Origin of the sequence: Pseudomonas sp. PLB05, assembly GCF_021106615.1 — a bacterium.
In the GTDB taxonomy this organism is placed as follows: Bacteria; Pseudomonadota; Gammaproteobacteria; order Pseudomonadales; family Pseudomonadaceae; genus Chryseomonas; species Chryseomonas benzopyrenica.
Genome location: NZ_JAJOHO010000005.1, coordinates 1 through 57,015, shown reverse-complemented (window position 1 = coordinate 57,015; position 57,015 = coordinate 1). Strand labels below are relative to the sequence as shown.

The window sequence follows — 57,015 nt, the reverse complement described above, 5'->3', positions numbered from 1 at the left end:
GTGACCGCCCTCGCCGGCATGGGGATTGAGGCCACAGACCAGGATCCGCGGCCGGGCGACGCCGAAATAGCGCTGCAGATCGCCGTGCAGGATGCGGGTCACGTCCAGCAGCGTCTGGCGATCGATGGCATCTGCCACCTCGCGCAGCGGCAGGTGGGTGGTGACCAGGGCCACCCTCAGGCCGGCGGTCGCCAGCAGCATCACCACCTGGGGGGTGTCGGTCAGCTCGGCGAGGAATTCGGTATGGCCGGAAAAGGCCACGCCGCCGTCATTGATCACGCCCTTGTGCACCGGCGCGGTGATCATCCCGGCGAAGGTGCCGTCGAGGCAGCCCTGGCCGGCGCGGGTCAGGGTCTCCAGGACGTAGGCGGCATTGGCGGTATCCAGCTGCCCGGTCACCACCGGCGCGCCCAGCGGGGTGTCCCAGACATAGAGCGCACCGGCCGGCGCCGGGCGTTCGGGCCAGGCCGTGGGGTCTACCGCGATGAGATCGATGGCGAGCCCCAGCTCCACCGCGCGGGCGGCCAGGAGATCGCGGCTGGCGATGGCGATCAGGGCGTGGGGCTGGGCGGCGCGCGCCAGCAGCAGGCAGAGGTCGGGACCGATGCCGGCGGGTTCACCGGGGGTGAGGGCGAAGCGCAGGGCCATGGCGGGCTCCGGAAACAAGAAGGCCGCAGGGGATGCCTGCGGCCTTGGGGTTACTGCTTGATCTCGACGTAGGCTTCGTCGCGGATCTGGCGCAACCAGGTCTGCAGCTCCTGGTCATATTTGCGATTGCGCAGGAGATTCAAGGCCTGCTGCTCGCGCGCCTGCTGGGTGTTGTCGGTGGCCCGACGCCCCAGGACTTCCAGGATGTGCCAGCCGAACGGCGTATGGAACGGCTGCGACAGCTGGTTGACCGGCGAGCTGTTCATCACTTCGCGGAATTCCGGCACCAGGGATTCCGGATTGATCCAGCCCAGGTCGCCGCCATTGAGCGCCGAGCCCGGATCTTCCGAGAAGCTCTTGGCCAGGGTGGCGAAGTTCTCGCCGTTCTGGATGCGCTCGCGCAGCCGCGCGGCCAGTCGCTGGGTCTCGGCGTCGCTGCGTACGGCATTGGGCTTGAGCAGGATGTGCCGGACATGCACCTCGTCGACGATGCTGGCCTCGCCACCACGCTTCTCTTCCACCTTGAGGATCACGAAGCCGCCGGGCACGCGCACGGGCTGGGTGATGCCGCCGACGCCGACGCTGCCGATCAGGCGGTCGAAGGGCGGGGGCAGCTGGGCGGCCTTGCGCCAGCCGATCTCGCCACCGTCAAGGGCGTTGTCGCCGGCCGAGCGGGCGATGGCCAACTGGTTGAAGTCGGCGCCCTGGCGTAGCTGGTTGTAGGTGTCCTGGGCCTGGCGTGCGGCGGCATCGAGACCGGCAGTGCCGGCGTTGTCGGCTGCCGGGATCAGAATATTGGCCAGCCGATACTCTTCGGACAGCTGCAGCTTGCCCAGGTCCGAGGCGAGGAAGTTCTGCACCTCCTGCTGGGTGACCTGCACGCGCTGACCGACCTGACGCTGGCGCACCCGGCTGATCATCATTTCGCGCCGGACCTGCTCGCGAGCGGCATCGTAGGAGAGGCCGTCGCGGGCCAGGGCCTGGCGGAATTCGGCCACGCTCAGGCCATTGCGCTGGGCGATGGTGGCGACGGCCTGGTTGAGTTCCTCGTCGGAGATCTTCACGCCCATGCGGCCGGCCAGCTGCATCTGGATGTCTTCCAGGATCAGCCGTTCGAGTACCTGCTGACGCAGTTCGCTTTCCGGCGGCGCCGCGGCGCCACGGCGGGTGATGTTCTGCTTGACCTCGTTGAGGCGTTGATCGAGCTGGCTCTGCATGACCACGTCGTTGTCGACGATGGCCACGACCTTGTCCAGCGGAACCACGGCAGCCTGAGCCAGAGGGGAGAGAGCGAGCGCCGCGCCCAGGGCGAGCGGGCGCAGGGCGTTACATAGCTTGGTCTTCACGTTCACGATAGCCTTGAATGCCTCTGTCCAGGAAGCCTTCGGTCTTGCCGCCGAAGACGTTGCCGAGTCCCTTGAGCACGATCTGCAGGAAGATCCCGCGATCGGCTTCGGAGCTCTGGGCGGTGTAGAAGACGTCGTCTTCGCTCTTGAGCCAGTAGCGGCTGATCAGGCGCAGCTTCCAGCAGCAGTTGTCGTACTCGAAGCCACCGAAGGCCTCCAGGGTACGGCTCTTGTTGTAGTCGAACTGCCAGCGGGCGATGGCGGACCACTGGGGCACGATCGGCCAGATGAAGGAGATGTCGTGCTGGTCGACCTTGTAGTCGTCGCTGTTGTAGGTGAAGCGGCCGAAGTTCGGATCGAACACCCGGACGTTGTCACGATAGCGGTAGCCGACGTTGAGGATCTTGCCCGGCTCGGCTTCCGGCTGATAGTGGAACATGACGCTGCCGGAATCGGTCTGGTGCAGGGTCGGATCCCAGTTGAATTCGCCGTTCACGCGCCAGTCGCGGTTAAAGCGATACATGCCGGCCAGGGCATAGGGCGAGCGCGAGGTGGTGGCCTGGGGATTGTCGATGTTCTGCCCCAGGCTGCGGGCGTAGGCCAGGTCGTCCTTGGTCAGGCCGGGCAGCTGCACCTCGCGGTCGCGGAAGTAGAACAGCTGACCGAAGCTCACGTTGGCGCGCTCGAAGCCGTTGGGCTCGATGAAGCGGCTGGTGGCACCCAGGGCCAGCTGGTTGGCATCGCCGATGCGGTCGCGACCGGTGAAGCGGTTGTCGCGCCACAGCGAGCTGTAGCTGAAGGTGTATTCGCCGGTATCGAACACCGGCAGATCGTCTTGGTCGCGGTTGGGTACGTAGAGGTACTTGGCGCGGGGTTCGAAGGTCTGCTTGCCACCTTCGCCGAACAGATTCGAGGTGCGGTCGAAGTAGAGGCCGCTGTCGAGGCTGAAAATCGGCACCGAGCGGGTCGGGCTGTCGTTGAAGCTGGTCACGCTGGAACCTGCCGAGGCGCGACGACTACCGCCGACCAGCGGCGAGTTCAGGTCGTTCTGGCCGGTGCTGTCCAGGTCCAGGTCGTAGCGGGTGTAGGCATAGCGCAGCGACGGCGTCAGGAAGCCCCAGGACGCGGTCATCGGGCGGGCGATGCCCGGCTCGATGTGGTAGCGATTGCCTTCGGCGCGGGTCAGGCCGAAGAGGTTGACGTCGGGACGGTTGCGCACGTTGGTGCGATTGCCGTTGTCGTCCAGGTCGAAGTAGGTGTTGTCGTCGAAGCTGCGGGTGAAGCGCACCGCCTCGGTGTCGTAGGTGAAGTCCAGACCGCCCGGGTTGTAGGGCAGGGCACCGCTCAGGGTCAGCTGCGGCAGGCGGTTGTAGGGCGTCACGTCGGAGACGGTAGCCAGCTGGTAGGCCTGGGCGTTGAGGCCGGCGACGAAGGTGTCGCCACGGTAGGTCAGGCGACCCTGCTGGTTGACGTAGGTCGGCTTGTTGATGCCGAGGTCGGTGTCCAGGTCCTGGAAGTAATAGGGATCGCTGATGCGGGTGTAGTCCACCTCGGCCATCAGGCGCGAATCCAGGCCGCTGCGGTTCTTCCAGCCGTACAACCAGCGACTGTCGGTGGCTTCCGGTTCGCCTTCGTGCTCCGGATCGGTGTCCTTAAGGTAGGAGCCGTAGACCTCGCCTTCGCTGCTGCGGGTCAGGTAGCGGAAGTCGCCCTCGGTCTGCAGGCCGTGCTTGGCCATGTAGCGCGGATAGAGGGTGGCGTCGTAGTTGGGCGCCAGGTTGAAGTAGTAGGGCGTGGTGATCGCGAAGCCGGTGTCGCTGGAGGTGCTGATCGAAGGCGCCAGGAAACCGGACTGGCGACGGTCGTCGATCGGGAAGTAGATGAAGGGCGTATAGAGGACCGGAATGTCCTTGACCCGCAGCGTGGCGTTGGTCGCGTAACCCAGGCCGGTGGCCGGGTTCAGGGTCACGGTATTGCCCTTGACCTGCCAGGCGTTGCTGCCCGGTTCGCAGGTGGTGTAGGTGCCATCCTTGAGGCGGATGATGGCGTCGTCGCCGCGTTTGGCATAGAGCGCGCTGCCGCGGGCACGGCTCTGGTGCATGACGAATTCGGCGTTGTCGACCTGGACCTGGCCGTTGTCCAGCTGCAGATCGGCTTTGTCGCCGACCATCAACAGGCCGTTGTCGCGGAATTTGACGTTGCCCTTGAGCTCGCCGCGATTTTCCAGCTGGTGCAGGTTGGCTTCCTGGGATTCCACCTGCATGCCGCCCTGGCGCAGCACCACGTCACCGGCCAGGGTGGCGACCTGCTGCTCCTGCTCGTAGCGCGAGGCCTTGGCGGAAACGTAGGTCGGGGCCTTGGACGTCGGGGTGTCGTCGTACATGCCCGGGCGCTGCGGCTCGACATAGGCGCCGCTGCAGTAAGGGCCGGTCTCGGCCAACTGGGCCGGGGTCAGCTGATCGCGCGGGACCCAGTCCAGGTGACTGTAGTCGGCACTGCGGGACTTGAGGGCGCGACCCTTGCTTTCGGTGACCAGCACGGCGGCGTCGCCCTGGCGCGCGGCCGGCTCGGCGGCGATGCCCTGGGTTTCGCCCTTGCTGGGCCGGGGCGGGATGGCGACGGCGGGTGCCTGGGTGTTGCACGACCAGCCACCGCCGGCTCCGGCGCTACAGCTGAACTGCTCGGCGGGGGCGGCGATAAGGGCGGTGACGGGCTGCATGGCGAGCAGGCTGCCGGTTACCAAGAGGGGAAATTTTCTGCGAAACGCGGGGGTTTTCACGGCCATCCTTAAAGTCGTCCTGCACGCCGGCCATTAAGGGGCCGCGGCCTCTCGATGGGCTCAAAAAGATAGCGGATAATAAAACATGACCTGCGCATCGGCTAGGGCCGAGGGATCCGCTGCAAATGACTGAAGATGTTCGCTTAAACCAGATAGAAGACTGGCTGACCACCGTTCTACCGGAAATTTTCCGGGAGCAGGCCTGGGGCGAGGTGCCCACGGGCAGCCTGACCGCGGCCAGCAGCGATGCCAGCTTTCGCCGTTATTTCCGCTGGGCGGGCGAGGGCCGCAGCCTGATCGTGATGGATGCGCCGCCGCCGCAGGAGGACTGCCGTCCGTTCGTCCGGGTGGCCGGGCTGCTGGCGGAAGCCGGGGTCCATGTGCCACGCATCCTGGCCCAAGATCTGGAGCGGGGATTCCTGTTGCTGAGCGACCTCGGCACCCTGACCTACCTGGAGGTGATCAACGCGGCCAATGCCGACGATTATTTCCAGGCGGCTATCGATGCCCTGCTGGCTTTCCAGGGCAAGCAGCCGACGAACGGCAGCCTACCGCTCTACGATGAGGCTCTGCTCGCCCGCGAACTGGGGCTGTTTCCGGAGTGGTATGTCGGGCGTGAACTGGACACGGCCTTCAGTGCCAGCCAGCTCGAACGCTGGCAGGCCGTCTGCCGGCTGCTGATCGACAGTGCCCTGGCGCAGCCCCAGGTGCTGGTCCACCGGGACTTCATGCCACGCAACCTGATGCTCAGCACGCCCAACCCTGGCGTGCTGGACTTCCAGGACGCGGTCATCGGGCCGGTCACCTATGACATCACCAGTCTGTTCAAGGATGCCTTCCTCAGCTGGCCGGAGCCGCTGGTACAGCGCTGGCTGCTGGGCTACTGGGAACAGGCGCGCGCCGCCGGCATACCGGTGCAGGCCGATTTCGCCGACTTCCAGCGGGCCTCGGACCTGATGGGCGTGCAGCGTCATCTCAAGGTGCTGGGCATCTTCGCCCGCATCTGGCACCGCGATGGCAAGCCGCGCTACGTCGCCGATAGCCCGCGCTTTCTCGCCTACATCCGGACCGTGGTCGCACGGCGACCCGAGTTGGCGGACCTGGGCGCCTTGCTGGACGAGTTGCACGCCGAGCGAGCCCATCCATGAAGGCCATGATCCTGGCGGCGGGCAAGGGCGAACGGATGCGTCCGCTGACGCTGACGCGCCCCAAGCCGCTGATCGAAGTGAACGGTCGCCCGCTCATCGAGCACCATATCCAGGCGCTGGCAGCCGCCGGTATCACCGACTTGGTGATCAACCACGCCTGGCTGGGCGACCAGTTGGAAGCCGTCCTGGGCGACGGCAGTCGCTTGGGCGTCTCCATCCGCTTTTCCGCCGAAGGTGAGCCGCTGGAAACCGGGGGCGGTATCTTTCGGGCGCTGCCATTGCTGGGTAGTGAACCCTTCATGCTGATCAATGGCGACATCCGCACCGATGTCGATTTCGCGGCCCTGGCACTGCCCGCCGGCTGCCTGGCGCACCTGGTGCTGGTCGACAATCCCGTTCATCACCCCAGCGGCGATTTCGGCCTGGTGGATGGGCAGATCACCCTGGAGGCCTCGGAAAAGCTCACCTACAGCGGCATCGCCGTGCTGCACCCGCAGCTCTTCTCCGAATGCACGGTAGGAGCCTTCAAGCTGGTCGATGTGCTGCGACCGGCCATTGTCGCCGGGCAGGTCTCGGGCCAGCGGTTGGCGGGACGCTGGGTGGACGTAGGCACCCTGGAACGCTTGGCCGAGGCGGAGCAACTGTTCGGGATGGCTTCTTGAAGCTCTGGTTCTGGCCGCTGACGCTGCTGGGTTTCCTGGCCGGTTGGGCGGTGGCCAGTATTCCCGGCGCCCTGCTGGTGGCGTTGCTCGCCCATGCCGGCGAGCGGCAGCTGGGGCTGACCTCCCTGGCGGGCTGGAAGGCACGCTGGCAGGGGCGGCCCGGGCGCTTCGAGCACCAGGCGCAATTCCAGATGCTTGGCCGGCTGGCCAAGCGCGGCGGTCGGGTGCTGACTGCCCATATCCGCCAGGCCGAAGGCGAGATCGAGCGCCTGGGCCTGGGCGCCGACGACCGCAAGAAAGCCATCGCCGCCTTCGAGCAGGGCAAGGGCGGCACCCTGCCGTCAGCGGCAGACCTGCACCGACTCAGCGAGCGCAGTGAGCTGATTCTGCGGGCCTGCTGGCGCATGGTCTGGATCAGCGGCAGCGTACGCCCCGGTGATCGCGATGAAATCCTGGGCTGGGGGCAGGCAATGGGGCTGGCCGAAGCCCAGGTGCTGGCCCTGCAGCCGCCCGTGCAGGCGGCGCCGCGGCAGCCCAGCAACGAAGAGAAATACCGCAAGGCCCTGCAATTGCTCGGCGTCACCGACGATGCCGACGCGGCCACGGTCAAGCAGGCCTATCGCCGATTGCTCTCGCGTCACCATCCCGACAAGAAGGCCGGTGCCGGAGCGGGCCAGTCGGCGGTCTATGCCGCTGCCCAGCGTACCGCCGAGTTGCACGCTGCCTACCAGGTGATCAAGAAGCGGCGGGGCTTTCGCTAGCGGTTGGCGGTAGCCGATCCAGCCAGGCGCGCAGGCGGCGGACGGTCTGTTCCTGCTCCGCGGCCCGGTCGCCGGGAATCACCGGCAGGTCGATCTGCCGATAGCCTTTGTTAGCCTTTTGCGCTGCGCGCGTCTTGCGCCGCTGGGCGGCCGGTCCGGGTGCGTGCACCAAATCGGCGATCTGCAGATCAGTCTTGCCCATGGTGGCGTCCAGCCGCGGCGGCAGCCCCTCGGCCTCGCGACCATCGATGAGCACCAGTTGCTTGATCTCGGCTGGCTCCTTTTCGGCGAGATAGCGCGCCGCCCAGTAGGCGCCGGTGCCGTGGCCGACCAGCACGATGGGATTGGCGCCCTGTTGCAACGCCAGGTCGATGCCGGCGGCGATGCGCGCCAGCACCCGGGTGGCCTGGGCATTGGCCGCGGCTTCGGGATCGACCGGCGCGACCGCCGCCTGGGCCGGTTCGCCGCTGCCGGCTTCGGCCTGGGTCGGGGCGGCGGGCGCCGTGCCGCTGCCACCGGTGACCGGCGGTGCCGTCTGCTCGCTGTTAGCCTGGGCGTCGGTGTCCGCCGGGGCGGTATCCCGTTCGATCGCCACCACGGGGTCATAGGGATCGGGCAGGCTCAGGCTTATGGTCTGCCAGCCGTAGGTGGGTAGTTCCTGGCGCACGGGGGCTATCACGTTGGGCCAGTCGGCCGATTCGCCAGCGCCCGGCACCAGCACCACCGTGCCGGCGGCCTTGGCGTGGGTAGCGGGCAACAGCAGGGCGAGAAAGGACTCGTCGCCGGCCTGCAGGGTCTTCTGCTGCTCGGCGGGCAGCTGCCGCATGAGCGCCTGCTGCTGCTCCTGGCTGCGCTCCAGCGCCGGAGCCACGGCTGCGGGAGCTGCAGGCGTTTCTGGCGCCGGGCTGGGAGCCTCTTCGGCAAGCACCGGGGCGGCAAGGCCGAGCAGGAGGAGGCAAAGCGGCAGCAGGGCAGGTGACGACATCGACGGGAATCCTCGACAAGGGGATGGTTGACCCTGGCGAGCCTACCGCCGTTCGCCTCGTCGGGGCAGCGGGAACGCCCGAGCCGCAGACGGATCTCCGTTACAATGCCGCCCCTCAACCTTCGCCGAGGCTATCCCATGCAACCCTTCGCCATCGCCCCCTCGATCCTGTCCGCTGATTTCGCCCGCCTGGGCGAGGAAGTCGACAAGGTCCTCGCCGCCGGTGCCGACATGGTCCATTTCGATGTGATGGACAACCACTATGTGCCCAACCTCACCATCGGTCCCATGGTCTGCAAGGCGCTGCGCAACTACGGGGTGACCGCGCCCATCGACGTGCACCTGATGGTCAAGCCGGTGGATCGCATCATCGGCGACTTCATCGAAGCCGGCGCCACCGACATCACCTTCCATCCCGAGGCCTCCGAGCACATCGATCGCTCGCTGCAGCTGATCAAGGATGGCGGTTGCCGCGCCGGCCTGGTGTTCAATCCGGCCACCTCGCTGGACGTGCTCAAGTACGTGATGGACAAGATCGACATGGTGCTGCTGATGAGCGTCAACCCCGGCTTTGGCGGCCAGAAATTCATTCCCGGCACCCTCGACAAGTTGCGCGAGGCGCGCGCCCTGATCGATGCCTCCGGCCGGCCGATCCGCCTGGAGATCGATGGTGGGGTCAACGTCAAGAACATCGGCGAGATCGCTCGCGCCGGGGCCGACACCTTCGTCGCCGGCTCGGCCATCTTCGGCCAGCCCGACTATGCCGCGGTGATCCAGGCGATGCGCGCCGAGCTGGCCAAGGCCCGCTCGGTATGAGCGCCCTGGTGCGGCTCGGTGGCGGGCATCCGCCCGCCCTGGTGATGTTCGACCTCGACGGCACCCTGCTGGACTCGGCGCCGGACCTGGCCGCCGCGGTGGACGCCATGCTCGAACGCCTGGGCCGCGCGCCGGCGGGGCTGGACAAGGTGCGGCTGTGGATCGGCAACGGCGCCCGGGTGCTGGTGCGTCGCGCCCTGGCCGATGACATGCAGCACGACGCCGTGGACGAAGCCGCTGCCGATAGCGCGCTGGCCCTCTTCATGGCGCTCTATGGCGGCAGCCACGCCCTGACCCGCGTCTATCCCGGCGTGCTGGACAGCCTGGCGCTGCTGCGCACCCTGGGCGTGCGCCTGGCGGTGATCACCAACAAGCCGGAGCGCTTCGTCGCGCCGCTGCTGGCCGACATGGGCCTGGGCGACTTCGACTGGATCGTCGGCGGCGATACCCTGCCGCAGCAGAAGCCCGATCCGGCCGGCTTGCTGTGGGTCATGCGGCAGGCAGGCGTGGTGGCCGGTCAGGCCCTGTTCATCGGTGATTCGCGCAATGACATCCGCGCCGCCCGCGCCGCCGGGGTGCGTTGCGTGGCCCTGAGCTATGGCTACAACCATGGCGAGCCCATCGCCAGCGAGCAGCCGGATCTGGTGGTCGACGATCTGCGCGAGCTGTTCATCTAGCACGCCGAGGTGGCCGGCCGGTTGCCATGCCGCGCCGGCTAGGCTAACGTGGCCCTTCAACCCCCGCCTCAAGAGCAAGAGATCGCATCGTGGTGGTCACCCGCACAGGCTCCTCGCGAGCATGGATGAAAGTCATCAAGGCCCTGGCCCGTTGGCGCTGGCGCGCCTGATTTCGTCCTGGCCGGTATCAGACCGGCGCGCTGTGCACCCGACCTTTCGTTTTCCTCGCCACGAGGCTGATCATGACCCGCGACGACTTTCTGCGCCTGGCCGCTCAAGGCTATAACCGCATTCCCCTGGCATTCGAAACCCTGGCCGACTTCGATACCCCCCTGTCCATCTACCTGAAGCTGGCCGACGGCCCCAATTCCTATCTGCTGGAATCGGTGCAGGGCGGCGAGAAGTGGGGGCGTTACTCCATCATCGGCCTGCCCTGCAGTCGCGTCCTGCGCGTCCATGGCCACCGCGTGGTGGTCAGCGATGCCGGTCGTGAGGTCGAGGTGATCGAGCACTGCGATGATCCCCTGGCCTTCGTCGAAGCCTTCAAGGCGCGCTATCGCGTGCCGACGCTGGATGGCTTGCCACGCTTCAACGGTGGCCTGGTGGGCTACTTCGGCTACGACAGCGTGCGCTACGTGGAACGCCGTCTGGCGGCCTGCCCCAATCCCGATCCGCTGAGTACGCCCGACATCCTGCTGATGGTGTCCGATGCCGTGGTGGTGTTCGACAACCTGGCCGGCAAGATCCATGCGATCGTGCTGGCCGATCCAGACGAAGCCGAGGCCTTCGACGCCGCCCAGGCACGCCTGGCCGACATCCTCGACCGCCTGCGTCAGCCCATCGTGCCGCGCCGCGGCCTGGATCTTTCCGCCCCGGCCGGTCCGGAGCCGAGCTTCCGTTCCAGCTTCAGTCGCGAGGATTTCGAAGGCGCGGTGCAGCGCATCAAGGACTACATCCTGGCCGGCGACTGCATGCAGGTGGTGCCCTCGCAGCGCATGTCCATCGCCTTCCAGGCGGCGCCCATCGACCTCTATCGGGCGCTGCGCTGCTTCAACCCCACGCCCTACATGTATTTCTTCAACTTCGGCGACTTCCATGTGGTGGGCAGTTCGCCCGAGGTGCTGGTGCGGGTGGAGGACGGCGAGATCACCGTGCGCCCCATCGCCGGGACCCGTCCGCGCGGCGCCACCGAGGAAGCCGATCTGGCCTTGGAGCGTGATCTGCTGGCCGACGCCAAGGAGCTGGCCGAGCACCTGATGCTGATCGACCTGGGGCGCAATGACGTGGGCCGGGTCTCCACCACCGGCAGCGTGACCCTGACCGAGAAGATGGTCATCGAGCGCTATTCTAACGTGATGCACATCGTCAGCAACGTCACCGGCCGGCTCAAGCCCGAACTGAGCGCCATGGACGCCCTGCGCGCCATCCTGCCGGCCGGCACCCTGTCCGGGGCGCCGAAGATCCGCGCCATGGAGATCATCGACGAACTGGAGCCGGTCAAGCGCGGCATCTACGGCGGCGCCGTGGGCTACCTGGCCTGGAACGGCAACATGGACACCGCCATCGCCATCCGCACCGCGGTGATCAAGGACGGCGAACTGCATGTGCAGGCCGGGGCGGGAATCGTCGCCGACTCGGTGCCGGCGCTGGAGTGGGAAGAGACCCTCAACAAGCGTCGCGCCATGTTCCGCGCCGTCACCCTTGCCGAACAGTCCGTCTGAGGAGCCTGCCATGTTGCTGATGCTGGATAACTACGATTCCTTCACCTACAACCTGGTGCAGTACCTGGGCGAACTGGGGGCCGAGGTCAAGGTGGTGCGCAACGACGAGCTCCCGGTCGAGGCGCTCGAAGACCTGGCGCCGGAGCGCATCGTCGTCTCCCCCGGTCCCTGCACGCCCAACGAGGCGGGCATCTCCCTGGCCACCCTGGAGCGCTTCGCCGGCAAGCTGCCGGTGCTGGGCGTCTGCCTGGGTCACCAGAGCCTGGGCCAGGCCTTTGGCGGCGAGGTGGTGCGGGCGCGCGAGCCGATGCACGGCAAGACCAGCCCGGTCTACCACAACGGCGAAGGCGTCTTCGCCGGCCTGCCCAATCCCTTCACCGTGACCCGCTACCACTCGCTGGTGGTCAAGCGCGAGACCCTGCCCGACTGTCTGGAGATCACCGCCTGGACCCAGCATCCGGACGGCAGCCTGGACGAGATCATGGGGCTGCGGCACCGCGAATTCATGATCGAAGGGGTGCAATTCCATCCCGAGTCCATCCTCACCGAACATGGCCATGACCTCTTGGCCAACTTTCTCCAGCAGCAGGGAGGACGCCGCTAGATGGACATCAAGCAGGCCTTGAATCGCATCAGTGGCCAACTCGACCTCAATGTGGCCGAGATGCAGGCGGTGATGCGCCAGATCATGACCGGTGGCGCCGACGAGGCGCAGATCGGTGCCTTCCTCATGGGCATGCGCATCAAGAGCGAGACCATCGACGAGATCTGCGGCGCGGTCAGCGTGATGCGCGAACTGGCGACCCCGGTGGTGCTGCCGAGCCTCGACCATGTGGTCGACGTGGTGGGCACCGGCGGCGACGGCGCCAACATCTTCAATGTCTCCTCGGCCTCGGTGTTCGTAGTGGCGGCGGCGGGCGGCAAGGTCGCCAAGCACGGCAATCGCGCGGTGTCCGGCAAGAGCGGCAGCGCCGATCTGCTGGAGGCCGCCGGCATCTACCTGGAGCTGAGTCCGGCGCAGATCGCCCGCTGCGTCGAACAGGTGGGCGTCGGCTTCATGTTCGCCCAGTCGCACCACAGCGCCATGCGCCATGCCGCCGGGCCGCGCCGTTCCCTGGGGCTGCGTACCCTGTTCAACATGCTCGGGCCGCTGACCAATCCGGCCGGTGTCCGTCACCAGGTGGTCGGGGTGTTCAGCGCCGCCCTCTGCCGACCCCTGGCCGAGGTGCTGCAGCGCCTGGGCAGTCACCATGTGCTGGTGGTGCATTCCCGCGACGGCCTGGACGAATTCAGCCTGGCCGCGGCGACCCAGGTGGCCGAACTCAAGGACGGCAGCATCAGCGAATACCAGGTGCTGCCGGAGGATCTGGGGATCAAGAGCCAGACCCTGGTCGGCCTCACCGTGGACGGCCCCGAGGCCTCCCTGACGCTGATCCGCGACGCCCTCGGCCGGCGCAAGACCGAAGCCGGGCAAAAGGCCGCCGACATGATCGTGCTCAACGCCGGCGCGGCGCTCTACGCCGCGGATCTCGCCCACAGCCTGCACGAAGGGGTACTCTTGGCCCACGATGCGCTCTACAGCGGCCTGGCCCGGGAAAAGCTGGACGAGCTCGCCCATTTCACATCCGTCTATCGCGAGGAGGGTCGCCCGTGAGTGTGCCAACCGTGTTGCAGAAGATCCTGGCCCGCAAGGCCGAGGAGATCGCCCAGCTCAAGGCGCGGACCAGCCTGGCCGAGCTCGAGGCCCAGGCCCGCGCCGCCGACGCCCCGCGCGGCTTCGCCCGCGCCCTGCAGGCCCAGGTGGCACGCAAGGAAGCGGCGATCATCGCCGAGGTGAAGAAGGCCTCGCCGAGCAAGGGCGTGATCCGCGAACACTTCGTGCCGGCGGAGATCGCCCACAGCTATGCCCTGGGCGGGGCCACCTGCCTGAGCGTGCTCACCGACGTGGACTTCTTCCAGGGCGGCAACGCCTATCTGCAGCAAGCGCGTGCCGCCTGCCAGCTGCCGGTGATCCGCAAGGACTTCCTCATCGATCCCATCCAGGTGGTGGAAGCCCGGGCCATCGGCGCCGATTGCATCCTCCTGATCGTCGCCGCGCTGGACGACGCCCTGATGGGCGAACTGGCCGCCACGGCCAAGGATGTCGGCCTGGACGTGCTGGTCGAGGTCCATGACGGCGCCGAGCTGGAGCGGGCGCTCAGGGTGCTGGACACCCCGCTGGTAGGCGTCAACAATCGCAACCTGCATACCTTCGAGGTCAGCCTCGAGACGACCCTGGACCTGTTGCCGCGCATCCCACAAGATCGCCTGGTGATCACCGAGAGCGGCATTCTCAATCGCGCCGACGTGGAGTTGATGGAGATCAACGAGGTGCGTGCCTTCCTGGTAGGCGAAGCCTTCATGCGTGCCGACGAGCCGGGCCAGGAGCTGCAGCGGCTGTTCTTTCCTGACCGGCGCTTCCCGCTCATGGATGCCTGACCGTTCAGGCGCCTGAACAAGGCCTCGGTGGCGACCACCGAGGCCTTTTTTTATCTGCAAGGTGACCCAGGTCGACTCACGCCCGCCCCAATCGGCGGGAACGACCTCCGTGTACCCGCTGCCGACGCGGGGCTTTGTTTCCTGACCCCTAAACCCGGTTAATGACCTCCGACCCGCTGAACCGTGGCGGGTCGAGGAGTCGATCGGCCATCGCGAGGTGCGCCGGGGCTCCGCCGCACCAGGCCATCCATAACCAGGGCAAGCAAGAACCATGGCAACGGAAGAAAAAAGCGAAACACTTGATATCAGCGTCACCGATCCCTCCCGGACCGAGGAGTCGCGGCGCGATCGCCGACTCGCCGGTACCACCGACTGGGTGGTCTTCGGCGTCACCAGCATCGCCGCGCTGGCCTTCGTGATCTGGGGCTTCGTCAACCAGGCCGGTCTGGCCAGCAGCGCCTCGACCGCCCAGGGCTGGGTGATCACCCATTTCGGCTGGTTGTTCGTACTCACCTCCACCGGCTTCGTGGTCTTCGTCATCTGGCTGGCGGCCAGTCGCTATGGGCGGATCCCCCTGGGACGCGACGACGAACAACCGGAATTTCGCACCCTTTCCTGGGTGGCGATGATGTTCAGTGCCGGCATGGGCATCGGCCTGATGTTCTTTGGCGTCGCCGAACCGCTGTCGCACTATCTCAACCCGCCGCCCGGCGGCGCCGCCGGGCAGAGCAGCGCCGCCCTGCAGGTGGCCATGGCCACCACGCTGTTTCACTGGACGCTGCATCCCTGGGCCATCTACGCCGTGGTCGGCCTGGCCATCGCCTATGGCACCTATCGCCGCGGGCGCTGCCAGCTGATCTCGGTGGCCTTCCGCCCGCTGATCGGCGAGCACGCCAACGGCCCCCTCGGTCGCGTCATCGACATGATGGCGATCTTCGCCACCCTGTTCGGCTCGGCCGCCTCCCTCGGCCTGGGCGCCCTGCAGATCGCTGGTGGACTCGAACACAACGGCTGGATCGAGCAACCCGGAAAAATGCTGTATATCGGCATCATCACCGTGCTGACGGTAGCCTTCGTCATCTCTGCCGTGTCCGGCGTGGAAAAGGGCATCCAGTGGCTGTCCAACACCAACATGGTGCTGGCGGTGGCCCTGGCCCTGTTCGTCTTCGTCGTCGGCCCGACCCTGCTGATGCTCAATCTGCTGCCCACCGCCATCGGTGACTACATCGACCTCCTGCCGGAGATGATGGCGCGCACCAGCGCCAGCGGCGGCGAGGCCATGGGCAACTGGCTGTCGAGCTGGACGGTGTTCTACTGGGCCTGGTGGATTTCCTGGACACCCTTCGTCGGCATGTTCATCGCCCGCATCAGTCGCGGCCGTACCATCCGCCAGTTCGTCACCGGGGTATTGCTGGTGCCGAGTCTGGTCAGCGTGGTCTGGTTCGTCATCTTCGGTGGCGCGGCGATCGACGCCATGCGCCTGGGCGCCTTCACCCTGGTCGACGGCGCGGTGAACAGCAACTTCGCCCTCTACGATCTGCTGGCCAGCTATCCCTGGGTCTCGGTGACCTCGGTACTGGTCATGGTGCTGGTGGCGATCTTCTTCGTGTCCGGCGCCGACGCCGCGTCCCTGGTGATGGGTACCCTGTCCGAGCGCGGTACCACCGAGCCCTCGCGACGCACGGTGATCTTCTGGGGCGCCCTCACCGGCGCGGTGGCGGCAATCATGCTGGCCATCGGCGACCCGGGCAATCCAGGCGCCGCCCTCAATGGTCTGCAGAATCTGACCATCGTGGTCTCGCTGCCTTTCGTGGTGGTCATGGCGCTGCTGTGCCTGGCGCTCTATCGTGACCTGCGCTGCGATCCGCTGATGCTGCGGCATCTGCGCGGCACCGAGTTGATCGAGAAGGCGGTGCTCTATGGCGCGGTCAAGCACGGCGAAGAATTCCACTTCGTCGTGGGTGAGCCCAAGGCCAAGGGGAACGGCGAGAAGACCGTCGAGGAGAAAGCCACGGTGCGGGTGGAGAAGGTACAGCGGAAGGTCGAGATCTGACGCGCTGGAAGGGCGGGGGCAGCGGCCCCCGCCTGCTGGCGGGGGCGCACCGGGCGGGGCTCAGCGGGTGCCGAACACCACCATGGTCTTGCCCTTGACGTGGACCAGTCCCTGTTCTTCCAGGGACTTGAGCACGCGGCCGACCATCTCGCGGGAGCAACCGACGATGCGGCCGATCTCCTGGCGGGTGATCTTGATCTGCATGCCATCCGGGTGGGTCATGGCGTCCGGCTGCTTGCACAGGTCGAGCAGGGTACGCGCCACGCGACCGGTGACGTCGAGGAAGGCCAGGTCGCCGACCTTGCGGGTGGTCTGGCGCAGGCGCTCGGCCATCTGGCGGCCGAGGGAGAACAGCATGTCCGGATCATGCTGGCTCAGTTCGCGGAACTGGCCGTAACTGATCTCGGCGACTTCGCACTCGGTACGGGCACGGACCCAGGCGCTGCGCTCGGGCTCGCTGCCTTCCTTGGAGAACAGGCCCATCTCGCCGAAGAAGTCCCCGGCATTGAGATAGGCGATGATCATTTCGCGGCCCTCATCGTCTTCGATAAGGATGGTCACCGAACCCTTGAGGATGAAGAACAGGCTTTCGCTGTTGTCGCCAGCGTAGATGATGGTGGTTTTTGCCGTGTAGCGGCGACGCGAGCAGTGCGCTAGCAGCTTGTCGATGTGCTGTAACTTCGCGGGTGGGATGATAGCGGCCATGCTGATTCCTGAGGTTGAAAGCTAACCTGAGTCGGGGGCACCGATGTCCGAACCGGTGCATGCATAGGCTGCGCCGGTTCCAATTCAAAGACCGGATAAGAACATGCGCAGCTTAAATGCGAGCTGAATAGCCCTTCACTGGTCATCAGTTTACGCCATCCAGCATGTTAAGCTGATCACCATTTGCATATATAAGTAGGACGAAAGCGATGAAAGCGCGCATCCAGTGGGCAGGCGAGGCCATGTTCCTCGGTGAGTCCGGCAGCGGTCACGTGGTGGTCATGGACGGCCCGCCGGAAAGCGGTGGGCGCAACCTCGGCGTACGGCCGATGGAAACCGTGCTGATCGGTCTGGGCGGCTGCGCCAGCTACGACGTGGTCAGCATCCTGCGCAAGGCGCGGCAGCCGGTGGAGAGCTGCGAGGCTTTCCTCGAAGCGGATCGTGCCGAGACTGAGCCCAAGGTGTTCACCCGCATCCACCTGAAGTTCGTGGTCAAGGGCCGCGGTCTCAAGGAAGCCCAGGTCAAGCGCGCCATTGAGCTGTCGGCGGAGAAGTACTGCTCGGCCTCCATCATGCTCGGTCGGGCCGGCGTCGAGATCACCCACAGCTACGAACTCGTCGAACTCGGCTGATGCTCTTGCAGGCGACGCCTGTGCAGGCGTCGCCCTCCGCGTCATCCCTTCCCGTCGACATCAATTCATCACCTGAGCCCGGCAGACTCTGGCCCCAGCCGCTGCCGATCTGCATAATGCGCCGCTCTTAAGGGGCAAGCCCCCGACAAGTACAGCCAATCGCCATCGCGAAGAGGTGTTCGCCGCCCTACGCAGCTTGCGCAATCCGCAACTGACGGGCACTCAGGACCGCGGTCAGAGACCGCACGACGGGAGCTTTACCACCGTGAAAAGCAAACTCAGGCTTCATGGTTTCAACAACCTGACCAAGACCTTGAGCTTCAACATCTACGACATCTGCTACGCCGAGACGTCGGAAGATCAACAGGCCTATGTCCAGTACATCGATGAAGAGTACGACGCCGAGCGTCTGACCCAGATTCTGACCGACGTGGTCGATATCATCGGGGCCAACATCCTCAACATCGCCCGCCAGGATTACGATCCCCAGGGTGCCAGCGTGACCATCCTGATCTCCGAGCAACCGGTCGAGCCGACCGAGAGCCAGATCGAGGAATCGCCCGGTCCGCTGCGCGAGACCATTCTCGGCCACCTGGACAAGAGCCACATCACGGTGCACACCTATCCGGAGATCCATCCGGACGACGGTATCGCCACCTTCCGCGTCGACATCGACGTCTCCACCTGTGGCGTGATCTCCCCGCTCAAGGCCCTGAATTACCTGATCCACCAGTTCGACTCGGATATCGTCACTGTGGACTACCGGGTGCGCGGCTTCACCCGCGACATCGAAGGGCGCAAGCACTTCATCGACCACGAGATCAACTCGATCCAGAACTACCTGTCCGAGGACACTCGCGCGGCCTACCAGATGACCGACGTGAACGTGTACCAGGACAACCTGTTCCACACCAAGATGCTGCTCAAGGAATTCGAACTGGACAACTACCTGTTCGGTGATGCTTCCCGCAGCCTCTCGACGGAACAGCGCCAGCAGATCACTCAGCGTCTCAAGCACGAGATGCGCGAGATCTTCTCCGGTCGCAACCTGCCGCGCTGATCGCTCGGCTGTTGCTCAAGGAACCCCGCCACGGCGGGGTTCTTCGTTTCCCGGTTCAGTGATGCTCTTCGCGCACGACCGGTGCGCCACCGGTGACGCTCTTGACCACCCGGCCGATGGTCAGGCCCTGGCCGAGGATGGAGACCAGCACCACGATGTAGGTCAGGGCCAGGATCAGATCCCGCTCCGGCCCGGCTGGCAGACTCAATGCCAGGGCCACGGAGACGCCGCCACGCAAGGCACCCCAGGTGAGGATACGCGCCGTGCAGCGGGTCATGTTGCGCCAGTGCGGGCTGAGCAGCACCACCGGTGCCACGCTGATCCAGCGGGCGAAGAGGATCGCTAGGGTCACCAGCAGCGCCGCGCCCAGGTGGGCCCAGCTGAAGGGCAGCACCAGCAGCTCCATGCCGATCAGGGCGAACAGCAGGGCGTTGAGGATCTCATCGATCAACTCCCAGAAGCCATCCAGGTAGCGCCGGGTGAAGTCGTTCATCGCCTTGGTACGGCCCAGGTTGCCGATGATCAGACCCGCGACCACCATGGCGATGGGGCCCGAGACGTGCAGGTGGCTGGCCAGGGTCGAGCCGCCGATCACCAGCGCCAGGGACAGCATCACCTCGATCTGGTGCTGTTCGATGCTCAGCATCAGCCAGTAGCAGATAAAGCCGATCAACAGGCCGAAGAGGATGCCGCCGCCGGCCTCTTCGAGAAACAGCCAGAGCGCGGCGTTGACCGTGGGCGTCTCGCCCAGCTGGATCACCCCCAGCAGCACCGAATAGACCACCACGGCCACGCCATCGTTGAACAGCGCCTCGCCGACGATGGTGGTCTCCAGGGACTTGGGCGCGCCGGCCGAGCGCAGGATGCCAAGCACGGCGATGGGATCGGTCGGGGAGATCAGGGCGCCGAAGATAAGGCAGTAGAGCAGGTCGACGTGCCAGCCCAGCCAGCCGAAGATCAGGTGGCTGAGATAGCCGATCAACACCGTGGAGATGATCACCCCGAGGGTGGCCAGGCCGCCGATGGCCCATTTGTAGTCGCGCAGGTCCTTGAGATTGACGTGCAGGGCGCCGGCGAACAGCAGGAAGCCGAGCATCCAGTTCATCAGTAGGTCGTTGAAGTCGATCTGCCCGAGCAGTTCGCCGATGCGGTGCTCGAGGCCGGGAAAGCCGAGCCAGGACAGGCTCTGCAGACCGACCGAAAAGATCAGCGCGATGACCATGACGCCGATGGTGGGCGGCAGGCCGACGAAGCGGTAGTTGAGGTAGGTGAGCAGCGAGGTGAAGCAGATGAAGGCAGCAGCGAGTTCGAGCATGGGCGTTCCAGATCCATCAGACAGCGAGTCCCAGCAGAGGCAGGGGCTAGGGGTAGGATGGGGTGGAGGCCGCAAAAGTTACATTTTCGATAGCTGCCTAGCCAAGTGTCTGGCGCGACAAGATCAGCAGTCGCCCTGGCCCGCACCTCCAGTGCCGGTGCCAGGGCGACCTCTGAGACGAACGGTCAGGCGCGCTGACGGCTAGAGCGGCGCGGCCATTGCCGGGGTCGTTTCACGCAGCGGCAACGGATGGGGCGCAGCGATACGCGCCTCCAGCGTTGCCACGTAGCTGCGGGCGTCGGCTTCATTGAGAAAGGTGATGGCCTGTTTGTCGATACAGACCTGCCAGGCACTGGTGGTGGACTTGCGCAGGGGGCGAACCACGATCTTCATACTGGTACCCTCGGGGACAGACGAAAAGTGGAAACCCGATTCTAGAGCGCTTTTGATTGCAGAATGGTGACATTCGTCGGTAAGCGCGCTAGGCGCGCGCCCGCTGCTGTTCGGCATACCAGCCTTCGAACTCTTCCGGCGGCAACGGTGGGCTGAACAGGAAGCCCTGGCATTGCTGGCAACCTAGCTTGCGCAGGATATCCCATTGCTCGGTGGTCTCTACGCCTTCGGCCAGCACGTCGAGATCCAGGCCCTGGCCCAGGGCGACGATGGCCGCGGCGATGGCCTGGCTGCTGTGGGTGCCGCTGTCGCTGCGCAACTCGTGCATGAAGCTCTGGTCGATCTTGAGCTTGTCGAGGGGGAAGCGGCGCAGATAGGCCAGGGAGGAATAGCCGGTGCCGAAGTCGTCCACGGCGATGCGTACGCCCAGTGTCTTGAGGGTAGCCAGGGACAGCAGCGCCTCCTCGACATTGTTCATCAGGGTGCCTTCGGTGATCTCTAGCTCCAGGTGCTCGGCCGGCAGGCGACTGCGCGCCAGGGCGCGGGAAATGGTGCTGGCCAGATCACGCTTGGCGAATTGCCGGGGCGAGATGTTGATCGCCAGGGTCTCCAGTTCGAGTCCCTGGGCGAGCCAGCTGTGCATCTGCTGGCAGGCGGTCTCGATGATCCAGTCGCCCAGGGGCACGATGAGCCCGGTTTCTTCGGCCAGCGGAATGAACTCGGTGGGCGGGATGAGGCCCAGCTCCGGGTCCTGCCAACGCACCAGGGCTTCAACGCCAATGGTCTGGGCGGTGCTGACGCTCATCAGCGGTTGGTAGTGCAGGACGAAGTCACCGCGCTTGAGCGCGGTGCGCAGCCGCGATTCCAGATTCAACCGCCGCCGCGACTGCTCGGTGAGGGCCTGGGTATAGAAGCGGAAGGTGTCGCGGCCCTGGTCCTTGGCCTGGTGCATGGCTGTGTCGGCATTGCGGATGAGGTCATCGGCGGTCCCGCCATCGTCGGGAAAGAGGCTGATGCCGATGCTGGCATTGAGATAGATGTCGTGCTCGCCGAGGTGGAAGGGCTGCTCCAGCTTGCCGAGCATGGCCTGGGCGATCTGGGCGGCGAATTCGGGCCGGTCTATCCGCTCGATGATGACCAGATACTCATCGCCACCGATGCGCGCCAGGGTGATGTCCTCGCTGAGCAGGGCGCGCAGGCGGGCGGCGAATTCCACCAGCAGTTCGTCACCCAGGGCATGGCCATGGCTTTCGTTGACGGTGCGGAAATGATCGAAGTCGAGAATCAGTACGGCGACCAGGTATTCCTGGGGTTCGGCCAGGGCCAGGGCATGTTCCAGATGGGTGCGCGCCAGCAGGCGATTGGGCAGGTCGGTCAGGGGATCGTGGTGCGCCAGGTGACTCAGGCGCGCCTCGCTCTCTCGCAGGCGGGTGGTATCGCTGACGGTAACCGTGTACTGCCGGGTCTCCCGGGGGTAGAGGGTGTCGATGGCGGTCCAGGCCGGAAAGGTACTGCCGTCGAGTCGTGGCCAGAGCAGCTCGCCTTCCCAGCGGCCCTCGCGGCGTACGGTACGCCAGAGTTCGCGATAGAAGCGCTGGTCCTGGCGCCCACCGCCGGGAAGTCCCAGGCGCTGGCCGAGCAGGGTGCCTTCCTGGGCGCCCAGCAGCCGGGCGAAGGCCGGGTTCACCGCCAGGATCCAGCGGCGCTCGTCGAGCAGCAACAGGCCGTCGCGACTGTTCTGGAACATCGCCGCGGCCTGGCGCAGGCTCTCTTCCTGCTGTTTGCGCAGGGTGATGTCCTGGGCGGTGCTGATGAAGTATTGCGGCACGCCCTGATCGTCGCGGATCAGGCGCGTGGTGACGTTGGTCCATACCGGCTGGCCATTGCGATGCAGATAGCGTTTTTCCAGGGTGTAGCGGTCCTGGCCAGTGTCCACCAGCTGCTTGCGCAGCGCGGCACCCAGCGCGCGCTCGTCCGGATGGGTCACCGACGCGGTGTCCTTCTGCAGCAACTCCGGTTGTGAGTAGCCGAGCATCTGGCAGAAGTGGTGATTGACGCTCAGCCAGCGACCTTCCAGGTCACTGAGCATGATGCCGGTGTAGGCCTGCTCGAAGATGCCGCGATAGCGTGCCTCGCTGGCACGCTGTGCCTGGACGACGCGCTGCTGCCGGATGGCCAGCACCGCCAGACGGGTGAATTCGGTGATCAACGCCTGGGTTTCCGCTTCGGGCAGCCGCGCCTCACCGTAGTAGATGCCCAGGGCGCCCACGGCACGTTGCTGCTCGTCCTGCAGCGGCAGGGCCCAGGCGCCGCGAATGCCCGCCGCCTGGGCCGCCGGCAACAGCGGCTGCCAGGCCGGGTCCAGTGCGACATCGATGGTGAACACCGGCGCATTGCCCGTGACGGCGCTGCAGCAGCCCTGGTCGTGACGGCTGCGAGGCATGCTTTCCAGCGCCGCCTGGAAGGCCGGTGGCAGGCTGGGCGCCGCGGCGACCCGCAGATGCTCGCCCTGGTCGTCCAGCAACAGGGCGACGCGCATTTCCGGATAGATCTGCTCCAGCCGCAGGGCGATGCCCTGTTGGATCTCCGCCAGCGGCAGGCCGGTGAGCAGGTCGTCGAGAACGTCGCTACGGGCCTGTTGCAGCAGTTGCGCCTGGTAGTCGTGATGGATGTCGGTCAGGGTGCCCTGGATTTCGCCATCGAGGCCGGCGCGCAGCTCCATCTGCATCCAGCGATGACTCTCCACCGACAGCCGCAACCGCACCACGCCATTCCAATGCAGGCGCTGGCCCGCCGCGAAATCCGCCACCAGCTGGCGCAGGCGGGCGCCGTCCTGGGGATGGAAGGCCTGATCCAGGGGGTGGTTGAGTTGCTGGGCGGCGGGCTGGCCGGTGAGGGCTTCCCAGGCTGGGTTGAGAAATTGCCAGCGACCGCGGTGATCGCTGGCGAAGATCACCAGCGGCAGGTGCTGGACCAGTTCGCGATAGCGCCGCTGGCTGTCCTGCAGGGCCTGTTCGGCCAGCTTGTGGCTGGTGATGTCGACCAGGGCACCGCGGGTGATGCCGGCTTCGTCGAAATCGCTCTGCCAATTGAGCCAGCGCCAACTGCCTTCGCCATCGTCGAAATGCGCCGAGAAATTTAGTGGGCCCTGCATGTGCTGCAGGCGTTCCAGCATGCTGTGCACATGGTCGCGGTCATCGGCGTGGGCGCAGGCGGCAATGGTGGCGAAGTCCAGCGGATCGCTGCCCTTGGGCTGGTGCAGCATCACCAGGGTGCGTTCGGAACACAGCAGGCGGCCATCGTCCAGCAACTGCCAGTCACCGGTATTGGTCAGCCGCTGGACGAAATCCTGGGTGGCGCGCTGGCTCTGCAGCTCTTCGATGAAGCCTTCGCGATAGCTGGCTTCGCGCCGCAGCAAGCCATAGAGCACCAGCGACAGCAGGCTCATGAAGGCCAGGCCCTTCAGGGTGTACCACAGATGGACACTGTCCTGATCGCTGAGCAGCAGATACAACAGCCCATCGGTGCCGATCACCCAAAGGGCGCTCAGCAACAGATAAATCAGGGCAATGCGCGCAGGGGAGAGAGGCCGCATCCCGGATCCTCGAGGCCCGATCGTAGGTGTCGGGTTCAATTCAGCATTGACCGGATAAAGGTGCGGCAGTTCTGGTTTGGCCACCTCGACGTCCGCCTTTCGATGTCTACCCTTGTCCCAGAGCGCACGGGAGGCTCCTGCCCCAGACACCGGTGCCAGGGTCGTCTGACCTCGTGCAATTTACCAGACCTTTTTGCGCATTACTTGCATTTTGCCCGCCTGTTATTTTTGGTGAATTGATCTAAATCATTGATTTTTAACGTCTTTAATCAGATTTGGAATTCGGCGCAGCCGTTGCGCTCTACATAAGAGTCGCTGCTGCCAGGACCTGGGCGCAGTACAACCAAGGAAAACAGGAGTCATCTCATGAAAAAGACTTTCGGTACTTTTGCCCTCGCTGCCGTTACCGCTTCCGTACTGAGCCTGCCGCTGGCCGGCGGTGCCTTTGCAGCCACCAGCCAGAACATGACCCTGGCCGCCAACAACACCGTGGACAAGACTGAAGAAGCGGCGTCCGACACCTGGATCACCAGCAAGGTCAAAGCCTCTTTCCTGGCCGACGAACACATCAAGGGCACCTCGATCAAGGTCGAGACCAACAAGGGCGTCGTGTCCCTGTCCGGCACCGTGGCGACCGAAGCCCAGCGCGACCTGGCGATCAAGGAAGCCAAGGCCATCAAGGGCGTCAAGGCCGTATCGGCTGATGCGCTGAAAGCCGCTCAGTAAGAACGCCTGGTAACACCCGGCACGATGGCAGCGCCGCTGCCATCGCCCCTTGCCCTTCACCCCGGAGAACTGCCATGACCAGTACGACCGAAACCCTCAACGATCTGATCGAGATCGCCCGTGACGGCAAGAATTTCTACGAGCATGCCCTCACCGAAGTGAAGAACCCCGAATTGAAGGCCCTGTTCACCGAGATCGCCCAGAGCAAGGCCGAGATCATCAGCGCCCTGAGCAGCCAGGTATCGGCCGCTGGTGAAAAGCCCGCCGAGCAAGGCACCTTTGCCGGCAGCTTCCGCAAGTACTACACCGACGTCAAAACCTCCTTTGCCAGCAAGGAAAAGGAAGAAGTCACCTACGTCAGCGAACTGGAAGAGCAGGAAGACCGCCTGCTGCACGCACTAGAGCGCGCCGTCAACGAACACGCCACGCCGGATGCCCAGGCCAACCTGCGCAGCCAGCTGGAAAAGGCCCGTGCGACCCACGATCGCATGCGTGACCTGAAGCACCGCATGCAAGCCGCCCACTAAGGTTGCCTGCAGAAAAAAGCCCCGCCTAGGCGGGGCTTTTCTTTGGGCTACAGCTAGCCCTGCAGGGCGCGATTGAGGCGGGCGTCGATCAGGCTGTCGACCACCGACGGATCGGCCAGGGTCGAGGTATCGCCCAGGCTGTCCAGCTCGTCGCAGGCGATCTTGCGCAGGATGCGTCTCATGATCTTGCCGGAGCGGGTCTTGGGCAGGGCGGGTGCCCATTGCAGGAATTCTGGCTTGGCGAAGCTGCCGATCTCCTCGGCCACCTGCTGGCGCAGGCGGGCCTTGAGTTCGTCGCTTGGGGTCACCCCACCCTTGGTGGTGACGAAGGCATAGACCGCCTGGCCCTTGACCTCGTGCGGGCAACCCACCACGGCGGCTTCGGCCACGTCCGCATGTTCGGTGAGCACGCTTTCTACTTCGGCGGTACCGATGCGGTGGCCGGAGACGTTGAGCACGTCATCCACCCGCCCGGTGATCCAGTAGTAGCCGTCTTCGTCCCGGCGGGCGCCGTCGCCGGTGAAGTAGTAACCCGGATAGGCACTGAAGTAGGTGTCGATCAGTCGCTGGTGGTCGCCATAGACGGTACGGATCTGGCTCGGCCAGCTGGCCTTGATGGCCAGCACGCCGCTGCCGGGGCCGTCGATTTCCTTGCCCTGCTCGTCCAGCAGCACCGGCTGGACGCCAAAGAAGGGCAGGGTGGCCGAGCCCGGCTTCAATGCCAGGGCGCCGGGGGGCGGGGCGATGAGGATGCTGCCGGTCTCGGTCTGCCACCAGGTATCGACGATGGGGCAGCGACCCTCGCCAACTACCCGGTGATACCACTCCCAGGCCTCGGGATTGATCGGCTCGCCTACGCTGCCGAGCAATTGCAGGCTCTGCCGCGAGGTGCGCTGTACCGGCTCGTCGCCTTCACGCATCAGGGCGCGCAGGGCAGTGGGAGCGGTATAGAAGATATTGACCTGATGCTTGTCCACCACCTGCCACAGGCGACTGGCGTCGGGATAGCTGGGCACGCCTTCGAACATCAGGGTGGTGGCGCCATTGGCCAGGGGGCCATAGACGATGTAGCTGTGGCCGGTGACCCAGCCGACATCCGCGGTGCACCAGAAGACCTGTCCCTCGTGGTAGTCGAACAGGTACTTGAAGCTCAGGGTGGCGCCCAGCAGATAGCCGCCGGTGGTGTGCAGCACGCCCTTGGGCTTGCCGGTGGAACCCGAGGTGTAGAGGATGAACAGCGGATCCTCGGCATCCATGGGCTCTGCCGGGCAGTCGGCCGCGGCCGCGGCCACGGCCTGGGCATAAGGCAGATCACGGCCCTCCTGGCGCGCCACGGCGGCGCCGGTCCGCTCGACCAAGACCACGGTGTGGACGTCAGGGCATTTGGCCAGGGCCTTGTCGACATTGGCCTTGAGCGGCACGCGCTTGCCGCCACGTACGCCCTCGTCGGCGGTGATCACCACCCGGCAGTCGGAATCGAGGATGCGGTCGCGCAACGCCTCGGGCGAAAACCCGCCGAACACCACCGAATGCACCGCGCCGATGCGGGCGCAGGCCAGCATCGCATAGGCGGCCTCGGGAATCATCGGCAGATAGAGGCAGACGCGGTCGCCCTTCTTGACCCCGCGCTCCTTGAGCACATTGGCCAGGCGACAGACGTGCTCGTGCAACTGGCGATAGCTGATGGCCTGGCTGTCGGCGGGATCGTCGCCTTCCCAGAGGATGGCGGTCTGCTCGGCCCGGCCACCGAGGTGGCGATCGATGCAGTTGTAGGCGACGTTGAGCTGGCCGCCGCTGAACCAGCGGGTCTGGCCCTGGCGCATGTCGCCGCTATGGACTTCGTCCCAGGTGCGCGACCAGTCGAGTAAAGCGCTGGCCTGTTCGCTCCAGAAGCGTTCCGGCTGCTCCACCGAGCGCTGGTAGAGCTCGCGATAACGGGCTTCGTCGAGGTGGGTGCGGGCACTCAGACTCTCGGGCACGGGATAGCGGTGGCTCATGGCCGGCTCCTTCTTGGTGTTGTTGTGCTCCTAGTTTAGGCCGCGGATGGCCTGTCGGGGTTCAGCGAGGCGATAAAACGAAAAAGCGCCGCAGAGCGGCGCCTTTCGGAACGGACCGAGATCGATCAGCCGCGGTGACGACCGCGGAAGTAATCGATCAGGCCCTGAGTCGAACCATCGTCGGCTTTGCCTTCGCTGCGGCCGATGATGTGCTGATAGACGTCCTTGCCCAGCTCCTTGCCCAGTTCGACGCCCCACTGGTCGAAGCAGTTGATGCCCCAGATGACGCTCTGCACGAACACCTTGTGCTCGTACAGGGCCACCAGCGCACCCAGGCGTCGGGGCGAGATGCGTTCCAGCACCAGGGTGTTGCTCGGACGGTTGCCCGGGATCACCTTGTGCGGCGCCAGCTTGGCGATCTCGGCCTCGCCCAGGCCTTTCTCACGCAGCTCGGCCTCGGCTTCCTCGCGGGTCTTGCCCAGCATCAGCGCCTGGCTCTGCGACAGGCAGTTGGCATAGAGCCATTGCTGGTGATCGGCCACCGGATTGTGGCTCACCACCGGCACGATGAAGTCACCGGGGATCAGCTGGGTGCCCTGGTGCAGGAGCTGGTGGTAGGCATGCTGACCGTTGCAGCCGACGCCGCCCCAGATCACCGGACCGGTTTCCATGCTCACCGGCGAGCCGTCCTGACGCACGCTCTTGCCGTTGGACTCCATGTCCAGCTGCTGCAGGTGCTTCACGAAGTTACGCAGGTGGTGGTCGTAGGGCAGGATGGCGTGACTGGTCGCGCCCCAGAAGTTGCCGTACCAGACCCCGAGCAGGCCCAGCAGCACCGGCATGTTCTCTTCGAAGGGGGCGCTGGTGAAATGCTGGTCCATGGCATAGGCACCGGCCAGCAGGTCCTTGAAGTTGGACATGCCGATGGCCAGGGCGATGGGCAGGCCGATGGCCGACCACAGCGAGTAGCGTCCGCCGACCCAATCCCACATGGGGAAGATGTTCTCTTCAGCGATGCCGAATTCCACCGCCATCTTGACGTTGCTGGAGACGGCGATGAAGTGCTTGTGCAGCTCCGGCTCCGGGCAGCCCTGGGCCAGGCACCAGGCGCGGGCGGCCTGGGCGTTCTTCAGGGTCTCCAAGGTGCCGAAGGACTTGGAGGAGACGATGAACAGGGTGGTGTCGGCGGCGAGCTTGGAGGTCACCTCGCGGAATTCGCTGCCGTCGATGTTGGCCAGGTAGTGGCAACGCACGCCGCGCTGGGTGAAGGGCACCAGCGCCTCGGACACCAGCTGCGGACCGAGGAAGGAACCACCAATGCCGATGTTGACCACATCGGTGATCGGCTTCTCGGTGTAGCCGCGCCAGAGGCCGTTGTGGATGCGGGTGACCAGCGCGGTCATCTGGTTCAGGACCCGGTGCACCTCGGGCATGATGTCCTGGCCATCGATCTGCACACTGTCGCCCACCGGGCGGCGCAGCGCGGTATGCAGGGCGGGACGGTGCTCGGACGAGTTGACGTAGGCACCGTCGAACAGGGTGCGGATGGCGCCTTCCAGACCCGCTTCGCGAGCCAGGTTCACTAGCAGCTCACGGGTCTGCTCGGTGATGAGGTTCTTGGAGTAGTCGAGGAACAGACCACTGCTGCTCAGGGAGAACTGCGAGAAGCGCTGCGGATCGGCGGCGAAGGCGTCGCGCATGCGGAAATTCTGCATGGCCTTGCGGTGTTCCTGCAGGGCTTTCCAGGAGGCGAGCTGGGTCACGTCGAGGGGGTGTTGATAGTACTCCATGGCTAGGCTTTTCCTTGGTGGCTCTTGTTTGCTGTTGTGCCCCACAAGCCGCTGGCTTGCAAGGGAAAGTCGGCGACCGCGCGACGCCTGACGTGGCGTCGCGCTTCGAGCATGAAAAAGCCCGGTATGTTCCGGGCTTCCAGGATTCAGGCGGGTTTGGGTGAGCTAACCTTCGGTTGCATCACACTCCGGGCCTGCGGCGAAAGCTCAGGTTGTCGATCAGGCGGGTCTGGCCCAGATAGGCCGCCACCAGCAGCACCAGCGCGGTGGTGGCCGGCCCGGCCGGTTGCAGGCTCAACTGCTCGCGTAGCTCCAGGTAGTCGACTCTAAGCCCCTGGGCTTGCAATTCGGCGACACCGGACGCCAGGGTCGGCTCGACCGCTGCGCCGGCGGCTAGCTGATCGGCGAGCCGCCTGAGCAGGCTGTACAGGCAGGGCGCGCTGGCACGCTGGCCGTCATCGAGATAGCCATTGCGCGAGGACAGCGCCAGGCCGTCGGTGGCCCGCACCGTGGGTTGGGCGACGATCTCGATGGGCATGTCCAGGTCCTGGACCAGCTTGCGGATCACCGCCAGCTGCTGATAGTCCTTTTCGCCAAACACCGCCACGTCCGGTTGCGCCATCTGGAACAGCTTGGTGACCACCGTGGCCACGCCTTCGAAATGACCGGGTCGACGGGCACCGCAGAGACCTTCGGACACCTCGGGGACGTTCACCCGTGTCAGGCCGTCCATGCCCTTGGGATACATCTCGGCCACCGCCGGTGCGAACAGCAGATCGCAGTGGGCCTCGTTCAGCTGGCGGCTGTCTTCCGCCAGGGTGCGCGGATAGGTCGCCAGATCCTCGCTGGGGCCGAATTGCAGCGGATTGACGAAGATGCTCGTCACCACGAAGTCGGCGTGGCGGCGCGCGGTCTCCACCAGGGCGATATGACCGGCGTGCAGATTGCCCATGGTGGGCACCAGGCCGATGCGCAGGCCCTGGCGACGCGCGGCGGCAACGGCGGCGCGTAGTTCGCGGACGCTATGGACCGTCTTCATGCGGAAAATCCGTGTTCGGGAGCGGGAAAGCTGCCGTCCTTGACGGCGGCGACGTAGGCCGCCAGGGCAGCCTGGATGCTGTCCTGGCCGGCCATGAAATTGCGCACGAATTTCGGCGTGCGCCCGCGCAGGGCCAGGCCGAGCATGTCGTGCAGCACCAGCACCTGGCCATCGGTGGCGGCACCGGCGCCGATGCCGATCACCGGCACCCGGGCGGCGCGGGTGATTTCCTCGGCCAGCGCCGAGGGCACGCATTCCAGCAGCAGCATGGCCGCGCCGGCTTCCTCCAACTCGCGCGCCGCGTCACGCAGCTGCTGCGCCCGGACTGGATCGCGGCCCTGCACCTTGAAGCCGCCGAAGACATTGACCGACTGCGGCGTCAGGCCCAGGTGGGCGCAGACCGGTACGCCATTGGCGGCCAGCCGACGAATCGGCTCGGCCAGCCAGGCGTCGCCCTCGAGCTTGACCATCTGTGCGCCCGCCTGCATCAGGCGACCGGCGCTGGTCAGGGTCTGCTCCAGGGTGGCATAGGTCATGAACGACAGGTCGGCGACGATGAAGGCACCGGCCTGGCCGCGTTTGACGCAGGCGGTGTGGTAGACCATGTCGTCGAGGGTCACCGGCAGGGTGCTGTCGTGACCCTGCAGCACCATGCCGAGGGAATCGCCGATGAGCAGCATCTCGACGCCGGCCTGACTGGCGGCCTGGGCGAAGGTGGCATCGTAGGCGGTCAGCATGGCGATCTTTTCGCCACGCTGCTTGAGCCCCTGAAGGGTCGTGAGGCTGATATCAGGCATGCAAGAGGTCCTCGTGGGACGGCGCTATGGTTATTGTCTGGGCGCCGCGGGCGCGGGTTGGCCGCGCGCAAACGGCTGCTATAGTCCCGGCGCATCCGACACAAGTCAATGTTCGGTGTTACGGCAGTGTTACCGCGCAGGTGACGACGGTACCAGTCGTTCCAGACCCTCGAAAGGACAGGCGGACAGCAGGTCCGGCAGCCGGCGGCCATCGGGCAGGTGCAGCTCGGGGGCCAGGTCGGCCAGGGGATAGAGCACGAAGGCGCGCGCCTGCAGGTGATAGTGCGGTACCTGCAGGCGCGGCTCGTCGATCAGCCGCTCACCGAACAGCAGGATATCGATGTCCAGGGTGCGCGGACCCCAGCGCTCGTCCTTGCGCACGCGCCCCTGCTGCTGCTCGATGGCCTGGGTGGCATCGAGCAGCGCCAGGGGGGCGAGGGCGGTGTCCAGCGCGGCGACGGCATTGACGTAGCGGGGCTGGTCGGGCGGCCCCAGGGGATCGCTGGCATAGAAGGCGGAGACCGCCACCAGCTGGCTGTCAGGCAGCTGGGCCAGGGCCTCCAGGGCGGCGTCCAGCTGCCGCCGCGGCTCAGCCAGGTTGCTGCCCAGGCCAAGATAGACCCTTTCCATCATTCGTCGCCGGACGTGGGCGCATCCGAGGTGCGCCGCTTGCGATTGCTGCCGCCACGGCGCCGCCGCTTGGCCGGCGCGCCGTCTTCCCGGCTGAGGTTCTTGATCATCTCGCGCCGCTGGCTGTCACCGACCTCCTGGTAGCGCGTCCACCACTCGCCCAGGCCACCGGTTTCCTCGCCGGCGCTCTCGCGCAGCAGCAGGAAGTCGTAGCCGGCGCGGAAGCGCGGATTTTCCAGCAGTTGATCGGCGCGCTTGCCCTGACGGCGCGGCAGGCGCTCCTGCATGTCCCAGATCTCGCGCATGGGCATGGTGAAACGCTTGGGGACGGCGGTGCGCTGGCACTGCTGCTGGGTCAGGTCGTGGGCGGCTTCCTGCATGGCCGGAATGGGCGGCAGGCCGCGATCCTGGTGATAGCGGACGCGCTCGGGCAAGGCCGGCCAGAGCAGGGCGGCGAACAGGAAGGCCGGGGTGACCGGCTTGCCTTCGCGGATACGGGTGTCGGTGTTGGCCAGAGCCTGGCGGATCAGGCTGCCGGCGTACTCCGGGTCGCGCTCCAGGGCCTCGCCACTGGCCGGGAACAAGGGGGCGAACAGGCCGTACTGGCAGAGCAACTCGAAGGTGCGCTCCGCCTTGCCGCCCAGGAGCAGCTTGATGATCTCGTCGTACAGCCGCGGCGCGGGTATGTCGCGCAGCAACGGCGCCAGGCGGCTGATGGGTTCGGCGGTGGCGGTCTCGATCTCGAAATCCAGCTTGGCGGCGAACCGCACGGCGCGCAGCATCCGCACCGGATCTTCCAGGTAGCGCTGCTCCGGATCGCCGATCAGGCGAATCTGCCGCAGGCGGATGTCCTGGGTGCCATTGGCGTAGTCGAGAATGCGTTCGCCGCTGGCATCGTAGTAGAGCGCGTTGATGGTGAAGTCGCGCCGCTGGGCATCCTGTTCCTGGTTGCCATAGATGTTGTCGCGCAGGATCCGGCCGCTTTCATGGCGCGAGCCCTGGGCTTCGTCTTCGGCATCCCCGGTGGGGTGATTGGCGCGGAAGGTCGCCACCTCGATGATCTCACGGCCGAAATGCACATGGACCAGCTTGAAGCGCCGGCCGATGACCCGCGCATTGCGGAATTCGGCCCGCACCTGCTCGGGCGTGGCACTGGTGGCGACATCGAAGTCCTTGGGCTCGAAACCCAGCAACAGGTCCCGGACGCAACCGCCCACCAGGTAGGCCTGATAACCCGCCTTTTCCAGCCGGTCGACCACGCTCAAGGCGTAACGACTGATCCGCTCTCGTTCCAGAGCATGCTGACTGCGGGGCAGTTCGATGGGCAAGGCAGGCGCGGGCGGAGTACGCCGCAGGGGCGAGCGCAGAGTCTGGATCAGCTTCTTCAGCATGCGAGTTTCTGTTCGGAGAGACGGCTATACGCAATCTGGCCCATAGCAGGAACCGTTGCGCAATAGATAAGGAGGGGATCTTGAACGAGGGAGGGGAGGCTGTCAAAGGCACTGGGGGAGCCGAAGCTCCCCCCCAAAGTGGTACGTGCTTTGTTTTTATTGTCTATCCAGACCTCTTGTTTTTCTTGTGTGGTCTGTCCCGTGCGGATACCGGCCGCCGGAAAGGCTCTGAAGTCTAGAGCCAAGAGCAAACGGATTACTTTGGAAGCTGATGCCGTCAGGATCATTCCTGCTCTGCCTGGTACGGGTGCTGCCTCGGGGCAGTTTTGTTGTTCTCTGGCCTGACATCGCGCGGACCATCCCGCTAGACGACTCTTCTCCAAAATGATCAGTTAGCTACGCCTCCGCCTGCTTGTTCTTGTTGTGCTGGAGTCGCTACGTCTTGTTTTTATTATGGAGGGGGTACGTTGTTATTGTTCTTGTACGAGAAAATAAAGCAGATGCCGTGCCAGTTTTGAAAAATGCATTTAAATCAGTGGCTTGCGAAAAATGTAGCCTTTTTGCTTGGAGGCTACAGGCAAATTTTCGTTACCTCTAAACCCGCCGCCTGTTACGGCGGTAACACATTGCAAAGGATGAGGAGGCGGAGGGAGAGGGTGTTACCGCGGGACGTATCGGCTGTCACGTCCCGGCGCGGATCAGCTGGCGTCGCTGCTGGCACTGGCCTTGCGGCGCGGGATGCCCAGGCGCTGACGACGTTCCCACAGGCACTTGCGGCTGACGCCCAGCTTGCGGGCCAGCTCGGTCTCGGTCATGTGGTCCTGGTGTTCGAGCACGAAGTGCTGGAAGTAGTCTTCCAGCGACAGGTCCTCGGTGGGCTCGTGGGCGCCATTGCCGTTACCCAGGCCCGTGCTGGGCAGCGGATCCAGATAGCTGTCGGCCAGCTCCAGCTCGCCGAGCTCGACGTCGATGCCCAGTTGATCGGCATTGATCTCCTGGCCTTCGCTGAGGATCACCGAGCGCTCGATGGCGTTCTCCAGCTCACGCACGTTGCCCGGCCAGCTGTAATGGCGGATGGCCGCCTCGGCTTCGGCGCCGAACTTGAGCCCCGGGCGACTCATGCGCGCCGATTGCCGCGCGAGGAACACCCGGGCGATCTCCATGACGTCGCCCCCGCGCTCGCGCAGGGCGGGCAGGCGCAGGGAGATGACGTTGAGGCGATAGAAGAGGTCTTCGCGGAACTGGCCGATCTTGGCCAGGCCCTTGAGATCCCGGTGGGTCGCGGCGATCAGGCGCACATCGACCTTTTGCGACTGCACCGAACCGACCCGGCGGATCTCACCTTCCTGCAGCACGCGCAAGAGGCGTGCCTGGGCTTCCAGCGGCAATTCGCCGATCTCGTCGAGAAACAGGGTGCCGCCGTCGGCTGCCTCCACCAGGCCGGTGCGGCTGGCGCTGGCGCCGGTAAAGGCGCCCTTCTCGTGGCCGAAGAGTTCGGATTCGATCAGGGTTTCGGGAATGGCCGCGCAGTTGACCGAGATCAGCGGCGCCTTGGCCCGGCGCGACAGGTTGTGCAGCGCGCGCGCCACCAGTTCCTTGCCGGTGCCCGATTCGCCCTGGATGAGCACGGTGGAGTCGGTGGGGGCAACCTTGCGGATCTTGCCGAAGAGGTCCTGCATCGGCGCGCAGTTGCCGATGATGCCGATCTCGCCGGTGGCTGGCGGCGGTGTGACGCTTTCCTCGGCGGCTACCGGCGGGCGCTGCTCGCGCTCCACCAGGATGCGCGCCACGGCCTGCAGCATCTCGTCGTGATCGAAGGGCTTGGCGATGTAGTCCACCGCGCCCTGCTTCATGGAATCGACCGCCGATCTCAGGCTGGCGTAGCTGGTCATGATCAGCACCGGCTTGCCCTTGGCGAGATCGATCATCTCGGTACCGGGGGCGCCGGGCAGGCGCAGATCGCTGATGACGAGATCGAAGCTGGGGACGTCGTAGAGATCCTGGGCTTCCTGGACGGAGCCGGCTTCGCTGACGCGGAACTGGTTGCGCTCGAGCAGGCGGCGCAACGCCGAACGGATGATCTTCTCGTCTTCGACAATCAGGATATGGGCCATCAAGTGCGCTCTCTTACGGGAAGGCAAGACGACCCACGCCAGGCAGCGTGTCTTGTCGCGGTCGTCTGGACTTCCGAATGCTTTAGCAGATCCATCCAGCAGGCGGATGGGTCCGTCACGGCGCCTCCGGCAACCCGAGATAGCGCGGCAGCAGTACCCGAATGCGGGTGCCCTGGCCGGTCACGGGGTCGGTAGGACTATCGATCATTATCTGACCATAATGCTCTTCTACGATGGAATAGACCAGCGCCAAGCCAAGCCCCGTCCCCTTGCCCGGATCCTTGGTGGTGAAGAAGGGTTCGAACAGGCGACTGACGATGGCCTTGGGGATGCCGCTGCCCTCGTCCTCGACGCTCAGGGTCACCGTCTGGCCGTGGGCCTCGCTGCGCACCCGGATCGGCGCGCCGGCCGGAGAGGCATCCCGGGCGTTGGATAGCAGGTTGATCATGACCTGCACCAGGCGCTGGGGATCGCCTTGCACATAGTGCTCGGGGTCGCAGAGGTTGAAGAAGTCGACGTCCACGCTCTGGCGGTTGAGCGAGAGCAGGGCGATGGCTTCCTGGGCCGCCTCGGCCACGCACACCGGTTCATGGGCCTGCTGGCGGCCACCGGCATGGGCGAAGCTCATCAGCGACTGGACGATGCGGGTGATACGGCGGGTCTGCTCGATGATCTGGCTGCTGATCTCGTCGATCTCTTCGTCCGCTTCGCGTTCCTCGCGCAGATTCTGCGCCAGGCAGGCGATGCCGGTGACCGGGTTGCCGATCTCGTGGGCCACGCCGGCGGCCAGGCGGCCGATGGAGGCCAGGCGCTCGGAGTGGATCAGGCGGTCTTCCAGCAGCTGGGTCTCGCTGATGTCTTCCACCACCAGCACGGTGCCGTTGCTGCCCACCGCCAGGGGTTCGTCGATGGTCGCCTTGTGCAGGTTGAGCCAGCGCTGCTCGTGTTCCTGGGGCAGTCGCTGCTTGTAGAGGTGCTGCTGCGCCGGCTCGGCGAGAAAGCGTTCGAACAGGTTCTGCCAGGGGTCGGGCAGGGCGCTCAGGCGCGAACCCACCACCCGGGCGCCGTCGATACCGGTGAGGTCTTCCATGGCGCGGTTCCACATGAGAATTTCGCGGTCCCGGGCCAGGGAGCAGACGCCCATGGGCAGTTCCTGCAGGGTCTGGCGGTGATAGCGGCGCAGGGCGTCCAGCTCGGCGGCGAGACCGGTCAGGCGCGACTGGTAGTCTTCCAGGCGGTTCTCGATGAAGTGGATGTCTTCGGTGGCATAGGCCTCGCTTTCCGCCTTGAACGGCAGAAAGGTCTCGACGATGTCCTGGGCGACCCGCGGGCCCATCAGGCCGGACAGGTTGGCCTCGATGCGATCGCGCAGGCGGCGCAGGGCATAGGGGCGGCGCTCGTCGTAGGGCAGCAGCAGATCGGCCAGGGCGCGCTCGACCTCCTTCTGCGCGGTCTTGGCACCGAGCGGCTTGGCCAGCTGGGCGGCGAAGTCCTGGGGCGAGCTGGCCGCCAGTTCGCGGCGCTGCGGGCGGCGGACGTTGTCCACCGCGCAGGCCTCGGCGGCGCTCTTCTCTTCTTCGCTGGCTTCGGTGAACAGCGAGACCAGGGCGAACACCAGCACGTTGACGGTCAGCGATGCCACGGCGGCGAGGTGCCAGTTGCTGGCGCTGATGCGATAGCTGAAGACGCCGATGTGCAGCGGATTGATGTCGGCCACCAGCGGCATGAGCATGCTCAGGAACCACAGGCCCAGGCCGCACAGCAGGCCGGCGATGAAACCCTTGCGATTGGCCGTCTGCCAGTAGAGCACCGAGAGTGCGCCGGGCAGGAACTGCACGGTGGCGACAAAGGAGACGATGCCGAGGCTGGAGAGGTCGCCATGGCCCTGCAGCAGACGATAGAAGCCGTAGCTGCCAAGGATGATGGCGGCGATCAGCATGCGCCTGGTCATGCGCAGCCAGCGATAGATGTTGCCGTCGGTGGGTGGCTGGTAGAGCGGCAGCACGATGTGGTTGAGCAGCATGCCCGACAGCGCCATGGTCACCACGATGATCAGGCCGCTGGCCGCCGACAGCCCGCCGACGAAGGCCACCAGCGCCAGCAGCGGATTGTCCAGCGCCAGACCCACGCCGAGGGTGAAGTACTCCGGTGGCGTCGGCGAACCCAGCGCCAGGCCACCCCAGAGAATCGGCGGCACCGCCAGGCTGATCAGCAGCAGGAACAGCGGCAGCCCCCAGCTGGCGCTGACCAGCGCCTGGGGACTGAGATTTTCGGTGAAGGCCATGTGATACATGTGCGGGGTGACGATGGCCGCGGCGAAGAACACCAGCAGCAGGATCCGCCAGGGGCCTTCCTGCAGCGGGGTGTGCAGGGTGGAGAGGGCGCTCTGGTTCTGCTGCAGCCAGGTCTCCAGGCCGTTGGGCCCGCCGAACACGGTATAGAGGGTGACGCCGCCGACGATGCCCAGGGCCAGCAGCTTGACCAGGGATTCGAAGGCGATGGCCACCACCAGGCCTTCGTGGCGCTCCTTGGAGTTGATCTGGCGTGCGCCGAAGAGCATGGCGAACAGGGTGATCAGCAGGCAGAAGCCCAGCGCCGGGGCGTCCTGGGCGCGGGCCTGTACCAGGATGCCGGTGCTGGTGGCCACCGCCTGGATCTGCAGTGCCAGCAGCGGCAGCACGGCGATCAGCATGCCCAGGCTGGTCAGGGCGCCGGCCCAGGTGCTGCGGAAGCGGAAGGCGAAGAGGTCGGCCAGGGAAGCCAGCTGATAGGCGCGGGTCAGCCGCAGGATGGGATAGAGCAATACCGGCGCCAGCAGAAAGGCGCCGCACAGCCCCAGGTAGTAGGCGAGAAAGCCATAGCCATAGTCGTAGGCCAGGCCCACGGTGCCATAGAAGGCCCAGGCGCTGGCATAGACGCCCAGCGACAGGGTGTAGATCAGCGGATGGCGCACCAGCCGGCGCGGCACCCAGCCCTTCTCGGTCATCCAGGCGACACCGAAGAAGATCAGCAGGTAGCCGGCGCTGATCAGGACCAGTTGGGACAGACTAAAGCTCGTCGGCATCGCGCTGGCTCTGCAGGATGAAGGTCACCACGATGAGGATGAGCCACAGCAGGTAGGGGCGATACCAGGCGCCGCTGGGAGCGATCCACCAATCCATGATGGCGGGGGAGAACAGATAGATGCCTACCACGAGGAGCAGGACCAGCCGGTAGATGTACATGCGCGGTTCCCGAACGGCGATGGCGCCATGGTAAAGCAAAAGCGCTATACCCCGGAGCGCCACGGTTCTACCGTTAAGGCCTCTTTATCCACTGGAGATCGACGATGACCAGGCCCCGCCTCGCCGCCGTGCTGGAAACCGCGCTCTATGCCGCCGATCTGCCCAGGGCGCGGCGCTTCTACGAGGAGGTGCTGGGACTGGCCCCGATGTTCGCCGATGAACGCCTGGCCACCTATGCGGTGGGCGCCAGCGTGCTGTTGCTGTTCCAGCGGGGCACCACCGAGCAACCGGTCCGGCTGCCGGGCGGCTGCATTCCGCCCCATGGCGCCCAGGGCTGTCAGCATCTGGCCCTGGCGATCGGAGCGGACGAGCTGGAGCCCTGGATCGCGCACCTGGCGGCGGCCGGGGTAGCCATCGAAGCGCGCACCCAGTGGCCTCGTGGCGCGATCAGTCTGTACTTCCGCGATCCGGACGGGCATCTGCTGGAGCTGGCCACGCCTGGACTCTGGCCCAACTACTAGGCGGGCAGCTGGGCTTCGGCCAGGTGCGGAACCCGCGGGATCAGCGCGGCATCCCAATGGGCGACGCCCCAGGCCAGCACCTTGGCCGGGGCTTCCTCGGCCAGCTCCGCACGGATTGGCTGGCCCAGGGTGCGCAGGGCGCGTACCAGCAGGGCCCCGGCCTGCTCGGGCGGCAGCGGCGGCGAGCGGTAACTTTTGCCCAGCTTGTGGCCATCGGGCTGGATCAGCAGCGGGACGTGCAGATAGCGCGGCGCCGGATGGCCGAGCAATTCCTGCAGGTAGAGCTGGCGCGGCGTGGAGTCCAGCAGGTCGGCGCCGCGCACCACGTCGGTCATGCCCTGCAGGGCATCGTCCATCACCACAGCCAGCTGATAGGCGATCAGGCCGTCGCGGCGCTGGATGACGAAGTCGCCCACCGCGCGACCCAGGTGCTGGCGGAATTCGCCCTGGACGCGATCGACGAAGCGGTAGTCCAGCTCCGGGACACGGATGCGGATAGCGGCGTCCGTCGCCGGCAGGCCGCGATTGCGGCAGTGCCCGGGGTAGAGGCCGCCACTGCCTTCGAGCTGCTTGCGCGAACAGTCGCAGGCATAGGCCAGACCGCTGGCCAGCCACTGCGCGATGACCGCCCGATAGGCGTCCAGGCGTTCGCTCTGGCGCAGCACCGGACCGTCCCATTCGAAGCCGTAGGCTTCCAGGGTGGTGAGAATCGCCGCCTGGGCACCTGGGACCTCGCGCGGCGGGTCCAGGTCTTCCATGCGCACCAGCCAGCGTCCGCCTGCGGCGCGGGCATCCAGGTAGGAGGCGAGGGCGGCGACCAGCGAACCGAAATGCAGATAGCCGCTGGGGGTGGGGGCGAAACGGCCGACATAGGGGCGCCTGGACATAGCTCATCCTGTGAATGCCGGAAAGAACAAAGGGCGCCGTAGCGCCCTCGTCGGTGAGGCGGCGGGACTCAGGTCCCGGTCTGCTTCTCGCGGATCTCGGCCAGCGTCTTGCAGTCGATGCACAGACTGGCGGTCGGGCGGGCTTCCAGGCGACGGATGCCGATTTCCACGCCGCAGGAGTCGCACCAGCCGTATTCGTTGTCTTCGATCAGCTGCAGCGTCTCGTCGATCTTCTTGATCAGCTTGCGCTCGCGGTCGCGGGCACGCAGTTCCAGGCTGAATTCCTCTTCCTGGGTGGCGCGATCGGCCGGGTCGGCGAAGTTGGCCGCTTCTTCCTTCATGTGGTGCACGGTGCGATCGACTTCTTCGCGCAGTTCCTGCTTCCACTTGTTCAGAATGCCGGTGAAGTGGGCGCGCATGCGCTCACTCATGTATTCCTCGCCCTTGCTGGGCTGGTAGGGTTCGTAGCCACGGGCCAGATGATTGTTCTGCTGATTTGCTTCGCTGGGCATGATTGACCCTCTCACTTTCGCTGATCCTGTCCACAGGCTGGATGCGTTTCCAGGCCTCTCCATGTTGGAACGCCTGGGGGCTGTGGCTGCCGATGGCGTCCCGCGCAATGCCGACGCCAGGCTGAATATGTTCTCGACTGGCCAGTCGCCCTGCGGATGCAAGCCGGCGAACTTACCAGAAGCTTCCAGGGGGCGCTACTACCGGCCTCCCGCTCCGTGCCGACGCGGCGGATGCCGGTCTGCGAAGCCTTGGTTAGAATCCCGCCTTCGCCACAAGTTCGGACCCCTTCCATGTCCAATTCCTACAGCGCGCGCAGCCAGGCCATCGAGCCCTTCCATGTGATGGCCTTGCTGGAACGCGCCAACCAGCTCCAGGCCGCCGGACACGACGTCATCCACCTGGAGATCGGCGAGCCCGATTTCACCACGGCCGCCCCGGTGGTCGCCGCTGGCCAGGCGGCCCTGGCGGCCGGTCAGACCCACTACACCGCGGCCCGCGGCCTGCCGGAATTGCGCCGTGCCATCGCCGCCTTCTATGGCGAGCGTTATGGCGTCGACCTGGATCCTGAGCGGGTGCTGATCACCCCGGGCGGCTCGGGCGCGCTGCTGCTGGCCAGCGCCCTGCTGGTCGATCCCGGGCGTCACTGGCTGCTGGCCGATCCCGGCTATCCTTGCAATAGGCACTTCCTGCGCCTGGTGGAAGGCGCGGCCCAGCTGATTCCGGTTGGCGCCGACACCCGCTATCAGCTCACTCCCGAGCTGGTCGAGCGGCACTGGCAAGCCGACAGCGTCGGCGCCTTGGTGGCCTCGCCGGCCAATCCGACCGGCACCCTGCTCGATCGCGGCGAACTCGCCGGGCTGTCGGCCGCGCTCAAGGCGCGTGGCGGCCATCTGGTGGTGGATGAGATCTACCATGGCCTGACCTACGGCCTGGACGCGCCCAGCGTGCTGGAAGTGGACGACACGGCCTTCGTGCTCAACAGCTTCTCCAAGTACTTCGGCATGACCGGCTGGCGCCTCGGCTGGCTGGTGGCACCGCGCGCCGCGGTGCCGGAGCTGGAAAAGCTGGCGCAGAATCTCTACATCAGCGCCTCCACCGTGGCCCAGCAGGCCGCCCTGGCCTGTTTCACCCCTGAAGCCATGGCCATCTTTGAAGCGCGTCGCGCCGAATTCGCCCGCCGCCGCGACTACCTGCTACCGGCGCTACGTGCCCTGGGCTTCAGGATCGCCGTCGAGCCCCAGGGCGCCTTCTATCTCTATGCCGACATCTCCGCCTTCGGCGGCGATGCCTATGCCTTCTGCCAGTTCCTGCTGGAGACCGAGCACGTGGCCATCACCCCGGGCCTGGACTTCGGTCGCCATCGCGCCGACACCCATGTGCGCTTCGCCTACACCCAATCGCTGCCGCGCCTGGAAGAGGCCGTTGCCCGCATCGCCCAGGGCCTGCAGCGCTGGAGTACCCGGTGAGATTCGAGCCGCCCCTGGAAGAGGGTCGCCTGCTGCGCCGCTACAAGCGCTTTCTCGCCGACATCGAGACCGCCAGCGGCGAGGTATTGACCCTGCATTGCCCCAATACCGGTTCCATGCTCCATTGCCAGCCGCCGGGCGCCCGCGTCTGGTTCAGTCGCGCCAGCGGCCCCAAGCGCAAGCTGCCCGGCACCTGGGAATTGGTCGAGACGGATCATGGGCGACTGGCCTGCATCAATACTGCCCGGGCCAATCGCCTGGTAGAGGAGGCCTTGCTGGCCGGCGGCATTCCCGAACTGGCCGGCTTCACCGCCCTGCGCCGGGAGGTAGCCTACGGTCTGGAAAACAGCCGCGCCGATTTCCGCCTGGAGTATCCCGCGGGGCCGCTGTACCTGGAGGTGAAGAGCGTCACCCTGGGCTTCGCCGATACCGCTATCGCCGCCTTTCCCGATGCGGTGACCACCCGCGGTACCCGCCATCTGCGTGAGCTGGCGGCACTGGCTGCGGCCGGCGAGCGGGCGGTGCTGCTCTATTGCGTGCTGCTCGACGGCATCGAGGCGGTACGCCCGGCGGCTGAAATCGATGCCGCCTATGCCCTGGCCCTGGGCGAGGCACGCCGGCAGGGCGTGCAGGTGCTGGCTTATGGAGCACGGCTTTCGCCCGCGGGTCTGCAACTGGACCGACCCCTGCGCCTGGCTGACCATTAGGTCAGCCAAAAGCTGATCGGTCGGACAGCTTCTGGCAGGCGCCTTGCTTGCGCTTGTCGCCCATTGATCGCCGCTACCAGGCGATCCTGTTAGGAGTCTCTTGATGATCTCTGTGTTGGGCATGCTGTTGCTGGTGGCCATCGCCATCCTCTTTTCCCGCCAACGGCGCGCCATTCGCGTGCGTACCGTGCTCGCGGCCTTTCTGTTGCAGGCGGGGCTCGGCCTGTTCGTCCTCTACATTCCCTGGGGCCAGCAGGTGCTTGGCAGCGTCTCCGGCGCCGTCTCGTCGCTGCAGCTCTATGCCGACAAGGGCATCGAATTCCTCTTCGGCGGCCTCGCCGGACCCAGGATGTTCGAGTACTTCGGTAACGGCGGCTTCGTCTTCGCCGTGCGGGTGCTGCCCTTGATCGTGTTCTTCGGCAGCCTGATCGCGGTGCTCTACTACCTGGGCATCATGGGCTGGATCATCCGCCTGGTGGGTGGAGCGCTGCATGCCCTGCTCGGTACCAGCCGGGTGGAGTCCACCACCGTTACCGCCACCCTGTTCCTCGGCCAGTCGGAAATGCCGCTGGTGGTGCGGCCCTTCATCGCCGAGCTCACCCGCTCGGAGCTGTTCGCCATCATGGTCGGCGGTTTCGCCGCGGTGGCCGGCTCGGTGCTGCTGGGCTACGCCGGCATGGGCGTGGAGCTCAAGTACCTGATCGCCGCCAGCTTCATGGCCGCGCCGGGTGGACTGCTGATGGCCAAGCTGATGGAACCGGAGACCGAGCAGCCTCGCGACCAGGCCATGAAGACCCTGGGGGAGGGCGAGGAGCGCCCGGCCAATGTCATAGATGCAGCCGCCGAAGGCGCTCAGGTCGGTTTGCGCGTGGCCCTGGCGGTCGGTGCCATGCTGCTGGCCTTCATCGCCCTGATCGCCTTGCTCAACGGCATCCTCGGCTGGTGCGGCGCCTGGTTCGGCCTGCCGCAGCTGAGCATGCAGCTGGTGCTGGGCTATCTGCTGGCGCCGGTCGCCTTCCTGATCGGCGTGCCCTGGAGCGAGGCGGTGCAGGCCGGCGGCTTCATCGGCCAGAAGCTGGTGCTCAACGAATTCGTCGCCTATGCCGACCTCTCGACCTACCTGGATCCGCTCAAGGCGGCGGCAGCGGGGGTGCAACCCCTGTCGGCGCACACCCAGGTCATCGTCACCTTCGCCCTCTGTGGCTTCGCCAACCTGTCCTCCATCGCCATCCAGCTCGGCGGCCTGGGCGGCATCGCCCCCCAACGGCGTCACGAACTGGCCCAGTTGGGCCTGCGCGCCATGCTCGGTGGCACCCTGGCCAACCTGATGAGCGCGGCCCTGGCCGGCTTCTTCGTTAGTCTCTAAGCCCCGCTGGCCCGGTCGCACGACCGGGCTAGACTCAGCTCGCTCCTTTCGTTTTCCGAGGTACTCCCGATGTCCGCTGTCCCTGCTGCAACCCTCGAACACCTGCTGGCCGAAGCCGTCACCGCCTCCCAGCGCGCCTATTGCCCGCATTCCGACTTCCCCGTGGGCGCCGCCCTGCTGACCGCCGAAGGTGCGGTCGTCCATGGCTGCAACGTGGAAAACATCTCCTATGGCCTGACCAACTGCGCCGAGCGCAGCGCCCTGTTCGCTGCCATCAGCCAGGGCCTGCCGCCGCGCAGCTTCACCGCCATGGCCATCCATGCGCCGGGTGTGCCCCTGATCAGTCCCTGCGGTGCCTGCCGCCAGGTGCTGCTGGAATTGATGGCGCCCGACGCGACCATCGTCTGCAGCGGCAGTGAGCCCGGCCGTACCCGGACCTGGACCCTGGCCGAGCTGCTGCCCGGCGCCTTCGACGACTTCTAAGGAGTCCGCCCATGTGGCTCGCCCAGGAAGTGATCCGCCAGAAGCGCGATGGGCTGGAGCTGTCCGCTACGGATATCCGGCGTCTGGTCGGCGGCATCGTCGATGACAGCCTCAGCGAAGGCCAGATCGCCGCCTTCGCCATGGCTACCCTGCTGCGCGGCATGACCGCCGCCGAGCGCACCGCCCTGACCCTGGCCATGCGCGACAGCGGCCAGGTGCTGCACTGGGACCTGCCGGGGCCGGTGGTCGACAAGCATTCCACCGGCGGCGTGGGCGATCTCACCAGCCTGGTACTGGCCCCGCTGCTCGCCGCCTGTGGCTGCCATGTGCCGATGATCTCCGGGCGCGGCCTGGGCCATACCGGCGGCACCCTGGACAAGCTGGAGAGCATCCCCGGCTATCGTATCCGTCCTGGCCTGGCGCGCTTTCGCCAGGTGGTGGCCGAGGTGGGTTGCGCCATCGTCGGCCCGGACGCCGATCTGGCCCCGGCCGATCGCCGCCTCTATGCCATCCGCGACGTTACCGCCACAGTGGAGTCGGTGGACCTGATCACCGCCTCCATCCTGGCCAAGAAACTGGCTGCCGGCCTGGACGTGCTGGTGATGGACGTCAAGACCGGCGGCGGCGCCTTCATGGCCGAGCGCGACGCGGCCCTGCGCCTGGCCGATAGCCTGGTCGAGGTCGCCGAGGCCGCGGGGGTGCGTACCCGCTCCCTCATCACCGACATGAGTCAGCCCCTGGCGCGCAGCGCCGGCAATGCCCTGGAAGTGGAGGAGGCCATCGCCCTGCTGGCCGGCGAGGTGCGCAGCGAACGACTCTGGCAGGTGATTCAGGCGCTGGCCGAGGAGACGCTGCAACTGGCCGGACTGGCCAGGGATGCCGCCACCGCCGAGCGCCTGGTGCTGGAGGCCTGGCAGAGCGGCGCCGCCCTGGCGCGTTTCGCCGCGATGAACCTGGCCCTGGGCGGCCCGTCCGATCTGACCGAGCGGCCCTGGCAGCATCTGCCCCGGACTCAAGAGGTACGCGCCGTCCATCCGGCACGCCCGGGCTGGGTGCAGCAGGTCGATACCCGCGCCCTTGGCTTGCTGGTCGTCGAGCTGGGTGGCGGGCGGCAACGTCCGGAAGATGAAGTGGATCCCGCAGTGGGCCTGGCCGGCCTGGCGCTGCCAGGTGAGCGGGTGGACGAGAATCGGCCCCTGGGTCTGATACATGCCCGTGACGCTGACAGTGCAGCGCGGGCTGCCCGGCAGTTGCAGGCGGCCTATGTCTTGGGGGAAGAGCGACCGGCTGATCCGGTGCCGGCCTTGCTGGATCGGCGCTAGCGCCAGATTTCAGGCAAAAAAAGACCCGGCAGAGCCGGGTCCAAAACCGTGATTAGCCTGATGAGGAGATAACCCGAAAGACCACTGCTGGACTTTCTGTTATCGACCGATCTCGCGACCGGCTGAGTTGAATAATAACAATTCTCATTCCATCGTCAAGCGTATTCGAGAATATTTCTTAATTACTGGCGATTGGCCGCTCCGAGACGCTACGCAGGCGGGTCACTTCCTTGTTCAGCGTGTCGATATGGCGCGCCATGTTCTCGATCAGGCTGTGGGCGATGCGCGGGGTGGTCTCCATCAGCGAGACGAACTGATCCTGGGGAATCACCAGCACGGTGCAGACCGTCTTGGCGATCACGCTGGCGGTACGCGGCGTATGGGTGAAGACCGCCAGGGCACCGACGATCTCGTCCTGGCAGACCTCGCCGACCTTGCAGCCGTCCACCCAGGCCTCGGCATGTCCTTCGGTGATGACGAAGACATGCTCGGCGGAATCGCCCTGGCGGATGATGACCTCGCCGGCGGCATAGCGCCGGAAGCCGGTGGCCGGCTGGGTGACCGGCGGCTTGAGGCGGATCAGCGCCTGCGCCAGCAGCGATTGCTGGCCCAGCAGGTACCTCAGCAGGGCATCGCGCTGAGCCGGGGTGGCGGTCGCCGCCGCGAGAAAGGTCTCGCGGTCATAGGGCAGCACCAGGACGTCGGCCTCGCTCTCGTAATTGAGGATCGGCAGATCCAGGGTGCGCCCGAGGCCGATCAGGTCGCCTTCGCCGAGCTGGAACAGCGCCCGCTGATCCAGGACCACCCGCAATGGGCCACGCTGGATCAGATAGACCTCGTCGTTGCGCATCCAGTCCTGCAGCAGGGCGGCGGGAGTCAGCTGCAGCGGCTGCCGACTCGGCGCCACACCACTGACCAATTGCGCCGGAATGGCCTGCAGCGCCTGACGCAATTGATCGACATAGGGAGGCTGATCGCCGATGAGGTACATGGTGCCAATTCCTTCTTGTTACGCAGAGGTTGTGACGTGGGTCGCACGATAAGCCGCTCGTCGGCGACCGTAAATCCACAACTCCACGGGCTGTGACGGAACGCTTGTTCTGCCCCCCAGGAGGTCGTGGTCAGGCCTGGGCGCGACCCAGTCGGCGCAGCAGGCGAGCCGGCAAGGCCTCCAGTTGCCCGGCGCGTCCCAGCTCCACCACCAGCGCGCGATCCTGCTCGGCTGGTTCGAGCGGATCCTGGGCCTGGCGCTGGGCCGCCACCACCGCGAGGGTGGCTTCGGAAGGATCGGTCCCCTCGGCCTGGCGCTCCTGCAGCCAGCGGGCGATGAGTTCATCGTCCGCCTGGCAGTCGATGATCAGCAGGGGCGCGGCCTGGGCCTCGGCGAGTGCCTGGGCCGCGGTACGCTGGCCCTGCTTGAGGTAGGTGGCGTCGAGCACCAGCGGATAGCCGGCCGCCAGCACCTGGGCGCCGATCTCGTGCAGCCGCGCATAGGTGGCTTCGCCGGCCGCCGCGCTGTAGCGGGTGGCCTCGTCGCTGTCGGCATAGAGACGCTGGCGCTCGACATCGGATCTCAGGCGAACGGCGCCGAGCGCCTCGACCAGGGCCAGGGCCACGGTGCTCTTGCCGATGCCCGAGACACCATGCATCACCGCCGCGAAGGGCTGGGGCACCTGGGTGTAGCCCTCGGCCAGTGCCGTGTAGCTGCGATAGCTGGCGAGGATCTCGGCCCGCAGTGCCGGCTCCTCGGCCTGGCCCAGGCGGAAGAGGGCGATCTTGGCACGCACCATGGCGCGGTACGCCTTGTAGAAGTCGAGCAGGGCGAGGCCGCTGTAGTCGCCGGTCGCCTCGAAGTAGGCGTTGACGAATCTGTTGCTCAGCGTCTTGAGTCCGCGGTCTTCCAGGTCCATGGCCAGGAAGCCGGCATCGCCCATGGTGTCGGTCAGGCGGAAGGGCTCGTTGAACTCGATGCAGTCGAACAGCACCACCTCGCCATCAAGCAAGGTGGCGTTGGCCAGGTGGATGTCGCCGTGGCATTCGCGGATGAAGCCGTCCCGGCAGCGGGCCTCGAACAGCGGCAGCAGGCGCGCGTAGCTGGCTTCGGCCCAGGCTTCGAGCTGGTCGAGCTGCTTGAGATCGGCCGCCTCGTTGAGCATGGCGCGGATCTGCTCGAAATTCTGCCGTACCGGCGCCATGGCGGCGTCCGGGGTGCACAGCGGATGCGTGGTCGCCACCTGGGGCGCCGACAGGTGGAAGCGGGCGATCTGAGCGGCCAGGGCGTCGATGTGCGCCTGGGTCAGTTCGCCGCGCTGCTGCACCTCGCTGAGCAACTGGCTCTGCGGGAATTCGCGCATGCGCAGGGCGTATTCGATGACCGGACCGCTGCCGCCCAGTTCGGGGGCGCCTTCGCTGCCGGTGATGGCCACCACGTCCTGATAGAGATCGCGGGTCAGACGTTGATTGAGTCGCAGCTCCTCGCGGCAGAAGTGGCCGCGGGCCTCTAGGTCAGTGAAGTCGAGGAAGCCGAAATTCACCGGCTTCTTGATCTTGTAGGCGACCTCGCCGGTCAGCACGACCCAGGAAATATGGGTTTCGATGACCCGGAACGCCGAGGTGGGATGGGGATAGAGCGCCGGGTTCTGCAGGGCGGAAATCAGGAGCTGGCTCACGGGCGGTCCTTGTAGGGAATAGATGGCGGCATTATCGCTGCCAGGGCTGCCTGCGCAAGCCGCGACACCGGGAAGGGGCGTCCTTGAACCCCAGCTGACGAAGCGCTGGCGCGCCGCTGTCGGCCACCGGGCAAGTGCGTATAATGCGCCGCCATGAAGCGACCCCGATCCTCTCGTTCCCGCAAGCGCAAGACCTTTGACTGGCGCCGCCTGTCCGGCTGGGCAGTCAAGCTAGGTCTGGTCGCGCTGGTAGCCCTGGCTGGCGTATGCATCTATCTGGATGCCGTGGTCCAGGAAAAATTCTCCGGCAAGCGCTGGACCATTCCGGCCAAGGTCTATGCCCGGCCGCTGGAGTTGTTCAACGGCGTCAAGCTCAGCCGTGACGACTTCCTCACCGAACTCGATGCCCTCGGCTATCGCCGCGAAAAGACCGTGGATGGCCCCGGCAGCGTCTCCGTGGGTGCCTCCACGGTCGAGCTCAATACCCGCGGCTTCCAGTTCTACGAAGGCGTCGAGCCGGCCCGGGCGATCCGCGTGCGTTTCGCCGGCGGCACCGTCTCCGGCATCAGCGCCCTGGATGGCAGCAATCTCGCCGTGGCTCGTCTCGAACCGCTGATGATCGGTGGCATCTATCCGGCGCATAACGAGGATCGCATCCTCATCAAGCTCGACCAGGCGCCACCGCATCTGGTCGATGGCCTGGTGGCCGTCGAGGACCGCGAGTTCTGGCATCACCATGGCGTCTCGCCCAAGTCCATCGCCCGGGCGGTCTGGGTCAATGCCACCAGCGGCCAGGTGCGCCAGGGCGGCAGTACCCTGACGCAGCAGCTGGTCAAGAACTTCTACCTCACCAACGAGCGCAGCATCACCCGCAAGGGCACCGAAGCCCTGATGGCGCTGCTGCTGGAGCTGCATTACAGCAAGCAGGAGATCCTCGAGGCCTATCTCAACGAGGTGTTCCTCGGTCAGGACGGCTCGCGCGCCATCCACGGCTTCGGCCTGGCGGCCCAGTACTTCTTCGGTCAGCCCTTCAGCGAACTGAAACTGCATCAGGTCGCCCTGCTGGTTGGCCTGGTGAAGGGCCCGTCCTACTACAACCCGCGCCGCTACCCCGAGCGCGCCATGACCCGCCGCAACCTGGTACTCGACCTCATGGCCGAGCAGGGCGTGGTCAGCGCCACCGAAGCCGAGGCCGCCAAGGCCCGCCCGCTGGGCATCACCAAGGCCGGCAGCCTGACCAACAGCTCTTTCCCGGCCTTCGTTGACCTGGTCAAGCGTCAGCTCAAGCAGGACTACCGCGACGAAGACCTCACCGAAGAAGGGCTGCGCATCTTCACCAGCTTCGATCCGATCCTGCAGACCAAGGCCGAAGCGGCCATGGCCGAGGCTTTGAAGCGCATCGATGGTCGCAAGGGCGCGGAAAACGTCGAGTCGGCCATGGTGGTGACCAATCCGGAAACCGGTGAGGTCCAGGCGCTGCTGGGTGGCCGCGATCCGCGTTTCGCCGGCTACAACCGCGCCCTCGATGCGGTGCGCCAGGTCGGTTCGCTGATCAAGCCGGCGGTCTATCTCACCGCCCTGGAACGCCCCAGCAAGTACACCCTGACCACCCTGATCCAGGACGAGCCCTTCTCGGTGAAAGGCGCCGACGGCCAGGTCTGGCGGCCGCAGAACTACGAGCACAAGGCGCACGGCACCATCTTTCTCTATCAGGGGCTGGCGCATTCCTACAACCTCTCCACGGCGCGCCTGGGCCTGGATCTGGGGCTACCCGAGGTGCTCAAGACCGTCGAGCGGCTGGGCGTGAGTCGCGCCCTGCCGCCCTATCCGGCGACCCTGCTCGGGGCCGGTGCTCTGACGCCCATGGAAGTGGCGACGATGTACCAGACGTTGGCCAATGGTGGCTTCAATACGCCGTTGCGCAGCATCCGCAGCGTGCTCGATGCCAATGGCGAGCCGCTCAAACGCTATCCCTTCCAGATCGAGCAGCGTTTCGATACTGGCGCCATCTACCTGGTGCAGTACGCCATGCAGCGCGTCATGCGCGAGGGCACCGGGCGCTCGGTCTACAACCAGATCCCCACCAGCGTGAATCTGGCGGGCAAGACCGGTACCACCAACGATTCCCGCGACAGCTGGTTCTCCGGCTTCAGCCAGGATCTGCTGGCGGTGGTCTGGCTGGGTCGCGACGACAATGGCAAGACGCCGCTGACCGGTGCCACCGGTGCGCTGCAGGTCTGGAGCAACTTCATGCGCCGCGCCGATCCGGTCTCCCTGGACATGCCGGTGCCGGACAACATCACCCAGGCCTGGGTCGATGCCACCACTGGCCGCGGCACGGATCCTTCGTGTCCCAATGCCGTGCAGATGCCTTATATTCGCGGCAGTGAGCCGCCGCCAGGTGCCTCCTGTGGCGCACCGGCCGCGCCCGCCACGGGCGGGAACGGCAACGGGGGCAATCCGGTCATGGATTGGGTCAAGGGCTGGTTGAATTGAGAGGTCGCAAGGTGACGAAAGCAGTCTGGCCGGTGGTGATCGCCGGTGTTCTCCTCGCGGGTTGCGCCGCGCCGCAACGTGGTGCCATCCCCGTGGTCGATTCGGGCGGTCCGGTGTCCAACGGCGAACTCTATCGCCAAGGCAACAACCGACCCCTGCCGGCGCAACGCCAGGCCCCGGTGGCGGCAGCGCCCAGCGCGCCGACCGATACCGGGGTGACCGTCATGGTGCCGGGCGGCAGTTCCGCGCCCTTGGAAACCTATGCCGCGCCAGCGGCCTCGGCGCCGCTGATCACCTCGTCCAGCCCCAGCGCCCCGCCCACTCAGGCGCCGGTGCAGCCGAGCTATTCGCAGCCGGTCTATCCGCCCGCTACGCAAAACGGTTCCACAGCGGCCAACAGGGCGCCGACCGGAATTCCGTCCGCGAGTAACTCCAGTGGCGGCGGTCTTGCCGCCGACGAACAGCTCGATGGCCCGGTGCTGGCGCTGCTGACCACCGCCCAGCAACAGCAGAGCGGCGGCGATCTCAACGGCGCTTCTTCGAGTCTCGAACGAGCCCAGCGTATCGCTCCGCGTGAGCCCCAGGTCCTCTATCGCCTGGCCCAGGTACGCCTGGCCCAGAACGATCCCGCCCAGGGCGAGCAACTGGCCCGGCGCGCCCTGACCTATGCCAACGGGCGGCCGGCCCTGCAGGCCAGTCTCTGGCAGCTGATCGCTCAGGCCCGCGAGGCCCAGGGCGATGCCTCCGGGGCCGCTCTGGCCCGGCAGAAGGCCCAGGTGGGTACCTGATGGACGAGCGCCTGCCCGCCCTGGCCGATCAGCTGCTGCAGATCGAACGTGAATTGCGCCTGCTCGGCTGGTGGTCGGCGCAGGCGCCCAGCGCGGAGGCCCTGGCCAGCCAGGAGCCCTTCTGCGTCGATACCCTGAGTTTCGCCCAGTGGCTGCAGTGGATCTTCGTGCCGCGGATGAAGCTGATCATCGAAAGCGATGCGGTCCTGCCGGCGCGCTCGGGCATCCGGCCGATGGCCGAGATGGTCTATCAGGGCAATCTCGATCCGGTCCTGCCCCTGCTCGCGTCCCTGGCCGAATTCGACCGCATCATCGAAAGCGCCTGAGCTACTTGCCGCAGTTCTGCTCGATGGACAGCTGGGTGTCGGCCAGGCGCTGCTGACGTTCCTCTTCGCTCAGCCGCCGCGTCTCGCCCCGACCGGACTGCACCAGGATGCGCGGGTTGTTGCGCAGTTGTGCCAGATTCTGCCGCGCCTGATCGCACTGCTCCTTGAGCTTGTTCTGTTCCTCGCGCACCTGGGCCTTCACCCGGCGATCCATTTCCTGTTGCTGGGCATCGTTGGACACCGACGGTTGCTGGGTGCCGTTGGGCATCTTGTAGGTGGGCGCGCTGCCACCGCCATTGATCTGCGGCGCCGTCTTCACGTCCACCTCCTTGGCCTTCTGGCCCTCGGGCGGCTGGGCACTGAAATGGGTGATGCCCTTGTCGTCGGTCCACTTGTAGACCTGCGCGGCCTGGGCGGACAGGCTGCAGGCGAAAGCCAGGGCGGAAAGCCAGAAGATCGAGCGCATGAGAATCCTGGAAGGGCAGAGGACAGGACTTCACTATAAGAGGAGACGTCGACCTTTTCATCACGGCTGATCGCCGACGACCGATTGCGCCCGGTTGCACCTTTCGGCTTGACTTGCACCGGACGAATGCGAACAATCCAAAGTTCGCTGTAGCGAGTCGGCCCAAAGCTGACTGCTCGGCAGACCATGAGGTGCCTACCCGCGCCGCCACAGTCAAATACCCTGCACCGCGTTACCTCGCGTCGGGTGGAAGCTCCAGCATTCATCGGAATCTTCCAACAAGGCTTTCTAGGCAGCTGAATCGTCGGTGACCACCGTCGCCCATGCTCTGCCTTGCAGTCAACCGAACCTTGAGCGTCCACCGATGGGCGCTCGCCATGCGTGGAATGAGGTGATACGTGGAGCTATTAACTGGCGCTGAGATGGTCGTCCGCTTCTTGCGCGACGAGGGCGTGAAACACATCTACGGGTACCCGGGCGGTGCCCTGCTGCACATCTACGACGCCCTGTTCAAGGAACCGGCGCTCAACCACATCCTGGTTCGCCACGAGCAGGCCGCCACCCACATGGCCGACGGCTATGCCCGCGCCACCGGCAAGGCCGGCGTGGTCCTGGTGACCTCTGGTCCCGGTGCGACCAATGCCATCACCGGCATCGCCACCGCCTACATGGACTCCATTCCCATGGTCGTCCTGTCCGGTCAGGTGCCGAGCAACATGGTGGGCACCGACGCCTTCCAGGAAACCGACATGGTCGGTATCTCCCGGCCGATCGTGAAGCACAGCTTCATCATCAAGCACCCCTCCGAGATCCCCGAAGTCCTCAAGAAGGCCTTCTACCTCGCCGAGTCCGGGCGTCCCGGTCCCGTGGTGGTCGACATCCCCAAGGACATGGGCGATCCGACCAAGAAATACGAATACGTCTATCCGAAGAAGATCAAGCTGCGCTCCTACAATCCGGCGCAACGCGGTCACTCCGGGCAGATCCGCAAGGCCGTCGAGATGCTGGTGGCGGCCAAGCGTCCCATCCTCTACGCAGGTGGCGGCGTCATCCTCGGCGGCGCCTCCGCGGCCCTCACCGAGCTGGCACGCCTGCTCAACCTGCCGGTCACCAACACCCTGATGGGTCTCGGCGGCTATCCGGGCAGCGACCGCCAGTTCCTCGGCATGCTCGGCATGCACGGCAGCTACCCGGCCAACCTGGCCATGCACCACAGCGACGTCATCCTCGCCGTGGGCGCGCGCTTCGATGACCGCGTCATCAACGGCGCCACGCGCTTCTGCCCGAACGCCAAGATCATCCATGTCGACATCGACCCGGCGTCGATCTCCAAGACCATCAAGGCCGACGTGCCCATCGTCGGTCCGGTCGACAGCGTCCTCGCCGAGATGGTCGCCGTGGTCCGCGAGCTGAGCGAGAAGCCCCACGCCGAAAGCCAGGCCGCCTGGTGGAAGCAGATCGAGGAATGGCGTGGCGGTCGCGAGATGTTCCCCTACGACAAGGGCGACGGCAGCATCATCAAGCCGCAGACCGTCATCGAGACCCTGTACGACGTCACCGCGGGCGATGCCTACATCACCTCGGACGTAGGCCAGCACCAAATGTTCGCCGCCCAGTACTACCGCTACGACAAGCCCAATCGCTGGATCAACTCCGGCGGCCTCGGCACCATGGGCTTCGGCTTCCCGGCGGCCATGGGCGTCAAGCTCAACTTCCCGGACGCCGATGTCGCTTGCGTCACCGGCGAAGGCAGCGTGCAGATGAACATCCAGGAGCTCTCCACCTGCATGCAGTACGACCTGCCGGTGAAGATCGTCTGCCTCAACAATGGCGCCCTGGGCATGGTCCGCCAGTGGCAAGACATGCAGTACAGCAGCCGCTACTCCCACTCCTACATGGAATCCCTGCCGGACTTCGTCAAGCTGGCCGAGGCCTATGGCCACGTCGGCATGCGCATCGAACGTCTGGAAGACCTCAAGCCGATGATGGCCGAGGCCTTCGCCATGAAGAATCGCCTGGTCTTCCTCGACATCGCCGTGGACAACACCGAACACGTCTACCCGATGCAGATCAAGGATGGCGCGATGCGCGACATGTGGCTGAGCAAGACGGAGCGGACCTGAACATGAGACACATCATCTCCCTGCTGCTGGAAAACGAGCCCGGCGCCCTGTCCCGCGTGGTCGGCCTGTTCTCCCAGCGCAACTACAACATCGAAAGCCTCACGGTCGCCGCGACCGAGGACCCGACCCTGTCGCGCCTGACCCTGACCACCATCGGCCAGGAAGAGACGGTCGAGCAGATCACCAAGAACCTCAACAAGCTCATCGAGGTGGTGAAACTGGTCAACCTGTCAGAGAGTGCTCACATCGAGCGCGAACTCCTGCTGATCAAGGTCAAGGCCACCGGCGCCCAGCGCGCCGAGGTCAAGCGCACCACCGATATCTTTCGCGGCCAGATCGTCGATGTCGGCAGTAGCGTGTATACCATTCAGCTGGCGGGCACCAGCGAGAAGATCGACAGCTTCATCCAGGCGATCGGCGCCGCGTCCATCCTCGAGGTGGTGCGTAGCGGCGTGACCGGAATTTCCCGTGGCGACAAAGCCCTGAGCATCTGATACCCCCTTTTCCAGGAGAACCTGCAATGCGCGTTTACTACGACAAAGACTGTGACCTTTCCATCATCCAGGGCAAGAAGGTCGCCATCATCGGCTACGGCTCCCAGGGCCACGCCCACGCCTGCAACCTGAAGGACTCCGGCGTCGACGTCGTCGTCGGTCTGCGTAGTGGCTCGGCCACCGTGGCCAAGGCCGAAGCCCATGGTCTGACCGTCAAGCCGGTCAAGGACGCCGTCGCCGCCGCTGACGTGGTCATGATCCTGACCCCCGACGAATTCCAGTCCAAGCTGTACAAGGACGAGATCGAGCCGAACCTGAAGCAGGGCGCCACCCTGGCCTTCGCCCACGGTTTCGCCATCCACTACAACCAGGTCGTGCCCCGCGCTGACCTGGACGTCATCATGATCGCCCCCAAGGCCCCGGGTCACACCGTGCGTTCCGAGTTCGTCAAGGGCGGCGGCATCCCTGATCTGGTCGCCGTCCACCAGGACGCCTCCGGCAATGCCAAGAACGTCGCCCTGTCCTACGCCTGTGGCGTCGGCGGCGGCCGTACCGGCATCATCGAAACCACCTTCAAGGACGAGACCGAAACCGACCTGTTCGGCGAGCAGGCCGTGCTGTGCGGTGGTGCGGTCGAACTGGTCAAGGCCGGTTTCGAAACCCTGGTCGAAGCCGGCTACGCGCCGGAAATGGCCTACTTCGAGTGCCTGCACGAGCTGAAGCTGATCGTTGACCTCATGTATGAAGGCGGCATCGCCAACATGAACTACTCGATCTCCAACAACGCCGAGTACGGCGAGTACGTGACCGGCCCCGAGGTGATCAACGCCGAGTCGCGCGCCGCCATGAAGAATGCGCTCAAGCGCATCCAAAACGGCGAATACGCCAAGATGTTCGTGGCCGAGGGCGCGTCCAACTACGCCTCCATGACCGCCTACCGTCGCAACAACGCGGCTCACCCGATCGAGCAGGTCGGCGAGAAGCTGCGTGCCATGATGCCCTGGATCGCGTCGAACAAGATCGTCGACAAGACCAAGAACTGATCGGGCAGGGCGCTTGCCCTGAAACGAGCGGTAAAAGACGCGGCCTCGGCCGCGTTTTTCATTGCACTGCCCACGACCCCGGCAATGCCTTAGCATGGGAGGTTAGGCTGAACCCTATCCTCAAGAGGTCAGTCCAATCCGTCAGGTAATGCCCAAGGAAAATCCATGAGCGAGCGTCCCGAAGAAACCCCGTCCAACACCAACACCGACGGCCTCATCCCCGTGGATGAGCACATCGAGGAGACGCAGGACGCCCAGGGTCGCAAGATCAGACGCCGTGGCGTGTACCTGCTGCCCAATCTCTTCACCACCGCGGCGCTCTTTGCCGGCCTCTATTCCATCATCAAGGGTGTCGCCGCGCAGACCGCCTTCATCCAGGGGCAGTACGAGATTGCCTCTGCCGGCTTCTCGGCCGCCGCCGCCGCCATCTTCATCGCCATGGTCCTCGATGGCCTGGATGGCCGCGTCGCCCGCATGACCAATACCCAGAGCGCCTTCGGCGAACAGTACGACTCGCTTTCCGACATGGTCGCCTTCGGTGTCGCGCCGGCCATCCTGGCCTTCCAGTGGGCTCTGAGTGGCCTGGGCAATGTCGGCTGGGCCGTCGCCTTCATCTATGTAGCCGGCGCCGCCTTGCGCCTGGCTCGCTTCAACACCCAGATCGGTTCGGTGGACAAGCGCTACTTCATCGGTCTGGCCAGTCCTTCTGCGGCTGCCCTGGTGGCCGGTACCGTCTGGTGCTTCAGCGACTTCGGCATCCAGGGCTCCAAGCTGTCCCTGCTGGTGGCCCTGATGGTCGCTGCTGCCGGCATGCTCATGGTCAGCAACTTCAAGTACTGGAGCTTCAAAACCCTGGGCCTGAAGGGACGGGTGCCCTTCGTGGTCATCCTGATCGCCGTACTGGTCTTTGCTGTGGTCTTTACCGACCCGCCGCGCGTCCTGCTGCTGGGTTTCCTGGCCTATGCCGTCTCCGGACCCTTCACCACCCTCTGGCGCAACCGCCGTATCGGTCGGGCCTAAGGGGCTATAAGAGAAGGGGCTGCGCGAGCAGCCCCTTCTTTTTTGGCTTTTTGAAAATAAGCTGTTGACCTGTCCTGAAACTCCCCTATAATGCGCCCCACTTCCGGCGCAGACGCTGAAGCGGCTTGAAAATCAAGCACTTAGGTCTGAGCCGGGCGAGGGGTCCACGGACTCTTCGCCATTTGGTCTTCACCTCCGGGTGATGACGAAATGAAGCGGAGGGGGTTGACAGCGTCTTGGGATGCTGTAGGATTCGCCTCCCGCTGCCGAGATTGGTTAGACCGGTCAGGCAAGCGCAAGTGGTTGAGTTGAAACG

Annotated in this window: 48 protein-coding genes and 1 pseudogene (1 of these 49 only partly in view); 27 read left to right on the top strand and 22 right to left on the bottom strand. The window is 65.7% G+C overall.

Annotated elements, in window-relative coordinates; translation table 11 throughout:
• The 3 genes in view from pdxA to LRS53_RS20290 are tightly spaced (at most 50 nt apart) and all read right to left on the bottom strand, a layout consistent with a single transcriptional unit that may run on beyond the window.
• Positions 1–648: the 5' portion of a 4-hydroxythreonine-4-phosphate dehydrogenase PdxA gene (pdxA, locus tag LRS53_RS20300; protein ID WP_231357116.1), read on the bottom strand. The gene continues 348 nt to the left of window position 1, outside the view; the window shows 648 of its 996 coding nt (coding positions 1–648); its start codon is at positions 646–648; its stop codon lies beyond the left edge, outside the window.
• 50 nt (positions 649–698) lie between these two features.
• Positions 699–1,994 carry a peptidylprolyl isomerase gene (locus LRS53_RS20295; protein ID WP_231357253.1) on the bottom strand — a complete coding sequence of 432 codons (1,296 nt, stop codon included), beginning with the start codon at positions 1,992–1,994 and terminating at the stop codon, positions 699–701.
• Positions 1,975–4,779 carry an LPS-assembly protein LptD gene (locus tag LRS53_RS20290; RefSeq protein WP_231357115.1) on the bottom strand — a complete coding sequence of 935 codons (2,805 nt, stop codon included), beginning with the start codon at positions 4,777–4,779 and terminating at the stop codon, positions 1,975–1,977. Before LRS53_RS20290 ends, LRS53_RS20295 begins: the two co-directional genes overlap by 20 nt.
• A gap of 119 nt (positions 4,780–4,898) precedes the next feature.
• Here LRS53_RS20290 and LRS53_RS20285 point away from each other — a divergent pair, with 119 nt between their 5' ends.
• The 3 genes from LRS53_RS20285 to LRS53_RS20275 are packed head-to-tail and all read left to right on the top strand — an operon-like array spanning position 4,899 to position 7,344.
• Positions 4,899–5,921 carry an aminoglycoside phosphotransferase family protein gene (locus LRS53_RS20285; RefSeq protein ID WP_231357114.1) on the top strand — a complete coding sequence of 341 codons (1,023 nt, stop codon included), beginning with the start codon at positions 4,899–4,901 and terminating at the stop codon, positions 5,919–5,921.
• Positions 5,918–6,583, top strand: a complete 666-nt coding sequence (gene murU / locus LRS53_RS20280; RefSeq protein ID WP_231357113.1) for an N-acetylmuramate alpha-1-phosphate uridylyltransferase MurU — start codon at positions 5,918–5,920, stop codon at positions 6,581–6,583. The genes LRS53_RS20285 and murU overlap by 4 nt, the downstream gene beginning before the upstream one ends.
• Complete coding sequence (locus LRS53_RS20275) at positions 6,580–7,344, top strand: DnaJ domain-containing protein (protein ID WP_231357112.1); 765 nt, start codon at positions 6,580–6,582, stop codon at positions 7,342–7,344. The genes murU and LRS53_RS20275 overlap by 4 nt, the downstream gene beginning before the upstream one ends.
• Here LRS53_RS20275 and LRS53_RS20270 read toward each other — a convergent pair.
• Positions 7,319–8,329, bottom strand: a complete 1,011-nt coding sequence (locus LRS53_RS20270) for a DUF3530 family protein (RefSeq protein ID WP_231357111.1) — start codon at positions 8,327–8,329, stop codon at positions 7,319–7,321. The two genes, LRS53_RS20275 and LRS53_RS20270, sit on opposite strands and share 26 nt — an antisense overlap.
• Positions 8,330–8,467: 138 nt before the next feature.
• Here LRS53_RS20270 and rpe point away from each other — a divergent pair, with 138 nt between their 5' ends.
• The 7 genes and pseudogenes from rpe to LRS53_RS20235 all read left to right on the top strand — a co-directional run bounded on the left by rpe (position 8,468) and on the right by LRS53_RS20235 (position 16,074).
• Positions 8,468–9,145 carry a ribulose-phosphate 3-epimerase gene (rpe, locus tag LRS53_RS20265; RefSeq protein ID WP_064306875.1) on the top strand — a complete coding sequence of 226 codons (678 nt, stop codon included), beginning with the start codon at positions 8,468–8,470 and terminating at the stop codon, positions 9,143–9,145.
• Positions 9,142–9,992 (top strand): annotated as a pseudogene (locus LRS53_RS20260) (phosphoglycolate phosphatase). The gene rpe and the pseudogene LRS53_RS20260 overlap by 4 nt, the downstream one beginning before the upstream one ends.
• A gap of 72 nt (positions 9,993–10,064) precedes the next feature.
• Positions 10,065–11,543 carry an anthranilate synthase component I gene (gene trpE / locus LRS53_RS20255; protein ID WP_231357109.1) on the top strand — a complete coding sequence of 493 codons (1,479 nt, stop codon included), beginning with the start codon at positions 10,065–10,067 and terminating at the stop codon, positions 11,541–11,543.
• 10 nt (positions 11,544–11,553) lie between these two features.
• Positions 11,554–12,147, top strand: coding sequence for an anthranilate synthase component II (locus tag LRS53_RS20250; protein ID WP_017640365.1), 594 nt, complete (start codon positions 11,554–11,556; stop codon positions 12,145–12,147).
• Entirely contained in the window at positions 12,148–13,197 is a 1,050-nt protein-coding gene (gene trpD / locus LRS53_RS20245; protein ID WP_231357108.1) for an anthranilate phosphoribosyltransferase, read from the top strand.
• Positions 13,194–14,021 carry an indole-3-glycerol phosphate synthase TrpC gene (trpC, locus tag LRS53_RS20240; protein WP_231357107.1) on the top strand — a complete coding sequence of 276 codons (828 nt, stop codon included), beginning with the start codon at positions 13,194–13,196 and terminating at the stop codon, positions 14,019–14,021. The genes trpD and trpC overlap by 4 nt, the downstream gene beginning before the upstream one ends.
• 271 nt (positions 14,022–14,292) lie before the next feature.
• Entirely contained in the window at positions 14,293–16,074 is a 1,782-nt protein-coding gene (locus tag LRS53_RS20235; protein WP_017640368.1) for a BCCT family transporter, read from the top strand.
• A 60-nt stretch (positions 16,075–16,134) separates the two neighbouring features.
• Here LRS53_RS20235 and crp read toward each other — a convergent pair whose 3' ends face one another.
• Positions 16,135–16,779 (bottom strand): cAMP-activated global transcriptional regulator CRP, encoded by a 645-nt coding sequence (gene crp, locus LRS53_RS20230; RefSeq protein WP_017640369.1) that lies wholly within the window; start codon positions 16,777–16,779, stop codon positions 16,135–16,137.
• A 209-nt stretch (positions 16,780–16,988) separates the two neighbouring features.
• On the opposite strand from crp, the gene LRS53_RS20225 reads away from it, so the two are divergent.
• Together LRS53_RS20225 and speD are read left to right on the top strand one after the other, a co-directional pair.
• Positions 16,989–17,411 (top strand): OsmC family protein, encoded by a 423-nt coding sequence (locus LRS53_RS20225; RefSeq protein WP_231357106.1) that lies wholly within the window; start codon positions 16,989–16,991, stop codon positions 17,409–17,411.
• 265 nt (positions 17,412–17,676) lie between these two features.
• On the top strand, positions 17,677–18,471 hold the full coding sequence (gene speD, locus LRS53_RS20220) for an adenosylmethionine decarboxylase (protein WP_026083764.1): 795 nt from the start codon (positions 17,677–17,679) through the stop codon (positions 18,469–18,471).
• Between the two features lie 55 nt (positions 18,472–18,526).
• Here the strand turns inward: speD and LRS53_RS20215 are convergent, their stop codons facing one another.
• The 3 genes from LRS53_RS20215 to LRS53_RS20205 form a co-directional block, all read right to left on the bottom strand.
• The gene (locus LRS53_RS20215) at positions 18,527–19,786 is read right to left on the bottom strand and encodes a cation:proton antiporter (RefSeq protein WP_231357105.1); all 1,260 of its coding nucleotides are present in this window, start codon (positions 19,784–19,786) and stop codon (positions 18,527–18,529) included.
• Between the two features lie 201 nt (positions 19,787–19,987).
• Complete coding sequence (locus LRS53_RS20210) at positions 19,988–20,179, bottom strand: hypothetical protein (protein ID WP_184288762.1); 192 nt, start codon at positions 20,177–20,179, stop codon at positions 19,988–19,990.
• An 88-nt stretch (positions 20,180–20,267) separates the two neighbouring features.
• Entirely contained in the window at positions 20,268–23,774 is a 3,507-nt protein-coding gene (locus LRS53_RS20205; RefSeq protein ID WP_231357104.1) for a bifunctional diguanylate cyclase/phosphodiesterase, read from the bottom strand.
• 366 nt (positions 23,775–24,140) lie between these two features.
• Here LRS53_RS20205 and LRS53_RS20200 point away from each other — a divergent pair, with 366 nt between their 5' ends.
• Together LRS53_RS20200 and LRS53_RS20195 are read left to right on the top strand one after the other, a co-directional pair.
• Complete coding sequence (locus tag LRS53_RS20200; protein WP_093254922.1) at positions 24,141–24,500, top strand: BON domain-containing protein; 360 nt, start codon at positions 24,141–24,143, stop codon at positions 24,498–24,500.
• Between the two features lie 74 nt (positions 24,501–24,574).
• Positions 24,575–25,027, top strand: coding sequence for a PA2169 family four-helix-bundle protein (locus tag LRS53_RS20195; protein ID WP_007159716.1), 453 nt, complete (start codon positions 24,575–24,577; stop codon positions 25,025–25,027).
• Positions 25,028–25,080: 53 nt separating this feature from the next.
• Here LRS53_RS20195 and acs read toward each other — a convergent pair whose 3' ends face one another.
• The 9 genes from acs to LRS53_RS20150 form a co-directional block, all read right to left on the bottom strand.
• Positions 25,081–27,024 (bottom strand): acetate--CoA ligase, encoded by a 1,944-nt coding sequence (acs, locus tag LRS53_RS20190; protein WP_231357103.1) that lies wholly within the window; start codon positions 27,022–27,024, stop codon positions 25,081–25,083.
• 125 nt (positions 27,025–27,149) lie between these two features.
• On the bottom strand, positions 27,150–28,814 hold the full coding sequence (gene pgi / locus LRS53_RS20185; protein WP_017640377.1) for a glucose-6-phosphate isomerase: 1,665 nt from the start codon (positions 28,812–28,814) through the stop codon (positions 27,150–27,152).
• Positions 28,815–28,995: 181 nt separating this feature from the next.
• Positions 28,996–29,853: a pantoate--beta-alanine ligase gene (panC, locus tag LRS53_RS20180; RefSeq protein ID WP_064306795.1), complete on the bottom strand. Its 858-nt coding sequence runs from the start codon at positions 29,851–29,853 to the stop codon at positions 28,996–28,998.
• Positions 29,850–30,650 carry a 3-methyl-2-oxobutanoate hydroxymethyltransferase gene (gene panB, locus LRS53_RS20175; RefSeq protein WP_017640379.1) on the bottom strand — a complete coding sequence of 267 codons (801 nt, stop codon included), beginning with the start codon at positions 30,648–30,650 and terminating at the stop codon, positions 29,850–29,852. The genes panC and panB overlap by 4 nt, the downstream gene beginning before the upstream one ends.
• A gap of 129 nt (positions 30,651–30,779) precedes the next feature.
• Positions 30,780–31,283 carry a 2-amino-4-hydroxy-6-hydroxymethyldihydropteridine diphosphokinase gene (folK, locus tag LRS53_RS20170; protein WP_064306793.1) on the bottom strand — a complete coding sequence of 168 codons (504 nt, stop codon included), beginning with the start codon at positions 31,281–31,283 and terminating at the stop codon, positions 30,780–30,782.
• Positions 31,280–32,671 carry a polynucleotide adenylyltransferase PcnB gene (locus tag LRS53_RS20165; RefSeq protein ID WP_017640381.1) on the bottom strand — a complete coding sequence of 464 codons (1,392 nt, stop codon included), beginning with the start codon at positions 32,669–32,671 and terminating at the stop codon, positions 31,280–31,282. The genes folK and LRS53_RS20165 overlap by 4 nt, the downstream gene beginning before the upstream one ends.
• 698 nt (positions 32,672–33,369) lie before the next feature.
• Positions 33,370–34,785: a sigma-54-dependent transcriptional regulator gene (locus tag LRS53_RS20160; protein ID WP_184288752.1), complete on the bottom strand. Its 1,416-nt coding sequence runs from the start codon at positions 34,783–34,785 to the stop codon at positions 33,370–33,372.
• Positions 34,786–34,900: 115 nt separating this feature from the next.
• Positions 34,901–37,849: a sensor histidine kinase gene (locus LRS53_RS20155; RefSeq protein ID WP_184288749.1), complete on the bottom strand. Its 2,949-nt coding sequence runs from the start codon at positions 37,847–37,849 to the stop codon at positions 34,901–34,903.
• Positions 37,833–38,009, bottom strand: a complete 177-nt coding sequence (locus LRS53_RS20150) for a hypothetical protein (protein ID WP_007159707.1) — start codon at positions 38,007–38,009, stop codon at positions 37,833–37,835. Before LRS53_RS20150 ends, LRS53_RS20155 begins: the two co-directional genes overlap by 17 nt.
• A gap of 104 nt (positions 38,010–38,113) precedes the next feature.
• On the opposite strand from LRS53_RS20150, the gene LRS53_RS20145 reads away from it, so the two are divergent.
• Positions 38,114–38,530: a VOC family protein gene (locus tag LRS53_RS20145; protein ID WP_231357102.1), complete on the top strand. Its 417-nt coding sequence runs from the start codon at positions 38,114–38,116 to the stop codon at positions 38,528–38,530.
• On the opposite strand, the gene gluQRS is transcribed toward LRS53_RS20145, so the two are convergent.
• Positions 38,527–39,417, bottom strand: a complete 891-nt coding sequence (gene gluQRS, locus LRS53_RS20140) for a tRNA glutamyl-Q(34) synthetase GluQRS (RefSeq protein ID WP_231357101.1) — start codon at positions 39,415–39,417, stop codon at positions 38,527–38,529. The genes LRS53_RS20145 and gluQRS overlap by 4 nt on opposite strands.
• A 68-nt stretch (positions 39,418–39,485) precedes the next feature.
• Positions 39,486–39,929, bottom strand: a complete 444-nt coding sequence (gene dksA / locus LRS53_RS20135) for an RNA polymerase-binding protein DksA (RefSeq protein WP_017640386.1) — start codon at positions 39,927–39,929, stop codon at positions 39,486–39,488.
• Positions 39,930–40,220: 291 nt separating this feature from the next.
• Here dksA and LRS53_RS20130 point away from each other — a divergent pair, with 291 nt between their 5' ends.
• The 5 genes from LRS53_RS20130 to deoA all read left to right on the top strand — a co-directional run bounded on the left by LRS53_RS20130 (position 40,221) and on the right by deoA (position 45,274).
• A complete protein-coding gene (locus tag LRS53_RS20130; RefSeq protein WP_231357100.1) occupies positions 40,221–41,396 on the top strand; it encodes a pyridoxal phosphate-dependent aminotransferase in 1,176 nt (391 codons plus the stop codon).
• Positions 41,393–42,103: a DNA/RNA nuclease SfsA gene (gene sfsA / locus LRS53_RS20125; protein WP_017640388.1), complete on the top strand. Its 711-nt coding sequence runs from the start codon at positions 41,393–41,395 to the stop codon at positions 42,101–42,103. Before LRS53_RS20130 ends, sfsA begins: the two co-directional genes overlap by 4 nt.
• Positions 42,104–42,206: 103 nt before the next feature.
• Complete coding sequence (locus LRS53_RS20120; RefSeq protein WP_017640389.1) at positions 42,207–43,469, top strand: NupC/NupG family nucleoside CNT transporter; 1,263 nt, start codon at positions 42,207–42,209, stop codon at positions 43,467–43,469.
• 69 nt (positions 43,470–43,538) lie between these two features.
• Complete coding sequence (locus tag LRS53_RS20115) at positions 43,539–43,952, top strand: cytidine deaminase (RefSeq protein WP_231357099.1); 414 nt, start codon at positions 43,539–43,541, stop codon at positions 43,950–43,952.
• Between the two features lie 11 nt (positions 43,953–43,963).
• Positions 43,964–45,274 (top strand): thymidine phosphorylase, encoded by a 1,311-nt coding sequence (gene deoA, locus LRS53_RS20110; RefSeq protein ID WP_231357098.1) that lies wholly within the window; start codon positions 43,964–43,966, stop codon positions 45,272–45,274.
• Between the two features lie 178 nt (positions 45,275–45,452).
• Here deoA and LRS53_RS20105 read toward each other — a convergent pair whose 3' ends face one another.
• Positions 45,453–46,265 carry a cyclic nucleotide-binding domain-containing protein gene (locus tag LRS53_RS20105; protein ID WP_173149674.1) on the bottom strand — a complete coding sequence of 271 codons (813 nt, stop codon included), beginning with the start codon at positions 46,263–46,265 and terminating at the stop codon, positions 45,453–45,455.
• A 130-nt stretch (positions 46,266–46,395) separates the two neighbouring features.
• On the bottom strand, positions 46,396–47,943 hold the full coding sequence (locus LRS53_RS20100; protein ID WP_231357097.1) for a bifunctional aminoglycoside phosphotransferase/ATP-binding protein: 1,548 nt from the start codon (positions 47,941–47,943) through the stop codon (positions 46,396–46,398).
• 153 nt (positions 47,944–48,096) lie between these two features.
• Here LRS53_RS20100 and mrcB point away from each other — a divergent pair, with 153 nt between their 5' ends.
• From mrcB to LRS53_RS20085, 3 genes are read left to right on the top strand one after another with little or no spacing between them, the layout of a single operon-like run.
• Entirely contained in the window at positions 48,097–50,439 is a 2,343-nt protein-coding gene (gene mrcB, locus LRS53_RS20095) for a penicillin-binding protein 1B (RefSeq protein ID WP_231357096.1), read from the top strand.
• Positions 50,427–51,227: a tetratricopeptide repeat protein gene (locus tag LRS53_RS20090; RefSeq protein WP_442968541.1), complete on the top strand. Its 801-nt coding sequence runs from the start codon at positions 50,427–50,429 to the stop codon at positions 51,225–51,227. Before mrcB ends, LRS53_RS20090 begins: the two co-directional genes overlap by 13 nt.
• The gene (locus LRS53_RS20085) at positions 51,227–51,553 is read left to right on the top strand and encodes a YqcC family protein (RefSeq protein WP_007159693.1); all 327 of its coding nucleotides are present in this window, start codon (positions 51,227–51,229) and stop codon (positions 51,551–51,553) included. The genes LRS53_RS20090 and LRS53_RS20085 overlap by 1 nt, the downstream gene beginning before the upstream one ends.
• A 1-nt stretch (position 51,554) precedes the next feature.
• On the opposite strand, the gene LRS53_RS20080 is transcribed toward LRS53_RS20085, so the two are convergent.
• A complete protein-coding gene (locus LRS53_RS20080; protein ID WP_231357094.1) occupies positions 51,555–52,019 on the bottom strand; it encodes a DUF4124 domain-containing protein in 465 nt (154 codons plus the stop codon).
• A gap of 398 nt (positions 52,020–52,417) precedes the next feature.
• Here LRS53_RS20080 and LRS53_RS20075 point away from each other — a divergent pair, with 398 nt between their 5' ends.
• The 4 genes from LRS53_RS20075 to pssA all read left to right on the top strand — a co-directional run bounded on the left by LRS53_RS20075 (position 52,418) and on the right by pssA (position 56,699).
• Positions 52,418–54,142 (top strand): acetolactate synthase 3 large subunit, encoded by a 1,725-nt coding sequence (locus LRS53_RS20075; protein WP_184288720.1) that lies wholly within the window; start codon positions 52,418–52,420, stop codon positions 54,140–54,142.
• 2 nt (positions 54,143–54,144) lie between these two features.
• Positions 54,145–54,636, top strand: coding sequence for an acetolactate synthase small subunit (ilvN, locus tag LRS53_RS20070; RefSeq protein WP_007159690.1), 492 nt, complete (start codon positions 54,145–54,147; stop codon positions 54,634–54,636).
• A 26-nt stretch (positions 54,637–54,662) separates the two neighbouring features.
• Positions 54,663–55,679 carry a ketol-acid reductoisomerase gene (gene ilvC / locus LRS53_RS20065; RefSeq protein WP_017638576.1) on the top strand — a complete coding sequence of 339 codons (1,017 nt, stop codon included), beginning with the start codon at positions 54,663–54,665 and terminating at the stop codon, positions 55,677–55,679.
• Between the two features lie 165 nt (positions 55,680–55,844).
• Positions 55,845–56,699 (top strand): CDP-diacylglycerol--serine O-phosphatidyltransferase, encoded by an 855-nt coding sequence (pssA, locus tag LRS53_RS20060; RefSeq protein ID WP_017638575.1) that lies wholly within the window; start codon positions 55,845–55,847, stop codon positions 56,697–56,699.
• The last annotated feature ends 316 nt before the right edge of the window (positions 56,700–57,015 follow it).

Bases quoted from the DNA above. Each gene is read 5' to 3' on its own strand.
- LRS53_RS20085 (WP_007159693.1), top strand. From the start codon at position 51,227: ATGGACGAGCGCCTGCCCGCCCTGGCCGATCAGCTGCTGCAGATCGAA.
- LRS53_RS20120 (WP_017640389.1), top strand. From the start codon at position 42,207: ATGATCTCTGTGTTGGGCATGCTGTTGCTGGTGGCCATCGCCATCCTC.
- LRS53_RS20270 (WP_231357111.1), bottom strand. From the start codon at position 8,329: ATGTCGTCACCTGCCCTGCTGCCGCTTTGCCTCCTCCTGCTCGGCCTT.
- LRS53_RS20150 (WP_007159707.1), bottom strand. From the start codon at position 38,009: ATGTACATCTACCGGCTGGTCCTGCTCCTCGTGGTAGGCATCTATCTG.
- dksA (WP_017640386.1), bottom strand. From the start codon at position 39,929: ATGCCCAGCGAAGCAAATCAGCAGAACAATCATCTGGCCCGTGGCTAC.
- trpD (WP_231357108.1), top strand. From the start codon at position 12,148: ATGGACATCAAGCAGGCCTTGAATCGCATCAGTGGCCAACTCGACCTC.
- LRS53_RS20200 (WP_093254922.1), top strand. From the start codon at position 24,141: ATGAAAAAGACTTTCGGTACTTTTGCCCTCGCTGCCGTTACCGCTTCC.
- trpE (WP_231357109.1), top strand. From the start codon at position 10,065: ATGACCCGCGACGACTTTCTGCGCCTGGCCGCTCAAGGCTATAACCGC.
- rpe (WP_064306875.1), top strand. From the start codon at position 8,468: ATGCAACCCTTCGCCATCGCCCCCTCGATCCTGTCCGCTGATTTCGCC.
- deoA (WP_231357098.1), top strand. From the start codon at position 43,964: ATGTGGCTCGCCCAGGAAGTGATCCGCCAGAAGCGCGATGGGCTGGAG.
- LRS53_RS20160 (WP_184288752.1), bottom strand. From the start codon at position 34,785: ATGGCCCATATCCTGATTGTCGAAGACGAGAAGATCATCCGTTCGGCG.
- LRS53_RS20210 (WP_184288762.1), bottom strand. From the start codon at position 20,179: ATGAAGATCGTGGTTCGCCCCCTGCGCAAGTCCACCACCAGTGCCTGG.
- ilvC (WP_017638576.1), top strand. From the start codon at position 54,663: ATGCGCGTTTACTACGACAAAGACTGTGACCTTTCCATCATCCAGGGC.
- LRS53_RS20235 (WP_017640368.1), top strand. From the start codon at position 14,293: ATGGCAACGGAAGAAAAAAGCGAAACACTTGATATCAGCGTCACCGAT.
- LRS53_RS20155 (WP_184288749.1), bottom strand. From the start codon at position 37,849: ATGCCGACGAGCTTTAGTCTGTCCCAACTGGTCCTGATCAGCGCCGGC.
- folK (WP_064306793.1), bottom strand. From the start codon at position 31,283: ATGATGGAAAGGGTCTATCTTGGCCTGGGCAGCAACCTGGCTGAGCCG.
- ilvN (WP_007159690.1), top strand. From the start codon at position 54,145: ATGAGACACATCATCTCCCTGCTGCTGGAAAACGAGCCCGGCGCCCTG.
- gluQRS (WP_231357101.1), bottom strand. From the start codon at position 39,417: ATGTCCAGGCGCCCCTATGTCGGCCGTTTCGCCCCCACCCCCAGCGGC.
- pssA (WP_017638575.1), top strand. From the start codon at position 55,845: ATGAGCGAGCGTCCCGAAGAAACCCCGTCCAACACCAACACCGACGGC.
- LRS53_RS20105 (WP_173149674.1), bottom strand. From the start codon at position 46,265: ATGTACCTCATCGGCGATCAGCCTCCCTATGTCGATCAATTGCGTCAG.
- crp (WP_017640369.1), bottom strand. From the start codon at position 16,779: ATGGCCGCTATCATCCCACCCGCGAAGTTACAGCACATCGACAAGCTG.
- LRS53_RS20250 (WP_017640365.1), top strand. From the start codon at position 11,554: ATGTTGCTGATGCTGGATAACTACGATTCCTTCACCTACAACCTGGTG.
- panB (WP_017640379.1), bottom strand. From the start codon at position 30,650: ATGCCTGATATCAGCCTCACGACCCTTCAGGGGCTCAAGCAGCGTGGC.
- LRS53_RS20145 (WP_231357102.1), top strand. From the start codon at position 38,114: ATGACCAGGCCCCGCCTCGCCGCCGTGCTGGAAACCGCGCTCTATGCC.
- LRS53_RS20165 (WP_017640381.1), bottom strand. From the start codon at position 32,671: ATGCTGAAGAAGCTGATCCAGACTCTGCGCTCGCCCCTGCGGCGTACT.
- LRS53_RS20225 (WP_231357106.1), top strand. From the start codon at position 16,989: ATGAAAGCGCGCATCCAGTGGGCAGGCGAGGCCATGTTCCTCGGTGAG.
- LRS53_RS20130 (WP_231357100.1), top strand. From the start codon at position 40,221: ATGTCCAATTCCTACAGCGCGCGCAGCCAGGCCATCGAGCCCTTCCAT.
- LRS53_RS20195 (WP_007159716.1), top strand. From the start codon at position 24,575: ATGACCAGTACGACCGAAACCCTCAACGATCTGATCGAGATCGCCCGT.
- murU (WP_231357113.1), top strand. From the start codon at position 5,918: ATGAAGGCCATGATCCTGGCGGCGGGCAAGGGCGAACGGATGCGTCCG.
- LRS53_RS20080 (WP_231357094.1), bottom strand. From the start codon at position 52,019: ATGCGCTCGATCTTCTGGCTTTCCGCCCTGGCTTTCGCCTGCAGCCTG.
- LRS53_RS20215 (WP_231357105.1), bottom strand. From the start codon at position 19,786: ATGCTCGAACTCGCTGCTGCCTTCATCTGCTTCACCTCGCTGCTCACC.
- pgi (WP_017640377.1), bottom strand. From the start codon at position 28,814: ATGGAGTACTATCAACACCCCCTCGACGTGACCCAGCTCGCCTCCTGG.
- LRS53_RS20205 (WP_231357104.1), bottom strand. From the start codon at position 23,774: ATGCGGCCTCTCTCCCCTGCGCGCATTGCCCTGATTTATCTGTTGCTG.
- panC (WP_064306795.1), bottom strand. From the start codon at position 29,853: ATGAAGACGGTCCATAGCGTCCGCGAACTACGCGCCGCCGTTGCCGCC.
- mrcB (WP_231357096.1), top strand. From the start codon at position 48,097: ATGAAGCGACCCCGATCCTCTCGTTCCCGCAAGCGCAAGACCTTTGAC.
- LRS53_RS20290 (WP_231357115.1), bottom strand. From the start codon at position 4,779: ATGGCCGTGAAAACCCCCGCGTTTCGCAGAAAATTTCCCCTCTTGGTA.
- LRS53_RS20285 (WP_231357114.1), top strand. From the start codon at position 4,899: ATGACTGAAGATGTTCGCTTAAACCAGATAGAAGACTGGCTGACCACC.
- acs (WP_231357103.1), bottom strand. From the start codon at position 27,024: ATGAGCCACCGCTATCCCGTGCCCGAGAGTCTGAGTGCCCGCACCCAC.
- LRS53_RS20115 (WP_231357099.1), top strand. From the start codon at position 43,539: ATGTCCGCTGTCCCTGCTGCAACCCTCGAACACCTGCTGGCCGAAGCC.